Annotated in this window: 51 protein-coding genes and 1 riboswitch (1 of these 52 cut by a window edge); of the genes, 22 read left to right on the forward strand and 29 right to left on the reverse strand. The window is 65.8% G+C overall.

From position 1 onward, the window contains the following. The first annotated feature begins 101 nt into the window (after window positions 1–101). Window positions 102–1,622: an APC family permease gene (locus tag KOE53_RS09800; protein WP_188044509.1), complete on the forward strand. Its 1,521-nt coding sequence runs from the start codon at window positions 102–104 to the stop codon at window positions 1,620–1,622. A 125-nt stretch (window positions 1,623–1,747) separates the two neighbouring features. Here KOE53_RS09800 and KOE53_RS09805 read toward each other — a convergent pair whose 3' ends face one another. The 9 genes from KOE53_RS09805 to KOE53_RS09845 form a co-directional block, all read right to left on the reverse strand. Next, a complete protein-coding gene (locus KOE53_RS09805; protein ID WP_188058334.1) occupies window positions 1,748–3,010 on the reverse strand; it encodes an alpha-hydroxy acid oxidase in 1,263 nt (420 codons plus the stop codon). A 9-nt stretch (window positions 3,011–3,019) separates the two neighbouring features. Next, window positions 3,020–4,456 carry a rhamnulokinase gene (locus KOE53_RS09810; protein ID WP_188058335.1) on the reverse strand — a complete coding sequence of 479 codons (1,437 nt, stop codon included), beginning with the start codon at window positions 4,454–4,456 and terminating at the stop codon, window positions 3,020–3,022. Then, window positions 4,453–6,489, reverse strand: coding sequence for a bifunctional aldolase/short-chain dehydrogenase (locus KOE53_RS09815; RefSeq protein WP_188058336.1), 2,037 nt, complete (start codon window positions 6,487–6,489; stop codon window positions 4,453–4,455). The genes KOE53_RS09810 and KOE53_RS09815 overlap by 4 nt, the downstream gene beginning before the upstream one ends. A 52-nt stretch (window positions 6,490–6,541) precedes the next feature. Next, entirely contained in the window at window positions 6,542–7,714 is a 1,173-nt protein-coding gene (gene rhaI / locus KOE53_RS09820; protein ID WP_188044513.1) for an L-rhamnose isomerase, read from the reverse strand. After that, window positions 7,711–8,097 carry an L-rhamnose mutarotase gene (locus tag KOE53_RS09825; protein ID WP_188044514.1) on the reverse strand — a complete coding sequence of 129 codons (387 nt, stop codon included), beginning with the start codon at window positions 8,095–8,097 and terminating at the stop codon, window positions 7,711–7,713. The genes rhaI and KOE53_RS09825 overlap by 4 nt, the downstream gene beginning before the upstream one ends. A gap of 114 nt (window positions 8,098–8,211) precedes the next feature. Then, window positions 8,212–9,249, reverse strand: a complete 1,038-nt coding sequence (rhaS, locus tag KOE53_RS09830) for a rhamnose ABC transporter substrate-binding protein (protein ID WP_188044515.1) — start codon at window positions 9,247–9,249, stop codon at window positions 8,212–8,214. Window positions 9,250–9,327: 78 nt separating this feature from the next. Next, window positions 9,328–10,386, reverse strand: coding sequence for an ABC transporter permease (locus tag KOE53_RS09835; protein ID WP_188058337.1), 1,059 nt, complete (start codon window positions 10,384–10,386; stop codon window positions 9,328–9,330). Continuing rightward, complete coding sequence (locus tag KOE53_RS09840; RefSeq protein ID WP_188044517.1) at window positions 10,383–11,429, reverse strand: ABC transporter permease; 1,047 nt, start codon at window positions 11,427–11,429, stop codon at window positions 10,383–10,385. The genes KOE53_RS09835 and KOE53_RS09840 overlap by 4 nt, the downstream gene beginning before the upstream one ends. Next, window positions 11,426–12,955, reverse strand: coding sequence for a sugar ABC transporter ATP-binding protein (locus tag KOE53_RS09845; protein ID WP_188058338.1), 1,530 nt, complete (start codon window positions 12,953–12,955; stop codon window positions 11,426–11,428). Before KOE53_RS09845 ends, KOE53_RS09840 begins: the two co-directional genes overlap by 4 nt. Window positions 12,956–13,212: 257 nt before the next feature. Between KOE53_RS09845 and KOE53_RS09850 the strand changes: the two genes are divergently transcribed. The 3 genes from KOE53_RS09850 to KOE53_RS09860 all read left to right on the forward strand — a co-directional run bounded on the left by KOE53_RS09850 (window position 13,213) and on the right by KOE53_RS09860 (window position 15,780). Then, on the forward strand, window positions 13,213–14,220 hold the full coding sequence (locus KOE53_RS09850) for a LacI family DNA-binding transcriptional regulator (RefSeq protein ID WP_188044519.1): 1,008 nt from the start codon (window positions 13,213–13,215) through the stop codon (window positions 14,218–14,220). A 203-nt stretch (window positions 14,221–14,423) separates the two neighbouring features. Then, the gene (locus tag KOE53_RS13865) at window positions 14,424–15,263 is read left to right on the forward strand and encodes an HNH endonuclease family protein (protein WP_188058339.1); all 840 of its coding nucleotides are present in this window, start codon (window positions 14,424–14,426) and stop codon (window positions 15,261–15,263) included. Window positions 15,264–15,324: 61 nt separating this feature from the next. Next, on the forward strand, window positions 15,325–15,780 hold the full coding sequence (locus KOE53_RS09860) for a VOC family protein (protein ID WP_188058340.1): 456 nt from the start codon (window positions 15,325–15,327) through the stop codon (window positions 15,778–15,780). Window positions 15,781–15,808: 28 nt separating this feature from the next. Here KOE53_RS09860 and KOE53_RS09865 read toward each other — a convergent pair whose 3' ends face one another. Next, window positions 15,809–16,867 carry a magnesium and cobalt transport protein CorA gene (locus tag KOE53_RS09865; RefSeq protein WP_188044521.1) on the reverse strand — a complete coding sequence of 353 codons (1,059 nt, stop codon included), beginning with the start codon at window positions 16,865–16,867 and terminating at the stop codon, window positions 15,809–15,811. 425 nt (window positions 16,868–17,292) lie between these two features. Then, on the reverse strand, window positions 17,293–17,940 hold the full coding sequence (locus tag KOE53_RS09870) for a TetR/AcrR family transcriptional regulator (protein WP_188058341.1): 648 nt from the start codon (window positions 17,938–17,940) through the stop codon (window positions 17,293–17,295). Window positions 17,941–18,036: 96 nt separating this feature from the next. Between KOE53_RS09870 and KOE53_RS09875 the strand changes: the two genes are divergently transcribed. From KOE53_RS09875 to KOE53_RS09885, 3 genes are read left to right on the forward strand one after another with little or no spacing between them, the layout of a single operon-like run. Continuing rightward, window positions 18,037–18,534, forward strand: a complete 498-nt coding sequence (locus tag KOE53_RS09875) for a MaoC/PaaZ C-terminal domain-containing protein (RefSeq protein ID WP_188044523.1) — start codon at window positions 18,037–18,039, stop codon at window positions 18,532–18,534. After that, window positions 18,534–20,090, forward strand: coding sequence for a class I adenylate-forming enzyme family protein (locus KOE53_RS09880; RefSeq protein WP_188058342.1), 1,557 nt, complete (start codon window positions 18,534–18,536; stop codon window positions 20,088–20,090). The genes KOE53_RS09875 and KOE53_RS09880 overlap by 1 nt, the downstream gene beginning before the upstream one ends. 27 nt (window positions 20,091–20,117) lie before the next feature. Beyond that, window positions 20,118–21,317 carry an MFS transporter gene (locus tag KOE53_RS09885; RefSeq protein WP_188058343.1) on the forward strand — a complete coding sequence of 400 codons (1,200 nt, stop codon included), beginning with the start codon at window positions 20,118–20,120 and terminating at the stop codon, window positions 21,315–21,317. 211 nt (window positions 21,318–21,528) lie between these two features. Here the strand turns inward: KOE53_RS09885 and KOE53_RS09890 are convergent, their stop codons facing one another. After that, complete coding sequence (locus KOE53_RS09890; protein ID WP_188044526.1) at window positions 21,529–22,245, reverse strand: GntR family transcriptional regulator; 717 nt, start codon at window positions 22,243–22,245, stop codon at window positions 21,529–21,531. 185 nt (window positions 22,246–22,430) lie between these two features. Here KOE53_RS09890 and mtnA point away from each other — a divergent pair, with 185 nt between their 5' ends. From mtnA to mtnK, 5 genes are read left to right on the forward strand one after another with little or no spacing between them, the layout of a single operon-like run. After that, window positions 22,431–23,471, forward strand: a complete 1,041-nt coding sequence (mtnA, locus tag KOE53_RS09895; RefSeq protein ID WP_188044527.1) for an S-methyl-5-thioribose-1-phosphate isomerase — start codon at window positions 22,431–22,433, stop codon at window positions 23,469–23,471. A 47-nt stretch (window positions 23,472–23,518) separates the two neighbouring features. Then, window positions 23,519–24,619: a substrate-binding domain-containing protein gene (locus KOE53_RS09900; RefSeq protein ID WP_188044528.1), complete on the forward strand. Its 1,101-nt coding sequence runs from the start codon at window positions 23,519–23,521 to the stop codon at window positions 24,617–24,619. A 58-nt stretch (window positions 24,620–24,677) separates the two neighbouring features. After that, window positions 24,678–26,198, forward strand: a complete 1,521-nt coding sequence (locus tag KOE53_RS09905; RefSeq protein WP_188058344.1) for a sugar ABC transporter ATP-binding protein — start codon at window positions 24,678–24,680, stop codon at window positions 26,196–26,198. Between the two features lies 1 nt (window position 26,199). After that, a complete protein-coding gene (locus KOE53_RS09910; RefSeq protein WP_188044530.1) occupies window positions 26,200–27,243 on the forward strand; it encodes an ABC transporter permease in 1,044 nt (347 codons plus the stop codon). 37 nt (window positions 27,244–27,280) lie between these two features. Beyond that, on the forward strand, window positions 27,281–28,495 hold the full coding sequence (mtnK, locus tag KOE53_RS09915) for an S-methyl-5-thioribose kinase (RefSeq protein WP_188058345.1): 1,215 nt from the start codon (window positions 27,281–27,283) through the stop codon (window positions 28,493–28,495). Between the two features lie 135 nt (window positions 28,496–28,630). On the opposite strand, the gene KOE53_RS09920 is transcribed toward mtnK, so the two are convergent. The 6 genes from KOE53_RS09920 to KOE53_RS13870 all read right to left on the reverse strand — a co-directional run bounded on the left by KOE53_RS09920 (window position 28,631) and on the right by KOE53_RS13870 (window position 35,609). Further along, complete coding sequence (locus KOE53_RS09920) at window positions 28,631–30,685, reverse strand: FAD/NAD(P)-binding protein (RefSeq protein ID WP_188058346.1); 2,055 nt, start codon at window positions 30,683–30,685, stop codon at window positions 28,631–28,633. Then, a complete protein-coding gene (locus KOE53_RS09925; protein ID WP_188058347.1) occupies window positions 30,685–31,467 on the reverse strand; it encodes an ABC transporter ATP-binding protein in 783 nt (260 codons plus the stop codon). Before KOE53_RS09925 ends, KOE53_RS09920 begins: the two co-directional genes overlap by 1 nt. Next, a complete protein-coding gene (locus KOE53_RS09930; RefSeq protein ID WP_353055631.1) occupies window positions 31,464–32,639 on the reverse strand; it encodes a FecCD family ABC transporter permease in 1,176 nt (391 codons plus the stop codon). The genes KOE53_RS09925 and KOE53_RS09930 overlap by 4 nt, the downstream gene beginning before the upstream one ends. Beyond that, window positions 32,636–33,730, reverse strand: coding sequence for an ABC transporter substrate-binding protein (locus KOE53_RS09935; protein WP_223160193.1), 1,095 nt, complete (start codon window positions 33,728–33,730; stop codon window positions 32,636–32,638). The genes KOE53_RS09930 and KOE53_RS09935 overlap by 4 nt, the downstream gene beginning before the upstream one ends. 87 nt (window positions 33,731–33,817) lie before the next feature. After that, window positions 33,818–34,984, reverse strand: coding sequence for a peroxidase-related enzyme (locus tag KOE53_RS09940; protein WP_188058348.1), 1,167 nt, complete (start codon window positions 34,982–34,984; stop codon window positions 33,818–33,820). 130 nt (window positions 34,985–35,114) lie between these two features. Next, entirely contained in the window at window positions 35,115–35,609 is a 495-nt protein-coding gene (locus KOE53_RS13870; protein ID WP_188058349.1) for an HNH endonuclease, read from the reverse strand. 167 nt (window positions 35,610–35,776) lie between these two features. On the opposite strand from KOE53_RS13870, the gene KOE53_RS09950 reads away from it, so the two are divergent. Then, window positions 35,777–36,136, forward strand: coding sequence for a type II toxin-antitoxin system RelE/ParE family toxin (locus KOE53_RS09950; RefSeq protein WP_188058350.1), 360 nt, complete (start codon window positions 35,777–35,779; stop codon window positions 36,134–36,136). Next, complete coding sequence (locus tag KOE53_RS09955; RefSeq protein ID WP_188058351.1) at window positions 36,133–36,432, forward strand: helix-turn-helix domain-containing protein; 300 nt, start codon at window positions 36,133–36,135, stop codon at window positions 36,430–36,432. Before KOE53_RS09950 ends, KOE53_RS09955 begins: the two co-directional genes overlap by 4 nt. Before the next feature lie 24 nt (window positions 36,433–36,456). On the opposite strand, the gene KOE53_RS09960 is transcribed toward KOE53_RS09955, so the two are convergent. From KOE53_RS09960 to KOE53_RS09995, 8 genes are all read right to left on the reverse strand, one after another. Next, window positions 36,457–36,627 carry a hypothetical protein gene (locus tag KOE53_RS09960; protein ID WP_188058352.1) on the reverse strand — a complete coding sequence of 57 codons (171 nt, stop codon included), beginning with the start codon at window positions 36,625–36,627 and terminating at the stop codon, window positions 36,457–36,459. Window positions 36,628–36,655: 28 nt separating this feature from the next. After that, on the reverse strand, window positions 36,656–37,099 hold the full coding sequence (locus KOE53_RS09965) for a hypothetical protein (protein WP_188058353.1): 444 nt from the start codon (window positions 37,097–37,099) through the stop codon (window positions 36,656–36,658). Between the two features lie 245 nt (window positions 37,100–37,344). Next, window positions 37,345–38,382 carry a P1 family peptidase gene (locus KOE53_RS09970; RefSeq protein WP_188058354.1) on the reverse strand — a complete coding sequence of 346 codons (1,038 nt, stop codon included), beginning with the start codon at window positions 38,380–38,382 and terminating at the stop codon, window positions 37,345–37,347. Then, window positions 38,379–39,197, reverse strand: a complete 819-nt coding sequence (cuyB, locus tag KOE53_RS09975) for a cysteate racemase (protein WP_188058355.1) — start codon at window positions 39,195–39,197, stop codon at window positions 38,379–38,381. Before cuyB ends, KOE53_RS09970 begins: the two co-directional genes overlap by 4 nt. Then, entirely contained in the window at window positions 39,194–39,958 is a 765-nt protein-coding gene (locus KOE53_RS09980; protein ID WP_188058356.1) for an amino acid ABC transporter ATP-binding protein, read from the reverse strand. Before KOE53_RS09980 ends, cuyB begins: the two co-directional genes overlap by 4 nt. Continuing rightward, window positions 39,955–40,965 (reverse strand): amino acid ABC transporter permease, encoded by a 1,011-nt coding sequence (locus tag KOE53_RS09985; RefSeq protein WP_188044543.1) that lies wholly within the window; start codon window positions 40,963–40,965, stop codon window positions 39,955–39,957. The genes KOE53_RS09980 and KOE53_RS09985 overlap by 4 nt, the downstream gene beginning before the upstream one ends. 44 nt (window positions 40,966–41,009) lie before the next feature. After that, complete coding sequence (locus KOE53_RS09990) at window positions 41,010–41,975, reverse strand: ABC transporter substrate-binding protein (protein WP_188058357.1); 966 nt, start codon at window positions 41,973–41,975, stop codon at window positions 41,010–41,012. 61 nt (window positions 41,976–42,036) lie between these two features. Then, window positions 42,037–43,623, reverse strand: a complete 1,587-nt coding sequence (locus tag KOE53_RS09995) for an amidohydrolase (RefSeq protein WP_188058358.1) — start codon at window positions 43,621–43,623, stop codon at window positions 42,037–42,039. Window positions 43,624–43,844: 221 nt separating this feature from the next. Between KOE53_RS09995 and KOE53_RS10000 the strand changes: the two genes are divergently transcribed. After that, complete coding sequence (locus tag KOE53_RS10000; RefSeq protein WP_188058359.1) at window positions 43,845–44,801, forward strand: LysR family transcriptional regulator; 957 nt, start codon at window positions 43,845–43,847, stop codon at window positions 44,799–44,801. Next, entirely contained in the window at window positions 44,798–45,667 is an 870-nt protein-coding gene (locus KOE53_RS10005) for a serine hydrolase (protein ID WP_188058360.1), read from the forward strand. The genes KOE53_RS10000 and KOE53_RS10005 overlap by 4 nt, the downstream gene beginning before the upstream one ends. Window positions 45,668–45,806: 139 nt before the next feature. Here KOE53_RS10005 and KOE53_RS10010 read toward each other — a convergent pair whose 3' ends face one another. Then, window positions 45,807–46,241, reverse strand: coding sequence for a hypothetical protein (locus KOE53_RS10010; RefSeq protein ID WP_188058361.1), 435 nt, complete (start codon window positions 46,239–46,241; stop codon window positions 45,807–45,809). A 207-nt stretch (window positions 46,242–46,448) separates the two neighbouring features. Further along, a riboswitch (SAM riboswitch) is annotated at window positions 46,449–46,565 on the reverse strand. 89 nt (window positions 46,566–46,654) lie between these two features. On the opposite strand from KOE53_RS10010, the gene KOE53_RS10015 reads away from it, so the two are divergent. From KOE53_RS10015 to KOE53_RS10040, 6 genes are all read left to right on the forward strand, one after another. After that, window positions 46,655–47,383 carry a hypothetical protein gene (locus KOE53_RS10015; protein ID WP_188058362.1) on the forward strand — a complete coding sequence of 243 codons (729 nt, stop codon included), beginning with the start codon at window positions 46,655–46,657 and terminating at the stop codon, window positions 47,381–47,383. A 286-nt stretch (window positions 47,384–47,669) separates the two neighbouring features. Next, window positions 47,670–48,218: a serine hydrolase gene (locus tag KOE53_RS10020; protein ID WP_353055632.1), complete on the forward strand. Its 549-nt coding sequence runs from the start codon at window positions 47,670–47,672 to the stop codon at window positions 48,216–48,218. 230 nt (window positions 48,219–48,448) lie between these two features. Then, a complete protein-coding gene (locus tag KOE53_RS10025; protein WP_188058363.1) occupies window positions 48,449–48,766 on the forward strand; it encodes a nucleotide pyrophosphohydrolase in 318 nt (105 codons plus the stop codon). Further along, window positions 48,744–50,474, forward strand: a complete 1,731-nt coding sequence (locus KOE53_RS10030; protein ID WP_188058364.1) for a DNA/RNA helicase domain-containing protein — start codon at window positions 48,744–48,746, stop codon at window positions 50,472–50,474. Before KOE53_RS10025 ends, KOE53_RS10030 begins: the two co-directional genes overlap by 23 nt. A 1,539-nt stretch (window positions 50,475–52,013) precedes the next feature. Continuing rightward, window positions 52,014–53,459: an ATP-binding protein gene (locus KOE53_RS10035; RefSeq protein WP_188058365.1), complete on the forward strand. Its 1,446-nt coding sequence runs from the start codon at window positions 52,014–52,016 to the stop codon at window positions 53,457–53,459. After that, window positions 53,456–55,438, forward strand: coding sequence for a Druantia anti-phage system protein DruA (locus KOE53_RS10040; protein WP_188058366.1), 1,983 nt, complete (start codon window positions 53,456–53,458; stop codon window positions 55,436–55,438). Before KOE53_RS10035 ends, KOE53_RS10040 begins: the two co-directional genes overlap by 4 nt. Here the strand turns inward: KOE53_RS10040 and KOE53_RS13875 are convergent. Further along, a complete protein-coding gene (locus KOE53_RS13875) occupies window positions 55,425–56,657 on the reverse strand; it encodes a PD-(D/E)XK nuclease family protein (protein ID WP_188058367.1) in 1,233 nt (410 codons plus the stop codon). The two genes, KOE53_RS10040 and KOE53_RS13875, sit on opposite strands and share 14 nt — an antisense overlap. Further along, window positions 56,654–56,857, reverse strand: partial view of a DEAD/DEAH box helicase family protein gene (locus KOE53_RS10050; RefSeq protein ID WP_188058368.1) — the 3' portion only. Its footprint extends 5,346 nt past the window's final position; the window shows 204 of its 5,550 coding nt (coding positions 5,347–5,550); its start codon lies off the right edge, out of view; it ends in the stop codon at window positions 56,654–56,656. Before KOE53_RS10050 ends, KOE53_RS13875 begins: the two co-directional genes overlap by 4 nt.

Genomic DNA, 56,857 nt, shown 5'->3' on the forward strand with positions numbered 1-56,857 from the left:
AGCGCACGATCGCGATCGTTGCGTCATGTCAACGACCCTGACAATTGCGGCTAGGCTCGTGGAGTCCTCTCTTCAACGAAGAACTGTGATGGAGCAGCCGCATGACGAAACACACCCTCAGCAACGCCACCGAAACTGGCCACATTAAGGTCGGCAAGGGCCTGAACCAGGGCACGCTCGGCGTGGTCGGGTCGACCGTCATCGGCCTTGCGTCCACCGCACCGCTCTACTCGCTGGCGGCAACGCTCGGCTACGTGATTCTCGCCGTCGGAGCGCAAGCGCCCCTCGTGTTCATCATCGCGTGCATTCCGATGGTGTTCGCGGCCTTCGCCTATCAGGAGCTCAATCGCGAAATGCCCGACTGCGGCACCACGTTTGTCTGGAGCACCAAGGCCTTCGGCCCGATCACCGGGTGGATCGGCGGCTGGGCCGTCGCGGTCGCCTCAATCATGGTGCTCGCCAACGTTGGCGAAATCTCAGGACAGTACTTCTGGCTGCTGCTCGGCAATCAGGAGTTCGCGGACAACCGTGCCATCGTGATCGCCACCTCGGTCGTCTTCATGGCCATCATGACGTTTGTCAGCACCATCGGCGTACAGATCGGCGAGCGGCTCCAAATGGTGCTCGTCAGCGTGCAGATCGTTGCCATGGTGCTGTTCGCCGTGCTCGCCCTCGTCAATGCCAGCAACGGCAGCTACGAGGGTTCGGTGGCGTTCGATTGGAGCTGGTTCAACCCGGCGGAGCTCACCTCGTGGTCCGGCTTCATGGAAGCCGTGCTGCTCGCCCTCTTTATCTACTGGGGCTGGGACACCTGCCTCGCGCTGAACGAAGAGACGAAGAACCCCCGCAAGACTCCCGGCCGTGCCGCGCTGTCGAGCATCGCCGTCCTCATCATTCTGTACGTCGGCGTTTCGGTAGCCGTCATGATGTTCGCCGGCTTCGGCGATTCCGGCTTCGGTCTCACCAACGAGACGAACCTCGACGACGTCTTCAGCGTCCTCGGCGGCACCCTCTTCGGCCCGTGGGGCTGGTTCTTGCTGCTCGGTGTGCTGCTCTCGGCAGCGTCCTCGACGCAGACCACCATCCTGCCGACCGCCCGCGGCACCCTCTCGATGGCGGTGTACCGCGCGCTTCCGGCGAAGTTCGCCGACCTGCACCCCCAGTTCAAGACGCCGTGGTTCTCCACCACCATCATGGGCGTCGCCGCGATCGTGTACTACGTGGGCATGTCGATCCTGTCGGAAGACATGCTTGCCGACTCGCTCACCTCGATGGGGCTCGCCGTCGCGCTGTACTACGCCATCACTAGCTTCGCCTGCGTCTGGTACTTCCGCAGCACGCTGCGCGACAGCGCACGCAACCTCTGGATGCGCGGCATCCTGCCCGCACTCGGCGGCCTGATGCTCAGCTACGCCTTCGTGCAGTCCGCAATCGACATGATCAGCGTCGACTACAGCTACACGGTGCTGTTCGGCGTGGGTGGCGCGTTCGTGATCGGCATCGGCGCGATCTTGATTGGCTTCGTCTTCATGGGGCTGTGGGCGCTGCGTCCCGGCTCGCGCGCGTTCTTCCGCGGCGAGTCACTGAACCGCGACACCCCGGTGCTGGTGCCGGACGAGTAGGCCGGGGGGGGTCGCGGATCACACCCGTAGCCGCAGACCGCTTCCGCACACGCAGAACCGGCCGGCGATCCAGAGGGGATCAGCCGGCCGGTTCTGCGCACTTGCCGTTGGTGGTGGGGCGCCGGCTACTCGCCGACCGGCAACCCCGACGCGACCCTCGTCCGTGGCGCCAGGCGCTGCAACTGCGTGACGTGCGCCGGGGTGAGTTCCTCGAGCGACGACACCTCGAGCAGCTTCATGGTGCGCACGACCTGATCCGACAGGATCTCGATCGTCTTGTCGACCCCCTCCCGTCCGCCCGCCATGAGTCCATAGAGGTAGGCGCGGCCGATCATCGTGAACTTTGCTCCGAGCGCGATCGACGCGACGATGTCGGCGCCGTTCATGATTCCGGTGTCGACCACGATGTCGGTATCGCGGCCGACCTCACGTACCACCTCGGGCAGCAGGTGGAACGGGATCGGAGCGCGGTCGAGCTGACGCCCGCCGTGGTTGGAGAGAATGATCCCGTCGACGCCAAGATCGACGAGCTTCTTCGCATCCGCGACGTTCTGCACGCCCTTCACGACCAGCTTGCCGGGCCACATGCCCCGGATGATCTCGAGGTCAGCGAACGAGATGGACGGGTCCATGGCCGAGTCGAGCAGTTCGCCGACGGTGCCACCGGTTGTTGCAAGAGAGGCGAACTCCAGCTTCGGGGTCGTCAGGAAGTCCCACCACCACCACGGGCGCGGCAGCGCGTCGAGAATGGTCTTCGCGGTGAGCTGCGGCGGGATCGAGAAGCCGTTGCGCTTGTCGCGCAGCCGCGCCCCGGCCACCGGAGTGTCGACCGTGAACATGAGGGTGTCAAAACCGGCAGCGGCCGCGCGCTCGACGAGCCCGTAGCTGATCTCACGCTGGCGCATGACGTACAGCTGGAACCAGTTGCGACCGTTCGGGTTGGCCGCTTTCACGTCTTCGATCGAGCTGGTGCCGAGCGTCGAGAGGGTGAACGGGATGCCTGCGGCCGCGGCCGCCCCGGCCCCGGCAATCTCACCCTCGGTCTGCATGAGGCGAGTGAAGCCGGTGGGCGCGATACCAAACGGCATCGCCGACGGGCCGCCGAAGATGGTCGTGCTGGTGTCGACCCTCGACACGTCGCGCAGGATCGAGGGGTGGAACTCAATGTCTTCGAAGGCCTGGCGTGCACGGCTGAGCGACAACTCTCCCTCGGCCGAACCGTCGGTGTAGTCAAAGGCTGCCGTGGGGGTGCGGCGCTTCGCAATCGTGCGCAGATCGTAGATCGTGAGCGCGCGGTCGAGCCTGCGCTTTCGCCCATTCATCTCGGGCTTCTTGAACTTCATCAGGTCGAGAAGCTCACTGGGGTTGGGTACTTGACGTTTCACCATGGGTGACCCCTATTCAGGCAGATATTCAGAGACGTGTGTGGAACGGCGGACGACCTCGCGGATGGCCTCGAGGCCGGATCCCACCTGCCCGATGGCACGGGCCTGGACGAGCAGGTTACCCATCGCGGTGGCCTCGATCGGGCCCGCGACGACGCGCTTGCCCGATCGATTGGCGGTCGCCTGGCAGAGCAGAGCGTTCTGCGAACCCCCGCCCACCAGGTGGATCACGCTGACGTCGTGATCAGCGAGTTCCCCGGCCGTGACGACCGCCTCGGCGAACGCCTGGGCGAGGCTCTCGATGATGCAGCGCACGATCTCGCCCCGAGTCTCGGGAACGCGCTCGCCGTGCGCCCGATACCAGCCGCGAATGCGCTCGGGGATGTCCCCCGTGGGCATGAAGGCCGGGTCGTTGACGTCGAACACCGGCACCTCGGGTGACACGCGCGCCGCCTCGGCGAGCAGCTCACCGAGCAGGCTCGCGCGCTGGGCATCGGTCGCCGTCGGCTCCCAGTGGCGCAGCGACTCGGACACGAGCCACAGGCCCATGACGTTGTGCAGGAAGCGGGTGCGACCGTCGACGCCGCCCTCGTTCGTGAAGTTGGCGGCGCGCGCCGCCTCGGTGAGCACGGGGGCCTCAAGCTCGAGGCCGACGAGGCCCCAGGTACCGCACGAGATGTAGGCGAAATCGGTCCCCGTGTTCGGGATGGCGACGACCGCTGAGGCGGTGTCGTGCGAGCCCACGGCGACGACCTCGAGCGTGCGCCCGACCTCTCGCGCGACCTCTGGGATGAGCCTGCCGACCGGCGCCCCGGCATCGATGAGCCGCGGCAGCAGGCGCTCGGGAATGTCCAGTCGGCATGCGAGCTCTAGGTCCCACTCGCCCGTGCGCGCGTCGAGCAGGCCCGTTGTAGACGCGTTTGTGCGCTCGGCCGCCACCTGGCCAGTGAGCCAGAAGTTGAGCAGGTCAGGCACGAGCAGCATCTGGTCGGCAAAGCCCAGCAGTTCACCCTCAGTGGCGAGCTGGAACACCGTGTTGAAGGGCAGGTGCTGGAGGCCGTTGCGCGCGTAGAGCTCGGGGGCGCCGATGCGCGAGTGAACGGAGGCAACCCCCGTGTCGTTGCGCTCGTCCCGGTAGTGGAACGGCATGCCGAGCAGCCGTCCGCCACGCATGAGCCCGTAGTCGACCGCCCACGAGTCGATGCCCACGCTCGCGATCTCGCCGGGCTCTTCGCGCTCGGCGGCCGAAAGCCCGAGGACGACCTGCCGGTAGAGCTCGAGCAGGTTCCAGTGCAGCCCGTCGCGCGTGCGCACGGGGTCGTTTGCGAACCGCGAGACGTGCCGCATGTCAAGCGTGCCGTCCAAGACCCGCCCGACAATGACCCGGCCGCTCGTCGCTCCCAGGTCTACCGCTGCGACCGCCCCAGCGGTCTTCGCCCGCTTCGTCATCGCAGGAATGCCGCCGCAACGCCGGAGTCGACGGGGATGTGCAGCCCGGTCGTACGCGAGAGCTCCGACCCGGTGAGCACGTACACCGCGTCGGCGACGTTCTCGGGGACAACCTCGCGCTTGAGGATGGTGCGGTTCGCGTAGAACTGGCCGAGATCCTGCTCGTCGACGCCGTAGGTCGCGGCGCGGTTCGCGCCCCAGCCCGAGGCGAAGATGCCGGAGCCACGCACGACGCCGTCGGGGTTAATGCCGTTGACGCGCACCCCGTGCTCGCCGAGCTCTACCGCGAGCAGGCGCACCTGGTGTGCCTGGTCAGCCTTCGTCGCCGAGTAGGCGATGTTGTTCGGGCCGGCGAACACACTGTTCTTGGACGAGATGTAGACGATGTCACCGCCCATCTCCTGCGCGATCAGCGCACGGGCAGCGGCCTGCGAGACCAGGAACGAGCCCTTCGCCATCACGTCGTGCTGCAGGTCCCAATCCTTCTCGGTGGTCTCGAGCAGGGGCTTGGAGAGCGACAGGCCGGCGTTGTTCACGACGAGGTCGATGCCGCCGAAGGCGAGCACCGCCGCGTCAACTGCTGCCTGCACCGCGGCCCCATCGGCCACGTTTGCGGCGACGCCGATCGCCACGTCCGTACCTCCGAGCTCAGCCGCGGCAGCCTGTGCTTTTTCGAGGTCGAGGTCGGCGACGACGACGCACGCGCCCTCGGCCGCAAGGCGCGTGGCGATGGCCTTGCCGATGCCCGAGGCCGCGCCCGTGACGAACGCGATGCGTCCCTGGTGCGACTTCGGCTTCGGCAGCCGCTGCAGCTTCGCCTCTTCGAGCGCCCAGTACTCGATGCTGAACTTGTCGGCGTCGCTAATCGGGGCGTACGTCGAGAGCGACTCGGCGCCGCGCATCACGTTGATCGCGTTGACGTAGAACTCGCCGGCGACGCGGGCGGTCTGCTTATTGACGCCGTAGCTGAACATGCCGACGCCGGGGACGAGCACGATCAGCGGGTCTGCGCCGCGCATCGTGGGGCTCGCGTCGTCGGCGTGCGCCTCATAGTAGGCGCGGTAGTCGGCACGGTAGGCCTCGTGCACCTCGCGCAGGCGGGCGAGCTGCTCGTCGAGCGTCGCGGTCGTCGGCAGGTCGAGCACCATGGGGCGCACCTTGGTGCGCAGGAAGTGGTCGGGGCAGCTCGTGCCGAGGGCCGCGAGCGGCAGCAGCTTCTCGCTGGCGAGGAAGTCGAGGACGGCGTCGCTGTCGGTGAAGTGGCCGACCATGGGCTTGTCGCGCGAGGCGAGGCCGCGGATGGCGGGCGCGAGGGCCGCGGCACGCGCGCGGCGCTCGGCCTCGGGCAGCGCCTCGAAGCCGGCCACCGTGCCCCCGAAGGGCGCTTTCGAGCCGTGCTCAGCGATGTACGCCGCTGCGGTGTCGATGATCCAGCGAGAGTTGCGCTCGCACTCCTCGCTCGTCTCGCCCCAGGCGGTGATGCCGTGGCCGCCCAGGATGCAACCGATCGCGTCGGGGTTCGCCTCCTGGATCGCGCGCATGTCGAGGCCCAGCTGGAAGCCGGGGCGGCGCCACGGGACCCAGGCGACCTTGCCGCCGAAGATCTTCGCGGTGAGCGCCTCGCCGTCAGCCGCAGTCGCGATCGCGATGCCCGAGTCGGGGTGCAGATGATCAACGTGCGCCACGTTCACGAGCCCGTGCATCGCGGTATCGATCGAGGGGGTCGCACCGCCCTTGCCGTGCAGGCAGTAATCGAACGCCGCGACCATCTCGTCCTCGCGGGCGAGCCCAGGGTAGACATTCACGAGCGCACGCATGCGGTCGAGGCGGAGCACCGACAGTCCGCTCTCCGTGAGCGTGCCGAGGTCTCCGCCAGAGCCCTTCACCCACATGAGCTCGACCTCGTCGCCGGTGACCGGGTCGCGGTCAACGCCCTTTGCCGAAGTGTTCCCGCCAGCGAAGTTCGTGTTCTTCTTATCGGCGCCGAGGCTGTTCGAACGAGCGATGAGTGCAGCTGCTGTGTTGTTCGTCATGAGTCGCGTTCCTTCTGCGTGATGCGTTGAATCAAATTTGGTGGGCAGCGCCCTATGCGCCCCAGCTCGCCTGGGTGCCGCCCACGCGCTCGGCAGAGATCTTCTCGAAGTAGCCCGAGGCCGCGTACGCCGCCATCGGGTCGCCGGCCATGCCGCGCGACTCACGCCACTGGGCAAGCGCCGGGCGAACGTCGGTCTGGAACGCGTCCATGAACAGCGCGTGAGCGCCGAGCACGTCGCCCGCGCGCTGCGCGACGGAGAGCGCCTCGCGGTCCACGAGCAGCGCGCGAGCCGTCATCTCCTGCACGTTGAGCACCGAGCGGATCTGGCCCGGGATCTTGTCCTCGACGTTGTGGCACTGGTCGAGCATGAACGCGACCGGCGTGTCGACGTCGAGCCCGCCGCCGCGCAGCACCTCGAAGAGGATGCGGAACAGCTGGAACGGATCGGCAGCACCGACAATCAGGTCGTCGTCGGCGTAGAAGCGGGAGTTGAAGTCGAACGAGCCGAGCTTGCCGAGGCGCAACAGCTGCATCACGATGAACTCGATGTTGGTGCCGGGCGCGTGGTGGCCCGTGTCGAGGCAGACCATTGCGCGGTCCCCCAGCGCCGCCACCTGGGCGTACGAGGTACCCCAGTCGGGTACGTCGGTGTGGTAAAAAGCCGGCTCGAAGAACTTGTACTCAAGCACCATGCGCTGCTCGCCCGAGAGCCGGGCGTAGATTTCCTGCAGCGACTCGTGGAGGCGATCCTGTCGGCCGCGCAGGTCCGCCTGGCCGGGGTAATTCGAGCCATCGGCGAGCCAGATCTTGAGATCGCGCGAGCCCGTCTGGTGCATGATGTCAATGCACTCGAGGTGGTGATCGATGGCCTGCCGGCGCACCGCCGCGTCCTCGTGCGTGAGCGATCCAAACTTATAGGCGTCGTCCTGGAACGTGTTCGAGTTCACGGTGCCGATCTCGACGCCCTGCGCCTCGGCAAATTCACCGAGCACCCCGTAGTCGGGGGTGCGGTCCCAGGGGATATGAATCGCGACGGCCGGCGCGAGCGCCGTGTAGCGGTGGACCTGCGCCGCGTCAGCGATCTTCTCGAACGGGTCGCGCGGGGTGCCCGGTGTGCCGAACACCTTGAAGCGGGTTCCCGAATTTCCGTAGGCCCAGGAGGGGACTTCGATGGCCTGGCGTTCGAGAACGGCCAGCATGTCAGGAGTCAGCATGGAGCTCATGGTGTGTGCTTTCTGTCTGGTGACGCGCCCGCGGCGCGATCTGTGGCCGAGCGATGCCCGGAGAGTTGGTCTTCGAGATGGAACACCTCGGTGAGTCTGGGGGCCTCTTGGTCGGGGCGGCCCGATGAGGCGACGAAGAGTTCGGCCATCTGGGTTTCCCATTCGGCCGTTCGCGGATCCTGTTCGAGGGCCCGCTGCGCAGCCTGGTCGTCCTCGACCTCGTAGTAGCCGATGAGCAGCCCGTCGTCGCGGAGAAAGAGCGAATAGTTGTGCCGGCCCGAGTCTTCGATGGCCTGCAGCATGTCTGGCCAGACGGCCGCGTGCCGCTCTGCATACTCCGCCAGGCGGTCAGGCTTGACCTGCATTTGGAAGCAGACGCGCATCGGTTCTCCGGTTCAGGCGGTGGTGCGGTGGGGGCGCACTGTGGTGCAGCTGGCTGGGTGCTGGCGCAGGATCCCGGGCCCTGCCCGGCCGGGATCCTGCGCCAGCGTGGCGACTTAGAAGTCGAAGTCGCCGATGTTCTCGGTGTTGAAGCGGTAGGGCTCGCCCAGCAGGACGACGCCGTCGGCGCCAACCGTGAACTCGCCGAGCTTGCCCGCCTCGAAGGTGTCACCCTCTGCACCGGTGATGTCGCCGGCAACCAGAGCGTTCGCCGCGAACGCGGTCAGGTAGCCGAGGTCTTCCGGGTTCCAGAGTGCGAACTCGGTGACGGTGCCGTCCTCAACGAACTCACGCATCTGGTTCGGGGTGCCGAGACCGGTCAGCGCGACCGTGCCCTTCGCGTCCGAGGTCGAGAGGTATCGAGCCGCTGCCGCGATGCCGACGGTGGTCGGCGAAACGATGCCCTTGAGCTCCGGGTAGGTCTGCAGCAGCGCCGCAGTCTTGTCGAACGAGGTCTGGTCGTCGTCGTCGCCGTAGACAACCTCGACGAGTTCGACGTCCGGGTGGTTCGCCGCGAGCTCTTCCTTCATCATGTCGATCCAGGCGTTCTGGTTCGTCGCGTTGGCCGAGGCGGACAGCACGGCGATCTGGCCGGCGTCACCGATCTGCTCGGTAATCATGTCGACCTGCACCTTGGCGATGCCTTCGGCATCCGCCTGGTTGACGAACAGGTCGCGGCACTCGACGTTGGTATCCGAGTCGAACGTGACGACCTTAACGTCGTTGTCGCGAGCCTCGTTCAGGGCATCGCAGATGGCCTTCGGGTCGTTCGCCGAGACGGCGAGCGCGCCCACGCCCTGCTGCATCGCGGTGTTGATGAAGCTCACCTGTGCGTCAGGGGTTGCTTCAGCGGGACCGACCTCGTTGAAGGTGCCGCCGAACTCTTCGACAGCCGCCTTGCCACCCTTGCTCGACGTGTCGAAGTAGGGGTTGCCGAGGTTCTTCGGCAGGAAGGTCACGCTTGCGCCAGCACCGTCGCCCGAGCCGGCGTCGCTGCCTGAGTCCGAGCTCGCACCACAACCGGAGAGGAGGAGGGCGGTCGTTGCAGCCAGCGCGAGCACTGCCCCGGCCTTCTTATGCGTGTTGAACCACATTGTTCGGGTTTCCTTTCGTTGTCTCGCCCTCGGGCGAGGCTGTTGGGGGTACATCATTCGGATTGGTGTGAGGGCGCCCTAGGGCGTGGTGGAGCCCGCGAGCTTCAGCGGGCGACCGGATCGTCGCCGGTTGCGGAACGCCGCAAAGACGCTCGACGACACCACCGCGGCGATCAGCAGCACGCCGGTGATGATGTTGATGACGTCGGAGGTCACGTTCGCGAGGCGCAGCGCACTGCCGAGCACGCCGATCAGCAGCACGCCGGCGATGACGCCGTGCATTGCGCCGCGCCCGCCGAAGATCGAGACGCCGCCGAGCAGCACTGCCGCGATGACCTGCATCTCCATGCCGGTGGCGTTGTCGCCGCGGGCGCTGCCGTAGCGCAGCGTGTAGTACACCCCGGCGAGGGCTGATACCCCGCCGCAGAACACGAACAGCAGGAACTTCGTGCGCTCGACGTTCACTCCCGAGAAGCGCGCGGCGTCGGGCGACAGCCCGAGCGCGAACACCCCGCGGCCGAACCGCGTCAGGTGGAGCATGACCGCGAACGCGATCGCGAGCACCACGAACAGGATCACCACGACCGGAACCCCGGTATCGCCGATCTTGGCCTTCGCGAGGGAGGTCCAGAACTCCGGGAAGTCCGTGACCGCGGTCGTGCCGAGCAGGCCGACCGCGAGCCCGCGATACAGCGCGAGCGTGCCAATCGTCACGGCGAGCGACGGCAAGCCGACGACGGTGACGAGGAACCCGTTCAAGGCCCCTGCGAGCACACCGGCGACGACGGCCAGCACAATGGTGAGCCCGAAGGGAACCCCCGCCTGTGTGAGCACGCCGGTCAGCACGCTCGAGAGCCCGACGACGCTCGCGACCGATAGATCGATCTCGCCCGTGACGATGATCGCCGTCATCGGCAGCGCGATGATCAGGATCGGGAACATATCGAGCAGCAAGTACGTCATGGTCAACTTGCTGTCGAAGTTGGGCACGATGAGTGCCGCGACGACGACGACCACGAGGAAGAGGGCGATGATGGCCATCTCTCGGGTCATGAAGATGCGCTGCCAGAGCGGTCGATCGTAATTGGCGATCGGCTTGAAGCTGGTCGTCACAGGACCGGTGGTGAGGGTGGTCATCGCTGAATCTCCCGCTCTTCGATGAGCTTTCGGTGTTGCCGGAGCGAAAGCAACCGGTCGAGCACGATGGCGCCAATGATGAGGACGCCGACGACCGCGCGCTGCCAGAAGTCGGGGACCCCCAGCACCGGGAGCGCACGGTTAATAGTGAGGAGCAGGATCGCTCCAATCGCCGCGCCCCAGACGCTGCCGACGCCGCCAAAGATCGCGACGCCGCCAATCACTGCGGCGCCGACCGCCTCCAGCTCCCAGCCGGATCCTGCCTGGGAACTGATCGTGCCGTAGCGTGCCGCGTAGAGCACGCCGGCGAACCCGGCAAGCGCGCCCGAGAGGACGAACGCGGTGAGGATGCGCCGCGTCACCGGCAAGCCGTAGAGCTCGGCCGCGCCGGGGTCAGATCCGATTGCGTAGCTCTCGCGCCCGCCGCGGGTGTTCTTCATCCACCAGGCGACGGCGATCAGCACGACGAGCGCGATAATCGTCAGCACCGGGATCGTCAGGAACTGTGCGGTGCCGAGGGCCAGGAAGGACTTCGGCATGTCCGAGGCGTTAATGCGGTCGGAGCCCGTCCACCAGACATTGATGCCGCGATAGACATACATCGTGCCGAGGGTGATGACGAGTGCCGGCACTCGCGCGAAGGCGACCAGCGCGCCGTTGATGAGGCCCAGCACACCGCCGAAGATCACAGCGATCGCGATCACGACGATGACCGGCAGACCCGGGAGGTCGATGAAGAGCCGACCGGTCAGGTACGCGCTGAGGCCCAGCACCGAACCGACCGACAGGTCAACGTTGCGAGTGATGAGCACTACGGCCTGGCCTACGGCGACAAGCGCGAGCAGCGAGGGCGTCAGCCACAGGTCGCGGTAGCCGTCAGCAGAGAAGAGGAAGTTCGGATTCTTGAGCGTCGCCGCGAACACGACGACGAGTACGGCCAAAACAATGCTCGCCTCGCGGGCGCGCGTCAGCTTGCCGAGCGCAGTCACCAAGCCGCTCTGCTTCGGGCCCGTCTGCACGGGGGTGGCGGTCACGAGGCTCATGCGGAAGGCTCCATCTCGTCGTTCGCGCCCTGAGTTGCCGCGCGCATGACGTTCTCTTGAGTGGCGTTCGAACGGTCGATCGTCGCGGTGATGTGCCCCTCGCGCATGACCACGACGCGGTCGGCCATGCCGAGCACCTCGGGAAGCTCGCTCGAGATCATCAGGATCGCCAAGCCCTGCCCGGCGAGCGCCGAGAGCAGCCGGTGCACCTCTGACTTCGTACCCACGTCGATGCCGCGAGTGGGCTCGTCGATGATGAGCACGCGCGGGTCAGTGGCGAGCCACTTGCCCAGCACGACCTTCTGCTGGTTGCCACCCGACAGCGTGCCAGTGAGGGTGGTCATCGCGTTCGCCTTGACCTCGAGCTTCTCGGACCAGGGGCGCGCGGCCCGCATCTCGGCGCCGTTCGTCACCAAGCCGAGCTTCGAAATCGAGCCCAGAACGGCAGAGGCCGTGTTGCGCGCCACGCTCTCGTCAAGCACGAGACCCTGCTTGCGGCGATCCTCGGGGACGAGCGCGAGGCCCGCGCGCATTGCCGCGGTCGGCTGCTTCTTGGGCACCACCTCACCCGCGACGCGGACGCTGCCGCTGCGGTAGCCGTCGACGCCAAAGATCGCACGGGCGACTTCGCTGCGGCCTGCGCCGACGAGGCCGGCCAGGCCGACAATCTCGCCCGCGTGCACCGTGAAGCTGATGTCGGTGAAGACGCCGGGGCTCGTGAGCCCACTCACCTCAAGCACCGGGGCGCCGATCTCGGCGACCGTCTTGGGGAAGAGCTCGGTGATTTCGCGGCCGACCATCTCGGCGACGACCGTGTCGGGGTCGGTGTCGGCGATGGCCGTGGTTGAGACATAGCTGCCGTCGCGCATGACGGTGATGGTGTCGCAGAGCGCGAAGACTTCATCAAAGCGGTGCGAGATGAACACCAGCGCGCGGCCCTCGTCGCGCAGCGCCCGTGCCACTTGGAAGAGCCGTTCCACCTCGATGCCCGAGAGGGCGGCGGTGGGTTCGTCCATGATGAGCACGCGTGCGTCGAGCGAGATGGCCTTTGCGATCTCGATCATCTGCTGGTCGGCGATGGAGAGCCCGTCCGCCGTGCGCTCGGGGTCCATCGAGACGCCGAGGCGGGCGAAGAGCTGTTCGACCTCGGTGCGCATGCGCCCGCGGTCGATGCGGCGAAAGCGGCCAAGCGGCTGGCGCCCCATGAAGATGTTCTCGGTGACCGAGAGGTCGGGGAACAGCGTCGGCTCTTGGTAGATGACCGCGATACCCGCGTCCTTTGCTTCGGCGGTGGTCGCGAAATCGACGACCTCGCCTGCGAGCCGGATCTCCCCTCCGTCGCGGCGATACAGCCCGGCGATGATCTTGACGACGGTGGATTTACCCGCACCGTTCTCGCCGACGAGGGCGTGGATCGAGCCGGGGTGCAACGTGAGGCTGCCATCGCGCAGCGCAATCACCTGCCCGAACGCCTTGGCGACGCCGCGCAATTCGAGCATGGGCTCGTGAGCGTGTTGTGTCTTCATTGATCACAGACTTCCTGCCGCGTGGGCTGCGAAACTGACGTACCCTGCACGATTTCCAACGCGTTTCCGAGTGATTTCTGAAACGTTTCAACGAGCAGGTCACGCCGAGTGTATGCACGCTGCCGCAGTCACGTCAAGTCGAGATCAAGAAACACCCTCATCGTTATTGAAGCGATTCAATGATCCAGGGATAGACTCGGAGTCGCGACGCCGCACATCGGCATTCATCTGTCGCGAGTGCAGGAGGGGTTGAAAGTATGAGCATGAACGTGCGCGATGTCGCCCGCGAGGCCGGGGTCTCCGTGGGCACCGTGTCGAACGTGCTCAATCGCCCCGAGATCGTCTCGCCCGCCACCGTCGAACGCGTGCTCGCGGTCATCGAGCGCCTGGGGTTTGTGCGCAATGACGCCGCCAGGCAACTCCGAGCCGGCCGCAGCCACACCGTCGGGCTGATCGTGCTCGATACCCGCAACCCGTTCTTCACCGATCTCGCGCACGGCGCCCAGAACCAGGCGCTGGGCGAGGGATACACCGTGCTGCTCGGCGGCAGCGACGAATCGACCGAACGCGAATCCGCGCTGCTCGATCTGTTCGAAGAGCAGCGGGTCGCGGGGGTGCTCATCTCCCCCGTCCGCACGGACCTCAGCAGGCTCTGGCGCCTGCGCGAGTCCGGCACGCCCGTCGTACTCGTTGACCGCGGGAGCTCTGACCGCTCGTTCTCGTCGGTCTCGGTCGACGACGTCGAGGGCGGCCGGGTCGCCACCCAGCACCTCGTCGACATCGGGCGGCGCAGGATCGCGTTCATCGGCGGCCCCCTCGACATCGAACAGGTGGCACATCGTCTCGAGGGGGCGCAGGCCGTCGTCGCGCAGTGCGCGGACACGGTACTCACCGTGCACCCGACCGAGGCGCTCACCGTGCTCGAAGGGCGACGCGTGGCCGAGCAGCTCGCGGCACTCCCCGAGGGGCAGCGGCCCGACGCGATCTTCGCCGCCAACGACCTCCTTGCCATGGGGGTGATCCAGGCCCTCGTGATGACGAGCTCGCTGCGGGTCCCCGAAGATGTGGCACTCGTCGGGTACGACGACATCGACTTCGCGAGTGCGGCGGTCGTGCCCATCACCTCGGTGCGCCAGCCGTCCGTCGAGATCGGAAAGACGGCGCTTCACCTGCTGCTGCGCGAGGCAGCCGGCGCCGAACAGCGCGAGCAGATCGTCTTCCAGCCCGAGCTGATCGCGCGCGACTCGACGCTGGGGCGGCGGTAGGGCGGCCAGGCCGTTGTCTGCCGCCGACCGCCGCGTGCCGCCAACCCCGCCCGGTTCCGCGGTCAGTAACGCGCGTTCTCAACGGTAAAAACGCGCGGAACTGAACGGGGAAACTGCGAACGGTCGGCATACCGCCCGGCGACCGGCGTCGGAGGCTCCGGCTAGGCTTGACTGATGCGCACATTTGACCCGCTCGGCCCAGCATGACCGCGAGCCAGGCCGTCCAGCGCACCCTCCGCCAGCGCAGAAAGCGCCAGGCCCAGCGCCGGCTCCGCGCCCTCGTCACCGTCGCGATCACCCTCGGCGTCGTGTACGTCGGCACGCTCATCGTCGACGACCCGCTGGGCAAGCTCACCTCGATTCTCGCGCCCGCAGACGCCTCCGGCGACGCCTGGCAGGATCTGCCTCCCTCGACCGAGGTTCCGGCTCCGGAAGCTCCTGTTCCCGACGGAGTAACGCAGGATCCTACCCGCCCACCCGTCGATGCCGCCGCCGCGAGCGCGCAGCTTGCCACACTCCCGGTCAAGGGCCGGGCACCCAAGACCGGGTACGGCCGCGAGTCCCAATTCGGCCAGCCTTGGTACGACCTCGACCGCAACGGCTGTAACACCCGCAACGACGTGCTCGCCCGCGACCTGACGGTGACACAGCTCGCGAGTAACGGCTGCGTCGTGCTGGCCGGCTCGTTTATCGACCCCTACACGGGTGTGGCGATGCAGTTCCAGCACGGCGAGGCGACCTCGCCCCTCGTCCAGATCGACCACGTTGTCGCTCTCTCGGATGCCTGGCAGAAGGGCGCCCAGCAGATCAGTGCCGAACAGCGACTCGCGCTCGCGAACGACCCGCTGAACCTCCTCGCCGTCGACGGCCCGACCAACTCGTCCAAGGGCGACTCGGACGCGGCGAGCTGGCTGCCGCCGAATCACACATTCCGCTGCGAGTATGTTTCCCGCCAGATCGCGGTGAAGGCGAGGTACGGGCTCTGGGTGACCGACGCTGAACGAAACACCATGGCCGAGGTCCTCACGGGGTGCGGCGCCTAGGGTCTGCTCGATCGGGGCCAGGGCACTTCACACGGACGCTCCCCCGACCTACGATGGCCGCATGGCCCTGCACTGGAAGCTCGTTGTTGACTGCGCCGGCCCCAATCGGCTTGCGGACTTTTGGGCGGCCGCGCTCGGCTACGAGGTCGAGGACCCGAGCGTGCTGATCGCGCAGCTGCTCGCCGCCGGCCAGCTGCCCCCGGCCGCCGTGGTCGACTACGCGGGAGGCCAGCGCTTCGCCGGGCTCGCCGCGGTGCGACACCCCGACGAGCCCTACGACGGCCTGAGCGGCGTCGGACAGGGCCGTCGCATCTTGTTCCAGGCCGTCCCCGAAGCCAAGGTCGTCAAGAACCGACTGCACCTCGATCTGCACGACGACTCGGGCGATCTCGAAGGCCTCGTCGTGCGCCTCGAGCAGCTCGGCGCCAGCCGGGTGAAGCACGTCGATCAGGGGCCGGCGGGCCGCTGGTGGGTCATGCGCGACCCCGAGGGCAACGAATTCTGCGCAGCGGGGTAGGCCCACATGACCCGGCAGGATCCTGCCGTTACAGCCAGCGCCGCCGCTTGAAGACCTTGTAGAGCACGAAGCCACACACGCCCATCGCCGCGACCGCCATGGGGTACCCGAATGACCAGTGCAGCTCGGGCATGTGGTCGAAGTTCATGCCGTAGATGGTGCCCACGAGCGTCGGGGCGAACAGGATCGCGGCCCAGGCCGAGATCTTCTTCACCTCTTCGTTCTGCGCGAGACCGACCTCCGAGAGCCGCCGGGTCTCCTCGTTCTGCGCCAGCCCCGCCTCGGACAGCCGCCGCATCTCGTCGTTCTGCTGCTGGGTCACGAGCGTCGCGTGCACGGTCAGCGCGTTTTCGAGCAGTACGCGGAACGAGTCGGCGCGCTCGGTGACGCGCAGGACGTGGTCGAGCACGTCGCGAAACGAGCGCTGCAGCTCGACCTCGACCTGATACTTCTCGGACCCGCGCAGCAGCGAGTCGAGCATGCCGCGCAGCGGCACCGTCGCCCGCTGGAACTCGATCACCTCGCCGAGCAGTTCGTAGATGCGCCGCGACACCGAGGGGTCGCCCCCGAAGAGCTGGTCCTCGATCTCGTCGATGTCGTTCTCGAGTCCCGCAATCACCGGCGCGTAGGCGTCAACCACCTCGTCGAGTACGGCGTACAGCACTGCTTCGGGCCCCAGCGCGAGCAGCTCGGGGTTCGCCTCCATCCGGAGGCGCACGTTGGCGAGATCCGGCTTCTCGGCGTGACGGACCGTCACGGCGAAGCCCGGCCCGAGGAAGAGGCTCACCTCGCCGAACTCCACCTGTTCCTCGGCGTCGAGGTACCGAGCCGGGCGCAGCACCACGAAGAGCGTCTCGCCGAAACGTTCGAGTTTGGACCGCTGATGCCCCTTGAGCGCATCTTCTACGGCGAGCGGGTGCAGTGCGAACTCCTGCGCGACGCTGAGGATCTCGGCGTCATCGGGGCGGTACAGTCCAATCCAGGCCATGCCGCCGCTTTGGTGGAGCTGTTCGTATGTCTCGTCGAGGTTCTTCGGGCTCGAGACGCGCGCTCCTGCGACGTAGATTGCGTTGTCAATGAGGGCCATGGGCTTGCTCCGTTGTTCAGGTGACGAGAGCGTGGGGACAGCAGCGAGGGGCACAGTGCCCGTCAGAATCCGACGGTACACCGGTTGCCACCTCGCATGGGAGGTTCGAGAGCGCGCCACCCCGGCGCGAGGCCCGGCCTAGTGGCTCTGGGCAGGCACGACGACCGCGAACGGGGCAGAGCGCGTTCTATCACCAGCCATAGCTGCCCACCACCGTTCGTCCATCGTGTTGCGACCCGCGTTGGGCCTCGGCTAACGTATCATCGCTGCAGGCCGGGTGCGAAGCCCGGGCGCGTCGGCCTTCGCGGTCCGCGCCGCGACGAGCAACACCAGCACTGCGGTGAATCCCCCACCCAAGACTCGCCGAACCGACATCGGTCTCCTGCTCTCGCGGGATGCACTCTACATTCAGCGTGGCCACTCCGTCACCCCTCCAGCCGCCTCGCCAGGTACGCCTCGACCATCGCGATGAGCTCGGCCTGCACCGAGGCCTCCTGCTCGGCGTCGTCGATCGTCAGATCGAGCAGGCTCGCGACCGTCGTGACCACGGTGAGCGCGATGTTTCGCGCCTCGACCTCGTCGAGCGTCGGCTGCACCGCCCGCAGGAAGCGCGAGATCGCCTGCGCGGTCCGGGCGTTCACCTCGTGGTCGAGGTCCCAAAGTTCCGCAGACGACTGGAGGGCCCGGCGGATCGCACGCGCGCCCGGCCGGCTCGTGCGCAGCTCGGCCATCGCCGAGATCGCGTGGCGCACGGGCTCGCGCCAGTTCGCGCCGTCCTCGAGCACCCGCAGGGCCGAGACTGCGGCGATCGACCGCTCCTCCTCGAGCTCGACCGCAAGCTCGCGCACGATCGTGAACTTGTTCGGGTAGTACCGATACACGGTCGCGATGTTGACGCCGGCGCGTTCCGCGATGAGCGCGGTGGTCAACCCGTCAAACCCCGACTCCTCGAGCAGCTCGCTCGTCGCGGCGAGCACCGATTCCACGGCACGCCGTCCGCGTTCCTGCCGCGGCACACGGCGCGGCGCGGTGACACTGGCACGCGCCGTCGCGTCAGGTGAATCTTCCTGCATGAGTTCACCATAGTGCCCAGTTTTCCGGCAGCTCTTGACGCGCCCCGGCACCACCCACACAATAAGGTAACTAATTACTTATCTTTTGGAGATCTGATGCCGCAGCGCCGCGCCATTGCCCTGACCGACCTGAGCGAGCACGTAGGCGAGGAGTTCTTCACCTCCGACTGGCTCGAGATCGACGCCGACCACCTCAGCCAATTCGCGTACGCGACCTACCTCGACCCGAGCGTCACCGACCTCACGGCGAGCCGCAATAACCCGCTCGGCTCCTCCCTCGTTGACGGCTTCCTGCTCACGAGCCTGCTCACGGCGTTCCACTTCAACCACAGCCCCGTCGCGGGCGAGGGCATCTACGGCTTCAACTACGGCATGGACCGCGTGCGCTACACCTCCCCCGTCTTTCTCGGCCAGCGCATCCGCTGCGTCGCGACGCTCGCAGAGGTCGAGCCGCGCCCCGACGGCACCGTGCTCGTGAAGACCGACAACGTCATCGAGATCGAGGGCGCCGAGAAGCCCGCGATGGTCGCCCGCTGGCTCTCGCTGTTCGCCACCCGGGAAGACGGCGCGAACGTCGCGGGCCCGGCCAGCTGATGACGCTCACGCTTCCCGAGCACCGTACCTTCGCCGACTACCTCGGCCACTACGCGCGAACGACCCCCGACGCCGACGCCGTCTGGCACGACGGCCGCGTGCGCTCGTACCGCGAACTCGATGCGGACGTGAACGCGATGGCCGCGTCGCTGACCGCCGCGGGCGTTCGCCCTGGAGATCGCGTCGCACAGCTCTCGGCTCCGCGCCCGGAGTTTCTCGTCGCGCTGCTCGCCGCGAATCGCATCGGCGCGGTCTGGGTGGGGCTGAACCCGCGCTATACGAGCCGCGAGCTCGCCCACGTGATCGGCAACGCGCGGCCCCGCGTCATCCTGTCGCCCGCCGCGATCGACGACCGCGATCTGGCGGCCGAGGTCGCGGCGCTCGCCGACGAGTTCGACGTGCCCGGGCGCTTCCTGGTGGGGCCTGGCTCCCCTTCGGCGAAGCTTCCCGCCCTGCCGGATCCGGTGCCGTTCACCCCGGCCGTAGTCGATCCCGACTCCCCCGCGACGATCGTCTATACGTCGGGCTCGAGCGGGGCACCGAAGGGCGCGGTGCTCACCCATCGCGGCCTCGTCTACGCCTCCCGCGTCGAGGCGAACATGCTCGGCATCGTCGCGCCTCGGGTGCCGTGCAACCTGCCCGTCAACCACGTCGCCTGCCTCGCCGACCTCACCGGGACCACGCTCATCGCGGGCGGCATGCTCGCCCTCTTCGAGACGTTCGACCCCGGCGAGATGCTGCAGCGCATCGAGGAGCTGCGCCTCACCAACCTCATGAACGTGCCGACGGTGCTGCAGTACATCACGCTGCACCCCGACTTCGCGACGCGCGACCTCTCGAGCCTCCAGTTCGTCGTCTGGGGCGGCGCGCCGCTGCCCGTCGACGTGATCCGGCTATTCCGCGCCCGCGGCGTCGGGCTCATGGCCGTGTACGGCATGACCGAGACCATTGCGTCAATCACGTTCACCGGGCACGGCGCGGGCGACGAGGTGCTCGCCGAGACCGTCGGGCACCCGGATCCTGCCATTCGCGTGCGCCTCGCAAACGCGCATGACGCGCCGGTTGAGCCGGGCGAACAGGGCGAGATTCAGCTGCAGCACGCGGGGCTCTTCACCGAGTACTTCGGCGACCCCGGGGCGACCGCGCGCGCCTTCACCGCCGACGGCTGGTTCAAGTCGGGCGACATCGGGGTGTTCCGCCCAGACGGCAACCTGCGCCTCGTCGGCCGGCTCTCGGACATGATCAAGTCGGGCGGGTACAACGTGTATCCGCGCGAGATTGAACTGTGCCTCGAGCGCCACCCCGCGATCGCGCTGTCGGCCGTGATCGGGCGGCCCGACGACACCTTCGGCGAGGTCGGCACGGCGTATGTCGTGGCCCACCCGGGGGCGCACGTCGACGGCGAGACGCTGCGGGCGTTCTGCCGCAAACACCTCGCCAACTATAAGGTTCCCAAGGAGTTTGTCATCGTCGACGAACTCCCCCTTCTTCCCGTCGGAAAGGTCGACAAACCCGCTCTTCGGCGCCGCGCTCGCGACGCCGCCCACGCCAGCTAGTCCGGCATCTCGGTTCAAAGGAGAACCATGACCACCGCACCATCGATTGATCTGAGTCACGTCACGGACGGCATGCGGCGCGCCCGCACCGCCCTGTTCGTCGTCTTCTTCGCGCAAGGGCTCGGCTTCGGCGCGCTCTTCGCCCGCCTTCCCACCATCAAGGATCGCTTCGACTTCAGCGACTCGACCCTCGCGCTGCTCACTCTCGCGTTGCCGCTGCTCGCCGGCGCCGCGACACTCATCACCGGCAGTGTGGTGCAGCGCGTGCACAGCGACATTGTGCTGCGCTGGGCGCTCATCGCCGAGCTCGTTGCGCTCGTCGCGATCGGCTTCGCCGACTCGCTCGTCGTCCTCATCCCCGCCTGGCTCGTGATGGGCATCGCGTTCGGCACCGTCGACGCGACCATGAACATGAAGGCGGTCGCGCTGCAAGAGCGATACCGCAAGAGCATCGTCGTCGGCTTCTACGCGATCTACAGCACCGCGGGCATCGTCGCGTCGCTCGCCGCCGCCGGCACCGCCGCCGCGGGCTGGCCACTCTGGGTGTTCTTCGCGCTCATCTTCCTGCTCGTCATGCCGTTCGTGCTGCGCTACGGCCCGGCGCTCGTGCACGCCCGGATCGGCGCGGCTCTCACCGACCAGGTCGAGCGCGGCGCCCTCAAGGTCCGCGTGCCGTGGCTGCCGGTCGTCGGCATCGGCATCGTGCTGACGTCCGCGTACTTCATCGAGTCGTCCGCGTCGAGTTGGGGCTCGGTCTACCTTCACGACACCCTGCTCGCGCCCGAGAGCATCGCCGCGCTCGCCTACGGCGGCTACAGCGCCGCGATGCTGATCGGCCGGCTCAGCGCCGACCGCCTGATCCGGAAGTTCGGCCCGACCCGCGTCATCCAGGTCTGCTCGATGATCGCGCTCGTCGGAATGGTGGCCGTGGTGTTCGCCCCGGTGCCCGCGGTGGCGCTCATCGGCTTCGCGCTCGCCGGCGGCGGCCTCTGCGTGATCGCGCCGCTCGCCTTCGCCGCGGCTGGCACGCTCGACACGAGCGGCGTCGCCGTCGCCCGCGCGAACACGTTCACCTACGTGGGGTTCCTCCTCGGCGCGGCTCTCATCGGCCCGATCGCCGACCTGAGCTCGATGCGGATCGCGTATGTGATCTCGGTCGTGCTCGCCGTCGTGATCCTGCTGTTCGCAAAGAACCTGGGGCGCCGACTGGAGGCGACGGTGGCGTAGCGCCGCCATTCTCACTCGTGAGTAGATCTGCAGCAGATATGACCGAAAAGCCCCTTTTCGTTCGATCTGCTGCAGATCTACTCTTTTGTGCGTGTGCTCTCGCAGGATCCGGGCCGGGGCGAGGCCCGGTCCGCCTCGGATCATCACCCTGCGGCAGGGCCACAGTTGTCATACATCTGAGGCGCCGTTGTCAGCTTCTTACGCCGAGCAGCTACGTCGTCCGCTGGATCGAGAAGACATAACGCCCCTCGAGGAAGTACGTGCGCGAGTACAGGAGCGCCCGGTCCGCGTGATCGAAGTGCACCTGATCGAGCAGGACGTACAGGGCGGACTGGCCGGGCGGGGTCTCCCACGCGATGTGGTCCGACTGCACGGCATGGATCTCGGCGACGGCATGGTGCGGGTGCATGCCACGGTCGACCCGGAGGTACTCGAACAGCGAGCCCCGCACCGATTCCGGGTCGCCGCCCTCAGGGAACACGCCGACCGGCATGAGGTCGTACGAAAAGGCGACCACCACGTTGTCGGCCAGGATCGTTCGGCGCAGCTCGAGCGCCAGCGTGTCCCCGGGAACCCCGAGTTTCTCGGCCTCGTCGGGCAGCAGCGGCCGAAGGTTCCTGGCCTTGAACACCATCCCCGGCTCTTTGCCGGTCGCGCGAATCGACTCGGAAATGGAGTCGAGGCGTTCGAGCCCCACGTGCACCGCAGGGCGTTCAACAACGAACGACCCCACTCCGTGCCGGGTGTTTACGAGACCGCCGACCTCAAGTTCGCGCAGCGCTGCCCGCACCGTCGGGCGAGAGACGCCGTAGAGCTCGGCGAGCGTCGCTTCGGTCGGGAGGCGATCGCCCGCACCGTACTCCCCCGAACGGATCGATGCCCGCACTCCGTCGCCCACCAGCGCTACCCGGGATCCTGGCTTTGCCACGTCTGATTCCTTCCGCAAGATTGCGCAACATTGCGCCCCATTTTCGTGGATTCCTTGACCCGCCCTAATGTACAGAGAACCCTACAACGTTTGACAAGGTTGTAAGACAACCAATAGCTTTTCCTCAACAGATCTTCTCGCGCTTCGCTGCGGGACGACAGCGACGTCGAAAGGATTCACCACGCATGGTGCGCGCAATTGAATGGGTCAACGCGGGAACCGAGTCTCACATCCGGTTGCTCGATCAGACGCTCCTCCCGAGCGAAGAGACCTACCTCGAGGTCGACTCAAGCGATGTGCTCATCGACGCGATCAACCGCCTCGCCGTGCGCGGTGCCCCGGCACTCGGCGCCGCGGGCGGGTACGGCGTGGCACTCGCGCTGCTCGAGGGATCACGCAAGGGCTGGAGCGCGGCCGAGACGACCGCGGCGATCGACGCGATCGCCCTCGCCCGTCCGACCGCGGTCAATCTCGCCTGGGGTGCGCGCCGAGTCGAGTCGGTCGCCGGCGGGGATTTCGACCGCGCCCTCGCCGAGGCGCACGCGATTGCCGTTGAGGACGAGGCGGCAAACCGCAAGCTCTCGTCGCTCGGCGCCGACTGGCTGCTCGCCCGCGTCGGGGACCGCCCCCTGCGCGCAGTGACCCACTGCAACACCGGCGCGCTCGCCACCACTGCGTGGGGCACGGCATACGGGATCCTGCATGAACTGCACAACCGAGGCAAGCTCGAGCTCGTCTATGTCGATGAGACGCGCCCCCTCCTGCAGGGCACGCGCCTGACCAGCTGGGAATTGAAGAACGACGGCATCAACCACGTCGTCGAGGTGGACGGCGCTGCGGCCTCGACCATCCTCCGCGGACTCGTCGACTTCGCCGTCATCGGCGCCGACCGCATTACCGCCAACGGTGACACAGCGAACAAGGTCGGCAGCGTCGCGCTCGCCCTCGCCTGCGCGCGCGCCGGAATCCCCTTCGTCGTCGCCGCGCCCTACTCAACCGTCGACGAGTCGACGCTCACGGGCGACGCCATCGAGATCGAAGAGCGCTCGGACGACGAGGTGCTCTCGTTCGCTGGCGTCCGCGCCGCCGCCGAGGGCGTTCGGGCGTTCAACCCCGCCTTCGACGTCACCCCCCATGATCTGATCTCTGCCATCGTGACCGAGCACGGAGTAGTCGAGGCCGATCGCGCGCCTCAGCCGCTCTACCCCGCCACGAGCAACGGCTAGATCACCGCAGGACCGAACACACCATGAAGATTGAAAGGAACGCAACGATGCGAATGATGAAAACAGCTGGTGCGCTCAGCGCCGCAGCCGTCCTGGCGCTCACCCTCGCGGGCTGCACGCAGGGCGACACCGCCGCCCCGAAGGCCGCGGGCGAGGGCGCGAGCGTCGCGGCAGCGACCGCCGACGCCCCCGCTCCGTTCGACACCGAGGGCACCAAGATTGCCATCGTGCAGCAGTCGGGCCAGGGCGACTACTTCCAGCAGTACCTGAACGGCACGCGCCAGCAGGCCGAGGCCATCGGCATCGACCTGCAGGTGTTCGACGCGCAGGGCGACAACGCCAAGCAGGCGTCGCAGCTTGACCAGGCGATCTCGTCCGGCGCCGAGGGCATCATTGTGCGCCACGGCCTCCCCGACACGCTCTGCGAGGGCGTCAACAAGGCCATCGACAAGGGCATCTTCGTCATCATCTACGACGTCGAGATCCAGGCCTGCGCGCCCGACGCCATCCAGACGCAGCAGTCCGATGCGCTCATGGCCTCGCTCGTGCTCGACCAGATGAAGGCCGACATCGGCGAGGGCGTCGACGTCGGCTACGTCAACTACGACGGCATCGCCCCGCTCGACCGCCGCGACGTCGTGTGGCAGGAAGCCCTCACCGCGAACGGCTGGAAGCAGCTGTTCAAGACGGGCAACTTCACCAACTCCTCCGCGACCGACACGGCCCCCATGGTGACCGCGTCGGTGCAGGCGAACCCGGGCGTCAAGGCGATCTACGCGCCGTACGACGAGTTCACCAAGGGCACGCTCACCGGCCTCGACCAGGTTCCCGGCACCGAGGACATCCTCGTCTACGGCGCCGACATCTCCAACGCCGACATCGAGCTCATGACCGCCGAGGGCAGCCGCTGGGTCGCCACCGGCGCGACCGACCCGAACGCCATCGGCGCAGCCGTCATGCGCACGCTCGCGCTGCACATGGCCGGCGAGCTCGACGTTGACACGGTCGACTTCCCGCCGATCCTGGTCACCCAGGACATGCTGCTCGAGAAGAAGATCAAGAACATGGATGACCTCCGCGCGGCCGAGCCGTCGCTGAACATCTCGGAAGTTTCGGCCGCGGACTGGATCCCGGTCGTCTCCTTCTAAACCGAACGGGGTGCCCGCGAGTGCGGGCACCCCGTCAAACCCCTCGAGGACTCAGCACATGGACCCCACAGGAACCACCCCGGCGCTCGCGCTCGTCGACCTCATGAAGAACTTCGGCCCCAACCGAGTACTGAAAGGGGTGGACCTGCAGCTCTTTCCGGGCAAGGTGACGGCGCTGCTCGGCGCGAATGGCGCCGGCAAGTCGACGCTCATCAAGGTGCTCGCGGGCGTGCACGACCAGACCGCTGGTCAGGTGCAGGTGGGCGGCAAGACAGTCGAGTACGACACCCCCATGGGGGCCGTTCGCCTCGGCATTCGCACCGTGCACCAGCGCATCGACGACGCGATCGTGCCCGGCCTCAGCGTCGCCGAGAACCTCCTGTTCGAAGAGATCGCGCTCGGCGAGACCGCCCGCATCGCCTCGCTGCGGAGCCTGCTGCCGCGGGCGCGGGAAATCGCCGCGACTCTCGACCTCGACTGGGACGACGCATTTCTGCGCCAGGACGTCTACGAGCTCGGCATCGCCGACTGCCAGATGCTCCTGCTGGCGCGCGCCCTGTCCACCACCCCCGAGGTGCTCATCTTGGACGAGCCCACCTCGACCCTCTCGCAGAGCGAGTCGGAGCGACTCTTCGCGATCGTGCGGAAGCTCCGCGATCGCGGCGTCGCGATCCTGTATGTCTCGCACCGGCTCAGCGAGATCAACTCGCTCGCAGATGAGCTCGCGGTGCTGCGCGACGGACGCATCGTCGACACGCAGACCCTCCCCTTCAACCTGGGCGCCGCAGTCACCGCGATGCTCGGCGAGGGCGTCTTGAGCGACGCCGCCCAGCTCGACGAGCTGCGCGGCACCGAGGCCGTGCTGCGCATCGAGGGCCACCAGATCTTCGAGTCCAGTCGCCCGATCGACCTCGAGATCCGCGGCGGTGAGGTCACCGGCGTGATCGGCCTCATCGGCGCAGGCAAGACCGAGCTCGCCGAGCGCATCTTTGGCGCCGGCAAAAACACGAGCGGCACCATGACGCTGCAGGGCGCCCCCTACGCGCCCACCTCCCCGAAAGCGGCGATCGCGCAGGGCGTGTACCTCGTTCCCGAGGACCGCGCCGCGCAAGGCATGCTGCCGGGCTGGTCGGTGGCACGCACGCTCTCGCTCCCCTTCCTCAGCGACGTTCTCAAGGGCCTGACCCTCAGCACCGCGAAGGAGAGCTCGCGCGCGCAGCACGCGATCGACCAGTTTGCGGTCGTCACGACCGGCCCCGAGCAGGCGGTCGACGCCCTCTCGGGCGGCAACCAGCAGAAGGTCATGGTCGCGCGCTGGATGCAGCGTTCCCCCAAGGTCCTCGTGCTCGACGAGCCGTTCCGCGGCGTCGACATCGGCGCGCGTCGCGTGATCTCCACGCGCGCCCGCGAGCAGGCGGCGAACGGCAGCGCGGTCGTCATGATTTGCAGCGACGTGGAAGAGATCCGCGAGATGGCGGACCGCATCATCGTCATGGTCGAGGGCACCATCACCCTCGACGCGCGCGCCCAAGAAATTACAAACGAACAGATCGTTCAGAGCATGACGGAGGTGGCCTAAAGTGGCCGATACATCAGCAATTCCCGCCCAGGTGCGGCTGAACACGCTGGATCGCGTACGAGACATTGTGGTCAAGTACGGGTTCCTCGCGGTCACCGTGGTCGCGTTCGCGTTCTTCGCGTTCACCGAGCCGGCCTTCGCCACGTCCAACTCGCTGTTCTCGATGCTGAAGTTCGCCTCGGTCACCGCGATTCTCGGCCTCGGCGTCATGTTCAGCATGATCGTGGGCGGCCTCGATCTCTCGATCGGCTCGATCGCGGGGCTGAGCGTGCAGCTCGCCGCCATGTCGATGGTGTTCTACAACCTGACCGCCGGCATGGCGATCACGTTCGTCCTCGTCGCGGGCCTCGCGGTCGGCCTCATCAACGCGTTCCTCATCGTCGTCTGCAAGATCCCCGATCTGCTCGCGACGCTGGGCATGATGTTCGTCATCCAGGGCGCGAAGATGATCCCCGTCTCGGGCCAGTCGGTGTCCTCCGGCATGACGATGCCCGACGGCACGGTCGCCCCCGGCAAGTTCGATCCTGCCTTCCTGCTGATTGACCGCGGGACCGTCGGCCCCGTGCCGATCCCGGTCATCATCATGCTCGTGCTCGTCACCGCGTGCTGGTTCATCCTCACCAAGACCTCGTGGGGCCGCATCCTCTACGCAATCGGCGCGAACCCCGAGGCCGCGCGCCTGTCGGGCATCCGCGTCGGCTTCCACCGCGGCGCCGCCTACGTCATGTCCTCGCTGTTCGCTTCGATCGCCGGCATCATTCTGGTGGCCCGGATCGGCCAGGGCGACGTCAACGCGGGCGCCTCGAGCCTGCTCGAGGCCGTCGCCGTCGCGCTCGTGGGCACCTCGGTGCTCGGGCTGAACAAGCCGAACGCGTGGGGCACGCTGCTCGGCGCGGTGCTCGTCGTTATCGTGCTCACCGGCATGACCATGATGGGCTTCGAGTACTTCTATCAGGACACCGCCAAGGGCCTCGTCGTGATCCTCGCCCTGCTGTTCTCGTTCACCCTGTCGCGCAAAAAGGTGAGATACACCCCCGCCACTTAAGCCCGCGCCCTCGGTCACTGTCCCTGAAAGGACGAGCATGTCTTACGATTACGAATTCCTCGACGCGAACAACATCGGCGATTACCTCCGCTCGCGCGACGAGACCCACTCGATCATTGACGCCGGCAGGATCACCGCGATCCGCGAAATCGGCGACGGCAACCTCAACCTCGTCTTCCATGTCGCGGACAGCGAGGGCGGCAGCATCATTTTGAAGCAATCGCTGCCGTACGTGCGGATGACAGGCGAGGGCTGGCCGATGACGCCCGAGCGCGCGACGCGCGAGGCCGTGTCAATGCAGACCCACCACGCGCTCGTGCCCGAGCTCGTCGCTGAGGTCATCTCGTACGACCCCGAGCGCTTCATCATCGTGATCGAGGACCTCTCGGACCACTCGGTGTGGCGCGACGCGCTGAACCGCGGCGAGCGGCACGACGGGGTGGCCGCCGAGCTCGGCCGCTATGTCGCGGCGGTCGCCGTCGGCACCTCGATGCTCGGGCTCGATCGCACCGAGGTCTCGCAGCGCATCGCCTCGACCCAGAACCCGGATCTCTGCGTCATCACCGAGGACCTCGTGTTCACGGAGCCCGTGTTCGACATTGGGCGCAACGAGGTGCTGCCCGAGAACGCCGACGACGCGCACGCGCTCGCGGCCGACCCGGTGTTCGCGCTGGCCATGGGCGAGGCGAAGTGGCGCTTCATGACCCAGGCCGAGGCGCTCATTCACGGCGATCTGCACACCGGTTCGGTCATGGTGCGCGGCGCCGACGGCGAGGCGGCCGACTCGGTCAAGGCGTTCGACTCGGAGTTCGCGTTCTACGGCCCGATCGCGTTCGACCTCGGCGCGCTGTTCGCGAACTACAGCTTCGCGGCCGCCCGCGCCAACGCGCTGGGCGATGCCGAGCGTGCCGCCTGGGCGCTCTCGCTCGTCTCCGAGACGTGGGTCGCGTTCGAGGCCGAGTTCCTGCGCCTCGCCGCCGGCTGGCACGAGACTCGCCTGTTCGGCGAGGCGTTCGCCCGCCGCCGCCTCGACCGCATCCGCCAGGAGGCGCTGCTGTTCGCGTCCGCCAAGATGGCCCGCCGCATCGTCGGCGCCGCGAAGGTGCGCGACATCGAGACGCTCGAGCCCGCGCTTCGCGCCCCGGCCGCGCGTGCGGTGCTGCTCGCCGCGCGCGACCTCGCAGGGGTGTGGGAGACGAACACCGACATCAACGAGTTCGTGGAGATCGTGGGGACGCGCGTCCTCGCGTAGGGCGCCTGCCAGCGCAGCCCCCGGGGTGCCGCCGATCGGATCGAACTCAAGAGCTCGCGTTCGATCGGCGGCACCTTTCGTTGAGCGGCGGATAACCGGGCAGGATCCGGACCGCCCGCTGGAAACAGGTGCCCCTCACCGACGGGACGACTCCAGCCGCGCGCTCACGCTGCCCGCCCACGAACGCAGCTGAAGCACCACCTCGGCCGCGCGGTCCGCGCCCGCGAGCAGCGGGGACGGAATGCCGGGCGCCGCGCCGATCGCGCTGCCCGGCTGTGTGCTGCCCGCCGGGATGCCGAGCACCAGCACGCGCGGGTCTGCTTCCCCCGCAGCGTCGACGAGCGAGAGCGGGTGCGCGGGCGCGTCGCGCGGCACCGCGTCGATGCTCTCGGTCTCGACAAATCGGTCGGCCCCGCGCAGCGCGTGGATGCGCGCATCGCCCCGGCCGATCAGCTCTCGCAGCAGCGGGTCGCTCGTCGAGGGGACCTTGCCCTTCGACATCCGCGTCTCAATGAGCGCCCGCGCCGTCACCTCGATGCCCGAGATGCTCGACGCCGCGCGAAACACTCCCCCGGCCTCGTCGACGCTGACGCGGGTGTCGGGGCCGACGAGCTGCACGACCCCGGCATCGATCAGCGCCAGCACCTCCCGAACGCGCGACGCCGGGGCCCCGCTCGCCAGGAACAGGCTGTCCGCGTTGAACCACCCATGCACGTCACGCACCTCGGACTCGGGGGTGAGCACGCCGCGCACCGCGAGCTGCGAGACGCGTCCGCGCAGCGCGGCCATGGCGCGGCTGACCGCCTGGTGCGGGCTGGTGCGGGGGCTCGCGAGCGATTCGAGCTCGTCGTCGACCAGCCGCTGCACTCGCGCTGCCCACTCCTCCGCGGTGAGCACCGCGCCAAGGGTGGGCCTCCGTAGCTCGTCGAGGCGGAAGCGCTGGCGCTCGTCGGGCACGAGCGCGGTAAGCGCCGCGTCGAGGTGCGCCACCTCCCCCGGCCACGAACGCGACCCCGCCGACACGACGTCCTGCGCGGCGGCGGCCCGCAGCGCGCGCTGCGCCTCGCCCAGGCCGACGGCGACGGTGCCCGGCGTGCGCGCCTCTGCCGCCGTGAGCCAGGCCAGGCCGAACTCGGCGGCGATGAACGGCCACACGTCCGCGCCGAAATCAAGCGACTGCGGCGCCGATGCGAGCAGCTCGTCAAACCACTCGGCCCGCGCGATCTGCGCGGTGAAGCGGGGCGCTCCCGCCTCGCCGTAGTCGCCCTTCGAGCGGTACGGCACGCCGCGCCGCGAGGCGGCGAAGATGATCGGCTCGGCACCGCTGGGCACGTATCGGAGTCGGCCGTGTGCGGCTCCCGCGATCGGTTCGAACGTGCCGCCGCGGCCGGCGGTGAGCTCGGCCACCACGTCGTAGAAGTTCGCGCCGAGGCCCTGCGCGATGACAGGCTGGCCCGCCGGAACGCGGTGCCACGGCTGTTCGGCGGGCATGCCGGGCGCAATATAGAAGAGACCGATGCGGCCCGCCGCGTCGGCGAAGTGCTCAACGGACTGCGTCGGCAGCGCCTGCACCATTCCCTGCGCGAGCACCACGGCGCGGCCCCGGAAGGTGCGGCCGTCGGCGAGCGTGACGGTGCGTGCTTCGTCGCTGCCCTGTTCGGCCCCGGATCCTGCCCGCGCACCGTCTGCCGCCCCCGCGCGCGCGACGTCCACGACCGTGCCGAGGGCGCGGGCGAGCGTGACGCCGCCTAGGCGCGAGACCCGCGCGAGCTGGTCGTTGTAGTAGACGCCCTGCAGCCGGCGCGTGGGGAACGAGCCGGGAGTCACCCCGCGGGCCTCTTCCACGGCCCAGGGCACCTCGTGGCTGCCGCGCTCGGCGACCGCCCGCGCCCACTCGAGGAAGGTGGGGCCGTCGCCCGCGGGCCCGTCGATCGGGGTCGACTCGTCGGGGTACACCGTGGTCGAGGCCGAGGTCGTGTTGTTCAGGAAGCACGGCGTCTGGTCGGTGCGCCAGGTCGCCCCGGCCCCGACCTCGACCGCGTCGATGACGAGGGCGGACGCCGCGGGCTCTCCCGCGGCGCGCACCCGCGCATCGATCCGCTCGATCGTCGCCACCGCGCGCGGGCCGCCGCCCACGATGATGACGTCGAACACCGCGGCGGCCGCGTCGTTTTCGCGAAACTCAGCCATCAGATCTGGTACTCAATCTCTTGCACGACCGGGCGCACTTCCGCGTAGCCGTCTCGCTTCTCGACCGTCACGCGCAGGCCGTAGACCTCGCTCAGCGTCTCCTCGTCGAACGCGTCGACCGGGCTGCCCGAGGCGACGATCTTGCCGCCGTTGAGCAGCACCGTCTGGTCGCAGAACCGGCCAGCGTGGTTCAGGTCGTGAATCGCGATGAGCGCGGTGATGCCGCGCCGACGCGTGATCCAGCGGACGAGCTGCAGCGTCTCGACCTGATAGCGCAGGTCGAGCGCCGAGGTGGGCTCGTCGAGCAGCAGCAGCTTCGTGTCCTGCGCGATGGCCCGCGCGACAAGTGCGCGTTGCGCTTGCCCGCCCGAGAGCTCGGACAGCCGGCGATGCTCGAGCTCGCCGAGGCCGAGCAGGTCGATCGCGTCCTCGACCTTGTTCCAATCTTTCCGGCTGGGGCGCAGCCCGAAGTGCGGGGTGCGGCCGAGCAGCACCGCCTCGCGCACGGTCATGTCGAAGGGCGCCTCGCCCGACTGCGGAACATAACCGACCGTGCGGGCGTGGTCTCGGCGGCGAAGACCGAGCAGGTCGACCCCGTCGAAGCTGACTCGCCCCTCGCTCGGCTTCTGAATGCCCGCCAGGATCTTGGTGAGCGTCGACTTTCCCGAGCCGTTCGGCCCGAGCAGCGCGCAAAAGCTCCCCTCGGCCACCTCGAGCGAGACGCCCTTGAGCACCTTGTGCTTGGGGTACGAGAACTCGACATCGGATATCTGGAGACTCATTTCAGGCTGCTCTTCCGCGTCAGAATCAGGTTGATGAAGATCGGGGCGCCGATGAACGCGACGACGATGCCGACCGGGATCACCGCGGGCGCGAGGATCGTGCGGCCCACCGTGTCGGCGACGAGCAGCAGCAGGCCGCCCGACAGCACCGAGAACGGCAGCAGGAAGCGGTGGTCGGAGCCGATGATCAGGCGGGCGATGTGCGGCCCGACGAGCCCGACGAAGCCGATCACGCCACAGAAGCTCACCACGACCGAGGCGAGCAGCACCGAGAGCCCGATGAGCCCGACGCGCAGCACCGTGACGTTGACGCCGAGGCTCTTCGCGGCGTCGTCGCCGGCGAACGCGATCGCGTTGAGGTCCTTCGCAAACCAGAGCGCGATCGGAAGGCCGACGAGCACGATCGCCCCGACCACCCACACGTCGTTCCAGGTCGCGTCGTTCACCGAGCCGAAGGTCCAGCGCACGATCGCCTGTAGCGTGTTCTCGCTCGCGATGTACTGCAGGGCCGCGGTCATCGCCTCGAACAGCTGGGTGATGGCGATGCCGAGCAGCAGCAGGGTGGCGACGGCCATGCGCTTGGCCGAGGCCAGCGCGAGCACCAGGGCCGAGACCGCGAGCGCGACGCCGAGGGCGCTGAGAATGATCGCCCACGACGGCAGCGAGCTCGAGCCCGCGATCGTGATCGCCATGGCGGCCCCGAACGCGGCCGCGGGCGAGACGCCGAGCGTGAAGGGGCTCACGAGCGGGTTGCGCAGGAGCCCCTGCATGAGCGCCCCGGCGAGCGAGAGCCCGGCGCCCGCGACGAAGGCGAGCAGGGCACGCGGGAAGCGCAGCTCGGTGATGATCGAGAAGGTCCGCACGAAGTCAGCCTCGAGCGTGCCGCCAAAGAGCGACAGCTGGACGGCCTTCCACACGTCGAGCAGGGTGATGCCGGCGGTGCCGATGACGATCGACCCGCCGATTGCGAGCAGCGAGAGCAGCACCGAGACGAGCAGGATCACGCCGCGGGCGCCGGAGAACCGCTCAGCGAGGGTGCGGTGACGCGCGGTGCGCGCGCCCCCGCCCCGGCGGTCGCCCGGTTCGGGCACGACCGCCGGGGCGGGGGCTGGGGCTGTTGCGTCGGCCGGATCCGGCCCGGTGCTCACGACCTGTTCCAATCGCTGCGTCACTGTGCGGCACCCGCCGGGAGGCTGACGTAGGCGTCGGCACCGGCGAAGTCGGTGTCGAGGAACTCGGTGACCCAGCGCTCGAGGTACTCGTCGGCGTTCACGTCCGCGAACGCCTCCGGGTGCAGCCAGGTCGCCAGGTACAGCGCGCCGATGGACTTCGAGAGCGCGCTCGTCGCGAAGCCGCTCGTCACGTACACCTGGTTGTTCGCGACCGCGTCGATGCCGCTCCAGCCCGGGCGAGCGCTGATCTCCTGGCGGGTGGCTTCGAAGCGCGCCGCGTCTACGGGGACCGCGCTGGGGTCGTACTCGTGCAGGATCAGGGCGGGGTTGCGCAGCACCACCTCGGCGGGCTCGACGGTCAGCTCCTCCTGCACGTCGCCTCCCCCGGCATCCGCGAAGACGTTCTCGCCGCCGGCGCCCTCGATCAGAGCGTGGAAGCCCGAGCCCGGAAGCACAGTGAGGTACGGGTCGACGGTCTCAAGGTAGACGGGCTTTGCCTCGGTGCCGTCGATGCCCTCAGCAATAACGCCCGAGATCTCCTCGTGGAAGTCCTTGACCTTCTGGGCGCCCGCTTCCTCGCCGAACACCTCGCCCAGCAACGAGATGGTGTCGTCGAAGACCGAGTTGTCCCAGGCGGTCGCGACGACCACCGGGATCCCGAAGGGTTCGAGCTGGGTGGCCGCCTCTTCCCAGACGGCGTTGCGCGGCACGATGACGACGTCGGGGTCGAGCTCGGCGATCGCCTCGTAGTTGAGCTCATTGAGACCCTGCGACACAACGTCCTGCTCGCTGAGGCCCAGGTAGGGCAGGCGCTCGAGGGAGGTACTGTCGACGCCGACGACACGGTCGCCCGCCCCGATGGCACGCACGAACTCGTTGCCGTAGCTGTTGAGCACAACGGCCGTCTGCGCCGGCCCGTCGAGCGTGATCTCGCGACCCTGGTCGTCGGTGACGGTGATTTCTTCGTTCCCACTGGCAGCCGCGGTCTCGGGTGTGACGGTGCCGCAGCCGGCGAGCATCATTGCTGCAGCTCCCGCGAGAGCGGTAAACCCGAGCGTTCGAGCACGGCGTGCAGAGGTGATGGTCGACATGACAGTTCCTTTGTTTGGGGTGGGTGGAGACAGCGTCGGGATCCGGTGGCGGAGCCAGACGAGAATGAGGGGGCTGAGGCGGGCGGGCTAGGCGCGCGCGCCGGGTTCGGTGCCCGGGATCGCGGGCTCGCCGAGGCTCAGCATCAGGCGGTTTGCCCAGGCAAAGAAAGCCGTGGCGAAGACCGCGTCAGCGATCTCGTCGGCGCCCAGCCCGACATCGCGCAGCGCCTCGATGTCCGCTGTGGTAGCCGAGGGGCGCAGCTCCGACAGGCGGGCCGCGAAGCGCACGATCGCCTCCCAGCGCTCGTCCTGGCCGTCGGCCAGCGCGTCGGTGTCGGCCGCGACCCAGTCGGCGTCGCGTTCGAGCTCGATCGCGAGTAGCCGGTCGATGTCGTCGGCCCGCTTGGTCTGGAACTCGGCCTTCCGAGCGTGCACCGAGGCACAGTAGATGCAGTCGTTCACCTTGCTGGTGACGGCCGCCGCGAGCTCGCGCTCCCCGCGAGGCAGCCCGTCGCGGCCTAGGAAGACGGCGTTGTCGAGGGCGCTGCGGGCGCGCAGCACCGCGGGCGTGCGCGCGAGCAGCCGGAAGTACTCGGAGTTGGTGGTGGCCTTCGCCGCGAATGACTCGACCTGTTCGGCGGTGAGCTCCGCCTCGGGCACCGCTGGCACCCAGGGCTCCCACGCCAGCACGTCGCGGGTGAAGTGCGCAGGGATCTCGCTCCCGCGGGCGGTGTGCAACTGCACAGCCGGGGTGCGCCCGTGGGCGACCGTCAGGCGGTTCGATCCTTCGTACCGCGCAGGATCCTGCTCGGTGAGCAACTCAAGGCCGTGCGCGGCACGTAGCAGGTAGCTCTCGTAGGCGACGACCTGGCTGATCAGCACGATCTCGTCGGCGGTGACGCCGGCGAGTTGCAGGGTGAGCTGGTCTTCGCGCTCGACGAGGGCCGGCGAGACCGTGATCAGCTCGACATGCTCGACGATGGTGCGGAGCTTCGAATCGGCGGGCAGCTCGTCCGCGAGCAGGGCCGGGTCGGCGAGCCGCGCGTGGTGCTCGGCGAGCGCCTCGCTCCCCTGCTGGCGGGCGACGAGCGTCGCGAGCCCGTGGAGGACGCTCGCGGGCAGCGCCTGCGGGGTCTCATAGAGTGCGGCATATGTCTCGCGAGTGTGAGCCAAAACCTCGCTGCGGACGGGCAGGCTGGCGTCGTCCGGCGTCTCGTGAAGTAGCGAGAACAGACTGTCAACGGCGGTAGTCACCTGCGGGCTCCTTGGGTTCGTGAGTGGGAATGGCCCAACCCTACGAAGCACTCGGACGCGAAGCAAACATCACGCCCGATTATGTTTCACATTACGTAACGTAATGGGAATGGCGACGGCCACTCGCCTTTCAGGATCGCCGCGAGCCCCGCTTCGGTTGCCGGCGGGAAAGCCGCTCCTCGTCGCTCATCTGCGCGATCACCCGCACATCCGCGCCTCCCGGGAAGTACTGCGCCCGGCGCCGCTCGAGCCCGCGGAGATACCACCAGGCCGGAGTCATCGAGCTCTTCGACGTGTTGTGTGCGCGGCAGAGCGCCTGGCCGTTGGACAGCACGGTCGGACCGCCCATTGACCACGGGTACACGTGGTCGGCGTCGGTCGCGGGACTCGAACACCGGCCCCAGGCGACAAACTCGGCCGCCTCGCAACGATCCCCCGCCCGCGCCATGAGCTCACGCCGCACACCGAACTTGAAGCTGCGCCACGGGTCACGCCTGCGGCTTGCTGGCCCGCGGCCCGGGAGTGGGGCCGTGAGGAGAATGAAAAGCACCAGCACAGGGATCATCCAGAACAGGTTGGGGAGAAAAACAGTGCGCCAAATGATCTGAAAAATCTCTATAGTCACGAGATGAGCCCCTCCTTGCGCTTGCCTATGTTCTGGCTATCCTGGCAGAACACCCGAAGCCAGCCAGGACTGGCCGCTCAGAGTTGACCCCGAGGAGCGGAACTGACGTTCACTTTTCTTCAATACCACCCCTGTGTTATATAACCCAAGTATTGTATTATTGACGCATGTGGGACGTGGATGTCGAACTTGTCGAGGGCTGGCTTGCCTCGCTTGATGACACGTCCTATGAACAAGTTGTCGCCGCTTTGGAATTACTTACCGCGCGGGGTCCACACTTGGGCCGTCCGCTGGTAGACACGGTGACCAGTTCGCGTCATCGGAACATGAAAGAGCTTCGGCCAGGGTCGAGCGGTCGGTCAGAGCTGCGCATCTTATTTGCGTTTGACCCCGGGCGGCAAGCGATCATGCTGGTCGCCGGTGATAAATCTGGCAACTGGAACAAGTGGTACCAAAAGAACATTCCCATCGCGGACGACCGTTTTGACGAACATCTTGAGAGGCGAAAGAAGAGGAAAATACCATGACTCTCGAAGAACAGTTGGCGAAGCGTCCCGTCGATCGTGCGCGCGTGGACGCTCACAAGAAGCGGATGCTTGAAGAGATTCGCGCCTATCGACTTCGTGAGCTTCGCGAGGCCTCCGACCTGACGCAGGTCGAACTCGCAGGTCGACTTCACGTGAGCCAGAACCGCGTTTCCAGCATTGAGCATGGCGATATTGAGCGAGCTCAAGTTGATACGCTTCGTCGTTACGTCGAGGCCGTTGGCGGGCGACTTCGGATTGAAGTCGAGCTCGGTGACGAACGGATTCAGATCGCCTAGGGCTTCTTAGAGGTTTCGAATAACTCAAAGCGCGGCGGCGAGCGCCGACAAAGCAGGGCGCATGTAGCCCTGCGAAATTTCCCGACGCTCAAGCTTCGCGGAATCTAGCGTCGAACGAATCACTGACTGCTTGAGCGCGTCGCGGCTCACGAATCGACCGCTCGTCGCTGAACGCACGACACTTCGTTCATTCATGTGGGCCAGCTCCAGGTGAACTGAATTGCTACCTGATGTAGACGTCGAGGTGATTGCCGACGGTGCCGCGATCGTAGATCTTTCCGGGGTACCCGAACGGGGTCTCGAAGACCGTACCCTTGGGTGCTGAACCCGCGAGAACAATGAACCCGTCGCCGTCACTCACGTAGCCGCCCGCGTTCACGTGTCGACCGGAGATCGCAAGTCCACCACCGGGAAGCACCTGCTGACTGTAATACGTGAAGCGATAGCCGCCCCAGTTCACCGACCCGGTGAACATGAACTGCTCGAGTGTGTATTCCGCAGCGGGCGCGACCGGTACCTTCGGCGCCTCCTCAACGTCAAGGGAGAGGTCGAGATCGGTCACGGAGTTCTCGGCGTCGGCCGCCGCAAGCATCTGAAGATCATTCGCCGCAAAGACGCTCGGACCTTCGGCGTAGGCGGCTTGAGGGAGGGAGAACGGAGCAAGCACCGCGCTTCCTAGCAGCAGAAGCGCAGCGGACAAGGGCCTGGCCACGCCCAGGCGCAGCCGCGCTGGGGAGATCGTCGACGAGTGAGACACAGTTCCGCCAGCATACCCTCGCACCCTGAGCGCGGAAGGGTGGCGATGCACGGCGTAAGAGCCTGCGGCAGCGCCCGGTAGATCACCGTGCCCGAAGAGCTGACCCGCACATACGTGGCCGAGTTCCGCGACCCTATCGACCACAGGTCAGCTCATCACTCCAGCCCCGTCGCCCCCGCCCGCTCCAACCGCTCCCGCACCGCATCCACCGGGATCCCATGCGCCACGCGCCCCTCGGGCCCGGTCCGTGTCTCGGCCCGCAGGATCGAGTTGATCAGCGCCTCCTCGACCGCGAGCATCGTCGCGTGGAAGAGCCCCGAGCAGTCGTCGTCGGCGAGGGACTCCCCCGCGCCCGTCGTGAACGCGATCGCGTAGTCGCCGCTGCCGTTCGAGAAGTCCGCGCCGACCCCGCGCATGCCGATGACCGCGCGGCGCGCGATGCGCGAAAGCTGCCGCCCGTCGAACGGGGCGTCGAGCGCGACGACGATCATGCAGGAGTTGCCGATGGTCTCGGCCGTCGGCCCGGGCACGAGCTCAGCGGACGGCATGGGCACGCCCGCGATGCGCAGCAGGCCCGTGAAGTTGCTCTGCACGAGCACGCCGACGGTGACCGAGCGTGACCCGACGGCGACGACGCGCGACGCCGTGCCGATGCCGCCCTTGAACCCGAGCGCGGTCGTGCCGGCTCCGGCGCCCACGGCACCCTCGGCCACCGGCCCACTCGTGGCTGCGGCGAGCGCGGCCCGCACGTGCTCCCCTGTCACCGGGCGATCGCGGATGTGCGACAAGAAGCCGTCATTCGTCTCGCCGACGACCGGGTTCAATGTGGTCGTCGATACGTGCCACGGCTGCGCGAGCACCTCGGTCACGAGGGCGTCGGCGGCGCGGAAGGCGGACAGCGTGCTGGTGAGCAGGATCGGGGTCTCGATCGACCCCAGCTCCTGAATCTGCGTCGCCCCGATCAGCTTGCCGTAGCCGTTGCCGACCGCGAGCCCGGCGGGCAGCGTGCGCCGCTCGGCCGAGAGCTGGCGCGGCACGATCGCCGTCACGCCGCTGTTGATCTCGTGGCCAGCGATCGTCGCGTGCCCGATCTCGACCCCGGCGACGTCGGTGATTGCGTTGAGCTCGCCACGCGGAAACGGGCCCGGCCCGATGCCGAGATCGGCCAAGCGTGGCCTGGAGTTCGCGGTCATGCGGTCACCCCTTCCCGGGTGTTCGTCTCTGCAACGCTCGAACCAGCAGCATTCGAGTCGGCGGCGGCCGCGCTGGCAGCCAGAGAACCGCCCGCCTCAGCAAACGCCTCCCGCACCACCGCCTCCGCCAGCACCTGCGTCGGGTCGACGACCCGCAGCGGCAGCGCCGACACCTGGGCGAGCGCGATCGGCAGCTCGGTGCACCCGGCGATGACGGCATCGATCCCGTCAGCGGCAAACGCCGCCACGACCGACGCGAGCAGCTCGCCCGCACGGGCGTCGCCCGCATCGCTCTTCACGCACGCGATCGCCTCGGCGACCCGCTCCTGCAACGAGGCATCGGGCACTACGACCTCGACCCCGCTGCGCGCAAACGCGTGCTGGTAGAGTCGCGCCCGCACCGTGCCGAGGGTGGCGAGCAGCGCGATCTTCCGGGCGGGCACGAGCCCGTCCTCGATCACGCGGTCCCGCGTCTCCTCGATCATGTTCAGCACCGGAATATCGACCGCGGCCTGAATCTCGGCGAGGAACGCGTGGGCCGTGTTGCAGGGGACGGCAATGAGCCCCGCTCCCCCGCGCTCGAGCCGCCGCGCCCCGTCTGCGAGCTGGGGCCCTGGGTGCGGTCCGGAGCCCGCGAGCGCCGACGTGCGGTCGGGAATGCTCGGGTCGGACCAGATCAGCGCCTGCGGGTGGTCCTGATCACGCAGCGCGGGCGTCGCGCGCACGATCTTTGCGTAAAAGTCAGCGGTGGCCGCGGGGCCCATCCCGCCCAAGATGCCGATGACGGGATGCACCACCGCCAGCCCCGCGCTCATCGCACCCGGTCCAGGAAGCCCCGCGTGCGCACCGAGCTCGCGTCGTCGAGGATCGCGCTCGGCGCCCCCGACTCAATGACGCGCCCCTCGTCGAAGAAGCTCAGCGTGTCGGCCGCCTCCTTCGCGAAGGCGATCTCGTGCGTGACGACAATCATCGTCATGCCGTCGCGGGCGAGGCCGCGCATGGTCTCGAGCACCTCGTCGACCAGCTCGGGGTCGAGCGCGCTCGTCGGCTCGTCGAACAAGATGAGCTCGGGGTCCATCGCGAGCGCCCGGGCGATCGCGACCCGCTGCTGCTGCCCGCCCGAGAGCTGGTGCGGCAACTTCTGCGCGTGGTCCGCGAGGCCCACCCGGTCGAGCTGCTCGAGCGCCCGGGCGTTGGCGACCGACTGCGGCAGCTTCTTCACGTGGATCAGGCTCGCCGCCACGTTCTCCTGCGCGCTCAGGTGCCCATAGAGGTTGAAGCGCTGGAACACCATACCGATGTGCGAGCGGAAGCGCGCCATCTCCTTGTCGTTCCACGGGTGGTACTTGCCGCCGCGCAGGCTGTATCCGACCTGCTCGCCGCGCACGATCAGGCTGCCCGCGTCAATCGACTCGAGCGCGTTGATGGTGCGGAGGAAGGTCGACTTGCCGGATCCTGAGGGGCCAATAATGCAGCTCACCTCGCCCCGGCGCACCTGGAAGTCCACGCCCTTGAGCACCTGCGCGGCGCCGAACGACTTCCGCACCCCGGCGGCGTCCACCAATAGTTCGCTCATCGCACGACCTCCTTTTCTTCCTTCGCCGCGGCGCCTGCGCCGGGAGGCGGCCCCGACCGGCCCTTCGGCCCCCGCGGCAGGGTGATCGCCCCGGTGGCGACGCGAATGACCCGCTGACTGAATCCCTCGCCGCGGATGAGGCGGACGCGATCCTGCCCGTACCGCTTCTCGAGCAGCGACTGCAGGTAGGTCGCGATCGCGGTGAGGAACATGTACCAAATGCTCGCGACGATCAGCAGCTCGATGATGAGGTTGTTCTGCTTGTAGATGCGGCTCGCGTTGGTCATCAGGTCGTTGCCCGCGACGACCACGATCAGCGAGGTCGTCTTGAGCATCGAGATGAACTCGTTGCCGGTGGGCGGGATGATGATGCGCATCGCCTGCGGCAGCACGATGAGGCGCATGGTCTGCCCGCTCGTCATGCCGCTCGCGAGCGACGCCTCGCGCTGCCCTTGGTCGACGGCCTGAATGCCGGCGCGCACCGTCTCCGCGAAGTACGCGGCGAGGTTGAGCCCGAGGCCGAGCAGGGCCGCGACCGAGCCCGAGATGAGCGAGTTCGTGTCCCAGCGCACGCCGATCTGAGTGAACGGGATCTGCAGCGTGATGTACGGCAAGAGGAACGCGAGGTTGAACCAGAAGATCAGCTGCACGAGCACCGGGGTGCCGCGGAAGAACCAGATGTAGCCCTCCGCGGTCACCCGCAGTACGGGGTTCTTCGAGATCTTCATGATGGCGAGCACAACGCCGAGCACGAGGCCCAGGATCGTCGCCGCGATGCTCACCCAGATGGTGACCATCACGCCCTCGAGGATGCGCGGGGAGAACAGGTACTCCCCCACCCGGTTCCACCGAATGTTCGGGTTGAACACCAGGATCGAGATCGCCCAGAGCACCAGGGCGAGCACGACGGCTCCGGTCAGCCACCGCTTCCAGTGGAGGGCGGGGGCGATGTCGATGCGTTCACCCGTGGGGGTCTCGAACGGCACCGTGCGTGATCGGCTGCTCATGGTGCGCCTTTCATTCGGTGGACGGGTGGGGTGACAGGGGGCGGTTACGCGCCGCCGTTGATGGTGGCCTCGTCGATGGCCATGCCCTCGACGTTCCACGCCTTCAGCAGCTCGAGGTAGGTGCCGTCGTCCATGAGCTCCTGGAGTGCTGCCTGCACGGCCTCCGCGAGCTCCGGGTTCGCGTTGTCGATGCCGAGACCCCAGAGGCTCTCACCGCCCTCGATGCCGACGAAGTCCATCTCGTTCACCGGGTCGGCCGCGCGAGCCGCCGCCACCGGGTAGTCGGTGATGGTCGCGACGGCGCGGCCGCTCTGCACCGCGAGGTTCGCGGCCGAGTCGCCGTCGAAGCGCAGGATGTCGTAGGCCGCGGCCCCGGCATCGGTGCAACCCTTCGAGTACTCGTCGGCGAGCAGCGCCGACGAACCCGAGTCAACGACCGCGACCGTCTTGCCGCACAGGTCGTCGGGCGCCTCGATGCCCTCGGGGTTGCCCTTGCCGACCAGGAACGCGTTGCCCGCGCTCACGTAGTTGACGAACGTCGTCGTCTCGCGGCGCTCAGCGTTGTCGGTCATCGAGCTCGCGAGCACGTCGTAGCGCTTCGAGATGAGGCCCGGGATCATCGAGTTGAACTCCTGGTCGACGAGGGTCGCGTTCACGCCCAGCTTGCGCGAGATGGCGTGCGCCATTGCCGGGTCAACGCCGATGATGTCGGTGCCGTTCGTGCCCCACTCCTCCATGGGCGGGTACCCGACCGACGTGACCCAGTTCAAACCGTCGGACTTGAAGTTGTCGGGCAGCAGGGCCGCGGCAGTCTCGGAGGGCTCGATCCCCTCGATGACGCTCTTCGCCTTCTCCTCCTCGGGCACCACCATGAACTCGACCTTCGTGTCGGCCGCGGCCGAGTCACCCGTGTCTGAGAGCGACTGCCCGCCGCAGGCGGTGAGGCCCGCGACGGCGAACCCGAGGCTCAAGATGCCGGCGAGTGCGCGGACCTTCGTGTGCTTTTCCATAGTGTGTCTCCTTTGACTGCGTTGGTGTGGAATGACTGCGTGTGAAAACGACTGGGGTGCTTCAGGCGGTGTGGACGACGTCGCCGGCGACCGCCGTCAGGGCGACCGACAGCCCCGCGATTTCGCTGGGGTCGACGGCGTAGGGATCCTGCGAGAGCGCGACGAAGTCGGCGTGCGCACCGACCGCGAGCCGCCCGAATTCGGGGCCGAGGCCCGCCGCCCGCGCGGGCGCCGAGGTGAAGCCCCGCAGGGCCTCGGTCAGGCTGACGCGCTGCTCGGGCTCGCGCCCGCCGGGCGGCACGCCATCCCGCCGCATGCGGGTGACCGCGGCGTGCACGCCGAACAGCGGGTTCTCGGGTTCAACGGGGGCGTCCGAGCCGAACGCGACGAGCGCGCCCGCGTCGATGAGCGACCGCCACGGGTAGTGCGCGATGTCGCGGTCGCCGAGCAACTCGACGCTCAGCGGGAAGTCACTCGTGCAGTGAATGGGCTGCATCGAGGCGACGACGCCGAGTTCGGTAAAGCGCGGCACATCCGCCCAGTGCAGGTGCTGCGCGTGCTCGATGCGGTTCGTGAGGCCCGCGGCCCGGGTCTGCGCGTGCGCCCGCTCGTAGGCGTCGAGCACGAGGGTGTTCGCGCGGTCGCCGATGGCGTGGGTCGCGACCGCGATGCCGTGCGTTACGGCCCGGTCGACGAGCTCGCAGAGCTGGGCAAACGGGATCACCTCGATGCCCTGATTGCCCGGGTCACCCTCGAACGCGTGATGCAGGTGCGCGGTGTGCGAGCCGAGGGCGCCGTCCGAGAACAGCTTGACGGGGCCGGTCGTGATCCACTCGTCGCCGTCGCCCGTCCGGCGCCCCTCGCCGATAGCGAGGTCGAGCGCGTCCATCGAGAGGCCGAGGTGGGCGCGCAGGCCGAGCTCGCCGTCCTGCCGGAGGCGGGTGTACGCGGCGCGCACGTCCTCCCCCTCGAAGTTCGTGACGTGGGTGATGCCGGTGGCGAGCAGGCGCCGGTGCGCCTCGCGCAGGTACAGGTGCAGGTCCGCCGCGATCGCGGCCTCGGACAGCTCGCGAATCTCGTCCATCGCGCTCTCGAAAAGCAGGCCCGAGGGCTCGGTACCGCCGGCCTCGCGGGCAATGCGACCGCCGACAGGATCCCCGCTGCCCGCGGTGATGCCCGCGGCGCGCAGGCCGGCCGTGTTCGCCCACACCGAGTGGCCGTCGACGCTCGGCAGCGCCACGGGGCGGGCGCCGAAGATCTGGTCGAGGTGGTGGCGGGTCGGCTCGGGGCGACCCTGCCAGGCGTTTCGGTCCCAGCGCCCGCCGAGCACCCAGGTATCGCCGGGGTTCGCGGTCGCGTAGTCGCGCAGCACCCCGAGGGCGTCATCGAGGCTCGCGAGGCCGCGGAGGTCGGGCGCCCCAATCTCGCGGGCGAGATTGCCGGTGTGGATGTGGGCGTCGTGGAAGCCGGGCAGCACGACCTCGCCCGGCAGCTCGATCGTCTCGGTGCCGGGGGTGGCCCGGGCGGCGAGATCTACGGGGGTACCGAGGGCCGCGATGCGGCCGTCCGTGACGAGCATGGCGCCGTGCACCGACTCGCTCGCGTCGAGCGAGCGAATGTTCGGGTGGACGTACAGCACGCTTCGCATTAGCTTCCCTTACCGGTAGATGGCGGTGGCCGTCGCTTGCGAGCGGACCACTGTGTCGCCTTCAGGGTATGGCGGCGGCCGCGCGAAACGCTAGCGCCGGGGCACCGAGTGTGGCACCATCAGCGTAAGCAACGCTGTTGCTCGGTGCTTTCGCCCTACGGTGGGTGATGCTCGCCTATCTTGCCCACCCCATTCGCCCGCCCCAGAGACGTGGAGGCCGCATGCTCAACCCCTCGCACCTGCGCACGCTCGTCGTCGTGATCGAGCAGGGCTCGTTCGTCGCGGCCGCGAACCGCCTGGGGTACACGCCGTCGGCGGTGTCGCAGCAGATGGCGGCGCTCGAGGCGAGCGCCGGTGTCGCCCTCTTCGAGCGCACGGCCAGAAGCGTGCGGCCGACGGTCGCGGCGCAGCTCATGGCGCAGCGCTCGACCACGGTGCTCGCCGAGCTCGAGGCGATCCAGGAGGCGGTGAACGCGGCAAAGAGCGCGTCGGGCGAGAGCGTCGAGGAGCTGCGGCTGAGCGTCTATCCCAGCCTCGTGCACGCGCTCAGCCCATTCCTGGCCCAGCTCACGGGGGCCGACGGGCACAGCTCGCGGCTGCGGCTCAGCGTGCGCGACCCGTCGCTCAGTGTGAAGGCGCTCGTCGACGGGGAGGACATCGACGTGTCGGTCGTCTACCGCGTCGAAAACACGGGGCTCAGCTGGCCCAAGACGCTGCAGAGCGTGGCGGTCGGCGAGGATCCCTATCTCTTCGTCGTGCCGCGCTCGTGGGGGCTGCACCACTCGCCGCAGGTCCCGGTCGAGGCGCTCGCCGGCCGGCCGTGGGTGCTGCACCACACCGGGTCTAGCGACAGCGTGATCATCGAGAGCCTGTTCGCCGCACACGGGCTGCGCCCGCAGATCGTGGCGCGGGCCGACGACTTCGCGGTGTCGCTGCGGCTCGCGGGCTCGGGCATCGCGGGGGCGTACGTGCCGCGGGCGGCGCTGAACGCTGTGCCGGCCGATGCCGTGGTGCTGAACGTGCCCGACGTACATCTGTCGCGCAGCGTCTGGGCGCTCGTCGCCCCTACCGCGCCCCACCTGCTGACACAATCGCTGCTGCAAGTGCTGCGCGAGATCCATCGGGCGGACGCGCCGCCGGCGCCCACCCCACCCACCGAGAGCAAGGGAGCTCCATGACCATCGCATTCACCGAGGAAAACGGCACTCAGTGGTCGGTGCTCGTCACCGACATCGACACGGGCGAGGTACTGCTCTCGCAGACCCCCGACCGGGTACTCGACACAGCGAGCGTCGGCAAGATCTTCCTGCTGCACAAGCTGCTCACCGAGGTCGACGCGGGCACCCGGTCACTCGAAGAGATGGTGACGCGGCGCCCGGTCGAGCACATGGACGAGTCGGGCATCTGGCACCTGCTGCAGACGAGCACGCTGCCGCTGCACGACATCGCGGCGTTCATCGGGGCGTTCAGCGACAACGCCGCGACGAACACGCTCTGCCGCGTGCTGGGCCTGCCCGCCGTGCAGCAACATACGCGAGATCTCGGCTACACCGAGTCGGCGCTCGACGACGTGGTGCGCTGGCCTATCCCGCCGGGCAAGCCGTCAACGCTGTCGCACGCGAACGCGACAGAGCTGGTGCGCTTCGTCTCGCGGCTGGCGCTTGAGCAGGATCTCTCCCCTGCGTCGTCCGACCTGATGCAACGCTGGCTCGGCGCCGGCATGGACCTCTCGATGGTGGCCTCGGCGTTCAACCTCGACCCGCTCGCCCACTACACGTTCGACCGCGACATCTGGCTCTGGAACAAGACGGGCACGATCTCGAATGTGCGTGCCGATATTGGCCTGGTGATGGGGCGCAAGCGGCGGATCGCCTACGCCGTGCTCGCGAACTGGGATTCGGGGGCCGACGGGCGGGACGCGGTGTTGGCGGGGATGCGAGAGGTTGGGGAAACCCTTCGGCATTCTTTTCGGCTCTCTCCAAGCACAAGTGACACGACGTTGCCCACAGCACTCAGCAGTAGCGTCCCTCACCTACGCTCTTGACGATGATCACCACGGGCTGGCGCCCTGGGAGTGAAGCATTGGAGGTGAGCTCGAATTTCGGCGCGGGTCGGACGGCTGACTGCGACCGATCCGCTTCCGTCGATGGAAGGGTCGGCCGCCGCCATGAACGAGTCGTCAGTTACTTGTGCATCACATCTGCGTCGCTAAAGGTCGGCGCACACAGTGCTTCTTTGTGCTGGCGATATGCCCTGGGAGTGAGCCCAAGTTCTTCAAGAGCACGCGCCCGTTCTGGGTATCCAAAGACTTCCGGCAGACCGCCTGCTTCGAGCTGCATCATCGACCGAATCCGCAGTTCAGACCCCGGATGGACGAAGCCACGCGGCTCGCACTGAAAGAAATTCCAGCACCACGCGGTCGCGTCCGATTGGGTGAAACCTGCCCACCGCCCTTCAGTAATAGCCTTGCCTGCATCCATTGACATGTACGCTGCTTCGATCTTCTCCCGGCCGAGGCTACGCCGCTGCTCAGCAGCGAGCGCCCTAGCTTGCTTGGCTTCATATTCATACTGTCGCTCAGCTTCAGCAATCCGAGCGCGGAGCTGTTCAACCGTCAACTGCTCAGCGTCACCCGTTCGAGAGACGAAGGACACCGGCTCATGCCGATGCAAGACATCGATGCCGCGATCGCCTCTACCGCGAGGGTTGGCTGTCATGCCGGGTGAGCTAGGTCGAAGCCCTAGGTGTTCCCACCAAAAAACTTCACTGTCACGCAAGGAACTTGAAATGGACATCTTCAGACGCCCCTCTCTGGGGCAGAGCCCCATCGAATCTTGCACCACGATATTTCGTGGGCCCGTTCTTCCCCTGGGACACCCGGGAATCGATGGATTCGGGTTGTCGCGTAACCGGCCAGGTACCTACGGCTACGACTCTTGAACGTGTAATCGAAACTATCACACCGTCTCGATAAATTTCCAAGGATAGGCTCACAAGCACTTATGACCGAAATTAGTCTGAAAGGTAATCCATGCCAGAGGAAGAGACAAATGCGCAGAGCTTCCTTAACGCCTTCGCCGACGTTGAAGAAGAGCTCGCCCGGCAGCAAAATAGACGACTGCCCAACAATAGGTGGGACAGATTTGTCGAACTTGTCGACGACTCTGATGCTCTAATCCCCCAGCAAAAAGATGCGCTGAAGGCTTTCGGCAAACTTCGGAACGCCATCGTGCATAGCCGCTATCGCCACAACCAGCCGATCGCGGACCCCAGGGATGACACGGTCGAGGCCATTGAGAAGCTTCGCCTCCTCGTGCTCCGCCCTCCACTCCTCGTCGACGCACTTGTCGACCGTGGCAAGCCGCGGGTTCTGTCATCAGAAGACGACATCAAGGAGTTCCTTGGTCTCGTGTCGGATAGCAACTTCTCCCAGACCCCAGTTAGCACCGACAGCGGCCACATGTTGATCACCACCAACGCTGTTGCGCGATGGTTCGCACATAGCCTGCTGCAATACGGCGGCATTGTTGAGACAGCAACAGTCGGTCATGTCCTTGGCTATGCGGAGCTAGGTGACAGACTTCAGAAGGTCAACCCCTTAACCACTACAGTGCAAGCAATCAATATATTCTCCGGCGGATCTTCCGAGAGAATTGAGCCCCCATCCGCACTACTCGTGATGGGTCTACCTGGTCAGCCGCCCCAGCGTCTCTGCTCCCGCACTGATCTAACCAGCCTCTACGCTCAACTTGGCAATTAGCCGCGCACCCTCGTTGTGACCCCTAGCGATTACCACAATTACTTAGCTTCGGAGAGGCGGTTTCGAAAATCGCGACCGAAGCGGATCTATTGCGCAGCGCTGGGGCCTATCCGCTTCGCTCCGCGCTCATGCGACAGCACACATATCTGGGGCGGCTGCGCGAGAATCATCGCGCAAACTCGCTTGAGGAGCAGACCAACACCAAAGGGACCTCCCGACCATCGCATTCACCGAAGCGCATGGAACCCATTGGTCGGCGCTCGTCACCGACATTGACACGGGCGAGGTGCTGCTGTCGCAGACCCCAGGCCGGGTGCTCGACACGGCGAGCGTCGGCAAAATCTTCCTGCTGCACAAGCTGCTCACCGAGGTCGACGCGGGCACGCGGTCGCTCGAAGAGATGGTGACGCGGCGCCCGGTCGAGCACATGGACGAGTCGGGTATCTGGCACCTGCTGCAGACGAACACGCTGCCGCTGTACGACATCGCGGCGTTCATCGGGGCGTTCAGCGACAACGCAGCGACGAACACGCTGTGCTGCGTGCTCGGCTTGCCCGCCGTGCAGCAGCACACACTCGACCCTGGCTACTCGTCATCTGCTTTGGAAGACGTCGTCCGCGGGCCGATACCCCCGGGCAAGTCGGCCACGCAGTCGCATACGAATGCGAATGCGAATGCGACCGAGCTGGTCTGGCTTCGTCTCGCGTCTGCCTCACGAGCAGGATCTCTCTCCCGCGTCGTCCGACTTGTTCCGGCGCTGGCTGGGTGCCGGCATGGACATGTCGATGGTCGCCTCGGCATTCAACCTCGACTCGCTCGCCCGCTAAGCCTTTGACCGCGACGTCTGGCCGTGGAACACAGACGGGCACGAACTCGAACGTCCGCGCCGATGTGGGCCTGGTGATGAGCCGCGACCGGAGAGTCGCCTACTCAGTAATCGCGAACCGGGAATCGGGGGCCGATAGGCGGGATGCGGTGTTTGCTGGGATGCGGGAGGTTGGGGAATTCATGCAAAGGAACTTTGCATAGTGGCAACACGCGCAATGCGCCTGATAGCTTGAAAGTATGCAGAGTACGCCAGTGAGAGAGACGCTCCGTCAGTTCGTTCAGGAACGCGAGTGGGAGCAATTTCACACTCCGGAGAATCTTGCCAAGAGCATCAGCATCGAATCAGCGGAACTCCTCGAGTGTTTCCAATGGAACGATGCGGATCTCGACGCGGCCAAGTACGAGCTCGCTGACGTGCTGACCTATTGTTTTCTCCTCGCAGATCGGCTTGGTCTCGACCCGGAATCCATAGTCCTGGAGAAACTCGCAATAACTCGAAAGAAGTACGCGGTAAATAAGGCTCGAGGTCGAAGTGTCAAGTACGACAAGCTTTAGGCTCGAAAGCCTTCGCTTCAAGCAAGACGACATACGGGTCTGGGGAGCTGCTGATCCCAGTCATCGAAACTGGCCTGTCGTTTATGTATTGAATAGCGGCAATGAGGTGTACGTCGGCGAGTCCCTCAATGCAGCCGGCAGAATTCGCCAGCATCTCGATTCTGAGGCCAAGCGCCAGTTAAAATGGGTTCGAGTCATTCTCGATCCGACTTTTAACAAATCTGTTTGTCTCGACCTGGAGTCGTACCTCATTCGCATGTTTTCCGGCGATGGAAAGCTTCGTGTACTCAATAACAACGCTGGTATCACCGATGCGAACTACTTCGACAAGAGTGGCTACCAGAGCGTCTTCGAGGAGGTCTTCGAGACGCTGCGGCTTAACGAGGGCCTCTTTCAGAGATCCGTTCCTGAAATCATCAACAGCGACCTCTTCAAGCTTTCTCCCTTCAAAGCACTGAATCACGATCAAGCGGTCGCCGTAGAAGACATTTTGGAGGGTCTGTTCGAAGACCTGGCGAACGACAAACCAAGCTTCTCAATCGTTCAGGGCGCACCGGGAACTGGCAAGACTGTCGTCGCGATCTACCTGCTCAAACTTCTCGAAGACATCCGGACTCACGATCCTATTGACCCGATCGATGACGATTCCCTCTTCAGCGACTTCTTTGCTGCAGGCCACCCGGAGCTACTCAAAACGCTTCGAATCGGAATAGTTGTTCCTCAGCAGTCGCTTCGCGAGTCAATTGCTCGCGTCTTCAAACTCACGCCTGGACTGCACCGAGAAATGGTCCTCACCCCGTTCCAAGTCGGCGAGAGTGACGAGCCGTTCGATCTCCTCCTCGTTGACGAAGCTCACCGTCTAAACCATCGAGCGAATCAGGCCTCAGGTCCTCAGAACAAGAAGTTCGGAGAAATCAACCAGCGGCTTTTCGGTGAAGACAATCTCGCACTGACTCAACTCGACTGGATTCGCAAGCAGAGCAAGCACGTCATCTTGATGCTTGACACCGGGCAAAGCGTTAGGCCCGCAGATCTTCCCGGACAGCTAACGGCCACGTTACTTCACGAGGCCACTGCCACTGGCAGAAAGTATCCGCTTGAGTCCCAAATGAGAGTCGCCGCGGGTCAGGACTACGTCGGATACATCCGATCAGTCTTGAGCGACAACCCTCCTGAAAAGCCCACGAAATTCGATGGTTACGATCTTCGTTTCTTTGACGATATCGGCGAGATGCGACAGGAGATTCTTCTACGGGACAAAGAGCATGGACTCTCGCGGCTCGTCGCGGGATACGCGTGGGAATGGCGAAGCCGGAACGACAAGAGCGAATTCGACATTGAAATCGATGGCGAAAGACTCCGCTGGAATTCCACGCAGAAGGATTGGATAAACTCTGCTGGGTCTGAAGATGAGGTTGGGTCCATCCACACTGTGCAGGGCTACGACCTGAACTACGCCGGAGTGATCATTGGGAATGATCTTCACTTCGACTCCACTCTCGGACAAACAGTATTCAATCGAGCCGAATATCATGACAAGAAGGGTCGCGAGAACAACAAGAAGCTCGAGATCACATATTCAGATCACGATTTGCGGCGCTTTGTGCAAAACATCTATTCGGTACTACTCACACGCGGAATACTTGGCACTTATGTCTACGTGTGCAATGACCAGCTTCGCAAGCACCTTCGCGTATATTTTAAATAGATGCTAAGTTAGCCCTCAGGCATCTCGTTCCTGACAGGTCTAGCATTCGTGGAGATCTCCAGAAATCCATCGATATTGCCGACCTAAGGAATGAGTTCGTATTTCCGCAATGGGCCCTTCTTGTTGAGGCATAAGCACGGACGGAGCCTCGTTTCATTGCTTTGACCGTCGCGAAAGGGCGCCTCACAAGTAAGAATTTTCACTTTGGCAAGAATAACGTCGGGAGTTTACTTCTTAGTGCCAGGACGAAGATGTGGAGCTAGTCACCACTACAGGCAGGGCAACTGCCACCGTCGTACAGGAACTCAGAATCAACGAGGTCTCGCTGGACCATTGAGTGCCGCCTTTCGAGACCGGCTACGAGATCGAACCAGTCGAGGGGCGGAGCCCGAGCGGCTCGAGTTGCTGCGACTTCGGAAAGAGGACGCTGAACTGAAGATGGACTGGGCATTCTTGAACGGAGCATCCGGCTTCTTCATGTAGGAAGCATTGGATACGAACTTCATGCATTCAAACCGAGGCTTGCCGAGAAGACCACCTTCACCATCAAGGTCTGACATCTCGCAGTCTCTAACTCGGGATACTGCGCCTGAAGTGACCGTGAAATGCCGTCGGTGGCGATCTAGCGGGTACGCATCGAGCAATAGATTCGCCTACATCCACAGCGATTCCGACAAGGCCTACTGGGTTCAACGGATCCGCTCCGATCTGCGCGTGTACGACGAGATCATCTCCAGCAAGACTGTTGCCACGAGCATGAAAGGCCAAGGATTGATGGGGGCTTGCCTGAAGAAGTGAAAGGCCATCATCACCAGCACCCACGCCGATGCTTACCTGGTGGCCGCAGTGAAACAGCAGTGCGAAACCAGGACGCTATACCAGGTCTGGGGTCGGAGACTTCACCTTTCTGCGGACATGGAAAGGCGGAGTTCATCTCGCCAGCGTCATCGACTCCCGCTGGCGCCGCGTCAGCGAATAGGCCACTGTCGAGCGCATGCGTACTGCCCAATCCAGTCCGCCTTGACGACGACGATCGCGCTAGTCGGGTACCGCCCGGCGACGTTATGTTCTACGGCAGCCGCGGCAGGCGAAAGCCTTCCGCGTAGATCGCCGATTTTGCGGTAGAAAATGGCATCGCCGGGTCGATGGAACACTCCGGAACCGACTGGGAATTCAAAAAGACGGAGAGCTTCTTCGTGGCATTGAAAGAGGAATTTTACTACCGATACGACTGCCCCACCCGTACCCGTGCGATCTGTGACTGTCCCTCGTAGATCGAGGACCGCAGCAACCGCAGCCCACTGGACTCCTCGACCAGGGCTGTTACCTCCAGAATTCTGTAGATGCAGCACCCGTTACAGTCCGATGAGATCCAACTCGACCCAGGCCCGTATTCAATCAACTCGACCAAATCCAATAGGCCGCGCATCGACGCATTTCTCCAGGGAACCCACAGGACACACCGTTTCAAAGCAACCGCTGCGCCCACCTGAGCAGCTACTCTTGGGGAGTTAGCGAACCTAGCAGAACGGAGTCCGAATGGCGACGCGTCCACAACACGCGGGCGATCTCATTGTGTCGTCCAACTTCATTAGAGCGGCGCGCGAGGCCGGATACGTCAGCGTCTCTACTGCCCTTTCCGAATTGATCGACAACGCACTCGAGGCTCAAGCCAGCGACATCTCAGTGTCTATCAGCCGCTCAGCATCAAATGGCATGCCACAGATAGAGGTCGAAGACAACGGAATAGGGATGAACGCGACCGAGCTAAGCGATTGCCTGCGGTTTGGCGGGTCCTCTCGCTTCGGCGGCAAGGAGTCATTCGGACGGTTCGGAATGGGTCTCCCCTCAGCGTCGCTCAGCCAGACACGCAATATCCAAGTAACTGCCTGGATGCAGGACTCCGCCGCACTGACCGTATCTCTTGATGTCGATCAAATCGTCGCTGGGCAACCGGTGGATTTGACGCCTCGTCCGGGAGCAGGCGGTGTCACGGAATCAGGCTGTCGGATCGCCTGGCAGGACTGTGATCGAATCGAGTACCAACGTTTGGCGTGGCTCGAGCGAGCCCTCCACCGCGATCTCGGTCAGATCTATCGACGCTTTCTCAACACTCAGATTCGCCTCACCATCAACGGCACAGTCGTGGAACCAATCGATCCAACCCTTCTCACGACGGAGCTCAACGGTAGCAGTGCACTATTAGCATTTGAGCCGCTCAAATTCGAAGTCGCGGCAGGTCCCCTCAACACTGGGTTCGTCACGGTTCGCTTCTCGATTCTTCCGGTCAGCAGTTGGCATTCACTCGACAGCGTTACGAAGCGTCGAGTGGGCATTGTTGGCCATGGCGGAGTTTCGATTCTTCGTGCCGGGCGAGAAGTCGCCAGCGGCTGGCATTTCATGGGTGGCAAACGAAAGGAAAACTACGATGATTGGTGGCGGTGCGAGGTTGAGTTTGATCCCATTCTCGACGAGCAGTTCGGTATCACCATCAACAAGCAAGGCATTCGCCCGTCCCGCGCTTTGCGCGAGGCATTGGAACCAGACCTTGAGTCCATCGCGCGCATGCTAAATAGTCGCGTCCGGCAATCCTTCGAGGACGCAAAATTCAACTCCGCCGCGGCCAAATCATGTAGCATCGCCGAATCGGCCGATGCAGACCTGCCAATTCTGCAGGGAAATGGAAAGACCACCGGCCCTATACGATACGAAATCCGCTCGGCACCATTGCCGCTCGACTTAATGTTTGAGACAAGTCTCAGCTCTCAAACGCTGACGATCGTTCTGAACGTTGACCATCCAGGGTTCAGCGCTCTCTATAAGCCGCTACAAGAAATGCAGGAACAGCGATCGTCCGAACTGCGCACCGCAGTTGAACTCTTGATAATCTCTTATGCACGTGCCACTTTCCAGGTCGGCAACAGTGGCGACGATGTTCATCGAGCATGGAGCACAACATACGGACGGATGCTCCAGCGGTCATGACGAAAAGCCCCAAGTACATTCCGCTCGGCTTGCCGCCGGAGGCTAAGCGTTCTGAGCGGTTGGCCTTCGCGCGGTTATGTTCCTACCTCGCGAACCTCGATTCAGTTGAGCCCGGGTCCGCTCTCGACCACGACCAGTGCGCCGAAGGCGCAAAACTCGGCCAACTCTACGAGCGCCCAATTTTGGCTGCTGCCGCCCACACGCTAATCGATCTCGTGGATCAGGGCTGGATCATCACAGCCGAACGGCTAGGTCCAATGTTGAGCCCCCCTGTGGTGAGTGGCAACAAAGATGCGGAGAAGACTCGCGTCCGGCGCCAAGAGCATGTGCGGCGCGATGAACAGCTTCGAAAGCCGAGCGTTCGCCTCTTCATCGAAGGCATGGAACGAACACGCCAGCATGAAAGTGATTCGGTCTCGATCTTCAACCTGATGCGGGACGGCCGGGAACTCGCGGAATCACTGGCATCAACTGATGACCCATGTTCGGTCATCAAACCCTATGTTCAGATTGTCGACGGCTCGACCTGCGAGCTCACAGGTTTTCGACTGCATGACATCTGGCGATATTTTCGGCACACTTGGTCGAATTCTTATTCGACTGTGCCCGGCCGGTCGATGCCGATACTTGTTCGTGACGCCGCCACCAAGCACCATACGGTCATTGGGCTCGCCGCCATCTCTAGTCCGGTCGTACAGATCGCCGAGCGGGACTCTTGGATTGGTTGGGATACCGACACCTTCCTCGCAGACCTTGATGTGAACCCGACTGAGAAGGCCGGCCGGTGGCTCGCAGATCGCATCAAAACACAGATCAACGAGATCTACATTGACGATCTAGTACAAGCAGGGATAGTTGAGCCAGGTGGGAGAAGTAGCGATACTTCCGCAACCGTCGCTCGTCTCCGGGCCGATGCAGAGCGATACCGTCAGAAGCATCACCGCGGCAGCACTATTCGCGTAGCGCGCAATATTGATAAGGGCGCGTGGGTCGAGCGTGCTGAGTCCCACTTGTTCCGCAGCAAGCGCTCAGCAGTCCTTGCTGATCTGCTTGAGATAGTCGGCAGCGCAGGTAAGTACTTCACCGAGCAGCCAACAGCACTCGAGGGACTCAAACTCGCACTCAAAGATCCGAAAGCTAGATCGCAGATTCGGCGAGTGATTCGTCGAGCTCGCGGGGAACGAGTTGGAACGGTAGTCGCGGATTTGACGGTCTGCGGCGCCGTCGCTCCGTATAACGCTCTCGCCGCCGGCAAACTTGTCGGCGCTCTCGCCGTATCACCAAGGGTGCTATCCGCCTACCGCGCTAAGTACGCGCGTCCCAGCGAGATTGCCTCGGCCATGGCCGGCCGTGCGATCGAGCGTGAGTCTCGGCTTTCACTTATCAGCACAACCTCGCTATATGGGAGCGGGTCCAGCCAGTACAACCGTTTGTTCTGGCCAACCACGGTGATGGGCGGAGAGAACGAGAAAAAGATGGGCTTCCTAGAGTTGGGCCGTTCGCGATCATTCGGCACATCTCATTTTTCCAATGAGACCGTGAACGCTCTTGTGCGGGCCTCTCAAATCAGCGGCTCTTCCGTCCGTGTCAACGGCATCTTCGGTGAAGGCGTAAGCCCTCGACTACGCAAGGTTCGGCTGGGGCTAGCTGCACTGGGTTGGCCCGCAAATGACCTCCTTAAACACGGCCGCGAACGTATTCTCTACGGTGTACCACTCGTCGAGAATTTGCGGGACTACTCGATTGGGCTCGATACCGAGCCGGAGTACCTAATCGACTCCGATCTGAACGATGCCGACGAACGGGTCTCTGCGTGGTGGCTAGAGCGATGGGCGACGAAGCGAGCGGCACAACCTGCGGTGCAGGATTCGATGCGGGCGAATCATCTCGTACGACCGGTTCGTCACGGCGCGCGCGTCCAACTGCCGCTAGAAGAGGAATCAGATTGGATCAATCCGGTAAACGTCACGGGAGACTAGTCGCGCCCTCACCCCGCACTACGAATATCTCAGACGAGACCGTAAGGGTCGCAACAATCGTCTGAACCTCAGGATCATCGTCCCGGCGGATACTGAGAAGGCGAAGGCGCTGTCCTTCCGCGATCGTCGTTTGCATCGATGTAGTTCTGAGCAGCAAAGTTGGTTTTAATGTGGAAGGATTCAACATCCACCAACTTTTAACACCGTTCCGGGAGCCGACTATCCCCTCGAAATCGAACCACGAGCCAGGCGATATCCCTAGTGGATTTTCGGTCATCGTTGCCCAATAGGCTGCGCAGATGCTTCGCACTGGACAGCGCAGGCAGTGCGTTCCAGTAGTTGCAACCGGGATTCTCGCCTGCAATCGTTCATCTGCCTCGCGCACCCTTTCCTTGATCAACTCGCTCAGGGCGTCCAGATCAGGCTGATCGGGAGCCTCAATCGTGACATCTGCGTTTGGATAGGCAACGGTCAGTTTCCCAAGCGGTGTCTGACGGACGTTAGCGACTTTGTCTTGTCCCCACAGTGCACCGTAGAAACGCAGTTGATCAAGATGACTGGGATCTTCGGCCCCGGTCTTATAGTCAACGATCTCGACGCACTCGGGAGTGATGGTCAGGAGGTCCAGACGGCCTTTGATTCGAACGCCCTCCGCTTGGAGAGAAACCTCTGCGTAGCTTCCTGGCCCAAGCGCCCGGCGCTCCCTCCAACGAGTCGACGTAGCCGCTCGCGCGCGCCGCGGCACCAAGGTCATCCGGCTAAGGTGGCCTTGAACTTCGCTCCGCACCTCCGGGATACGGTCCACGAGCTGACGTTGGAGTTGCTCCCGGCGGGCTGCGCTCAGCCTTGGGTTTCCTTCCAAGCCCTGCAACCGTCGGTGCAGCACGTCCGTAACGACTGCTGAATAACCGCCAACCTGCCGAAGGGCCGACACTGCTTCAGGCGAGCTTGAGGAGGTACACCCTGCCGCCACAAGTATCCGAACGATCTGTTCAAGAGCATCATGGACGACGTCACCAAAGATCGCAGAGGCGCTGGGTCTCCGCGGGTACCCGTATCCGTTCCAAAGCCCTGGATAGTTCGCGGTGGCCAGCGAATACCGAAGCGTGCAGGTTTCGACTTCCTTCAATCCAGAGTAAGTCCAATGCGTGGGAGGGTCGGACAGCACAGCGACGGCGCTCTCCACGCTTGTGTCGAGAGTTCGCTGCCCAATGTTCATGACAGCATTCTGATGACGGAATTCGTGGCGAACGGCAGATTACGTGCGATCACCATGTCGTCAATGAGCGGCACTTGCAGTCCACCAAACTCTTTCGCATCGAACAGCTCCTGCGTCGGAGGTACATCCAAGGTCAGAGGCCCGTGCACGCCGATGATCCACTGCAGTCCAGCGCGAGTCGCCAGGATAGGAGCAACGAC

It is taken from the genome of Leucobacter sp. CX87 (assembly GCF_018682295.1).
Classification (GTDB): Bacteria; Actinomycetota; Actinomycetes; order Actinomycetales; family Microbacteriaceae; genus Cx-87.

What these genes read in the sequence shown, in the direction of transcription:
- KOE53_RS13875 (WP_188058367.1), bottom strand. Translation starts at nt 56,657, where the DNA reads ATGAACATTGGGCAGCGAACTCTCGACACAAGCGTGGAGAGCGCCGTC.
- KOE53_RS09985 (WP_188044543.1), bottom strand. Translation starts at nt 40,965, where the DNA reads ATGAGCAGCCGATCACGCACGGTGCCGTTCGAGACCCCCACGGGTGAA.
- KOE53_RS09925 (WP_188058347.1), bottom strand. Translation starts at nt 31,467, where the DNA reads ATGAGTCTCCAGATATCCGATGTCGAGTTCTCGTACCCCAAGCACAAG.
- KOE53_RS13865 (WP_188058339.1), top strand. Translation starts at nt 14,424, where the DNA reads ATGACCGCGAGCCAGGCCGTCCAGCGCACCCTCCGCCAGCGCAGAAAG.
- KOE53_RS09970 (WP_188058354.1), bottom strand. Translation starts at nt 38,382, where the DNA reads ATGACCGCGAACTCCAGGCCACGCTTGGCCGATCTCGGCATCGGGCCG.
- mtnA (WP_188044527.1), top strand. Translation starts at nt 22,431, where the DNA reads ATGGTGCGCGCAATTGAATGGGTCAACGCGGGAACCGAGTCTCACATC.
- KOE53_RS09840 (WP_188044517.1), bottom strand. Translation starts at nt 11,429, where the DNA reads ATGAGCCTCGTGACCGCCACCCCCGTGCAGACGGGCCCGAAGCAGAGC.
- KOE53_RS09955 (WP_188058351.1), top strand. Translation starts at nt 36,133, where the DNA reads ATGACTCTCGAAGAACAGTTGGCGAAGCGTCCCGTCGATCGTGCGCGC.
- KOE53_RS09825 (WP_188044514.1), bottom strand. Translation starts at nt 8,097, where the DNA reads ATGCGCGTCTGCTTCCAAATGCAGGTCAAGCCTGACCGCCTGGCGGAG.
- KOE53_RS09880 (WP_188058342.1), top strand. Translation starts at nt 18,534, where the DNA reads ATGACGCTCACGCTTCCCGAGCACCGTACCTTCGCCGACTACCTCGGC.
- KOE53_RS09870 (WP_188058341.1), bottom strand. Translation starts at nt 17,940, where the DNA reads ATGCAGGAAGATTCACCTGACGCGACGGCGCGTGCCAGTGTCACCGCG.
- KOE53_RS09815 (WP_188058336.1), bottom strand. Translation starts at nt 6,489, where the DNA reads ATGACGAACAACACAGCAGCTGCACTCATCGCTCGTTCGAACAGCCTC.
- KOE53_RS09990 (WP_188058357.1), bottom strand. Translation starts at nt 41,975, where the DNA reads ATGGAAAAGCACACGAAGGTCCGCGCACTCGCCGGCATCTTGAGCCTC.
- rhaI (WP_188044513.1), bottom strand. Translation starts at nt 7,714, where the DNA reads ATGAGCTCCATGCTGACTCCTGACATGCTGGCCGTTCTCGAACGCCAG.
- KOE53_RS09800 (WP_188044509.1), top strand. Translation starts at nt 102, where the DNA reads ATGACGAAACACACCCTCAGCAACGCCACCGAAACTGGCCACATTAAG.
- KOE53_RS09980 (WP_188058356.1), bottom strand. Translation starts at nt 39,958, where the DNA reads ATGAGCGAACTATTGGTGGACGCCGCCGGGGTGCGGAAGTCGTTCGGC.
- KOE53_RS09845 (WP_188058338.1), bottom strand. Translation starts at nt 12,955, where the DNA reads ATGAAGACACAACACGCTCACGAGCCCATGCTCGAATTGCGCGGCGTC.
- cuyB (WP_188058355.1), bottom strand. Translation starts at nt 39,197, where the DNA reads ATGAGCGCGGGGCTGGCGGTGGTGCATCCCGTCATCGGCATCTTGGGC.
- KOE53_RS10025 (WP_188058363.1), top strand. Translation starts at nt 48,449, where the DNA reads ATGCAGAGTACGCCAGTGAGAGAGACGCTCCGTCAGTTCGTTCAGGAA.
- KOE53_RS10040 (WP_188058366.1), top strand. Translation starts at nt 53,456, where the DNA reads ATGACGAAAAGCCCCAAGTACATTCCGCTCGGCTTGCCGCCGGAGGCT.
- KOE53_RS09860 (WP_188058340.1), top strand. Translation starts at nt 15,325, where the DNA reads ATGGCCCTGCACTGGAAGCTCGTTGTTGACTGCGCCGGCCCCAATCGG.
- KOE53_RS09900 (WP_188044528.1), top strand. Translation starts at nt 23,519, where the DNA reads ATGCGAATGATGAAAACAGCTGGTGCGCTCAGCGCCGCAGCCGTCCTG.
- rhaS (WP_188044515.1), bottom strand. Translation starts at nt 9,249, where the DNA reads ATGTGGTTCAACACGCATAAGAAGGCCGGGGCAGTGCTCGCGCTGGCT.
- mtnK (WP_188058345.1), top strand. Translation starts at nt 27,281, where the DNA reads ATGTCTTACGATTACGAATTCCTCGACGCGAACAACATCGGCGATTAC.
- KOE53_RS09920 (WP_188058346.1), bottom strand. Translation starts at nt 30,685, where the DNA reads ATGGCTGAGTTTCGCGAAAACGACGCGGCCGCCGCGGTGTTCGACGTC.
- KOE53_RS09885 (WP_188058343.1), top strand. Translation starts at nt 20,118, where the DNA reads ATGACCACCGCACCATCGATTGATCTGAGTCACGTCACGGACGGCATG.
- KOE53_RS09950 (WP_188058350.1), top strand. Translation starts at nt 35,777, where the DNA reads ATGTGGGACGTGGATGTCGAACTTGTCGAGGGCTGGCTTGCCTCGCTT.
- KOE53_RS10035 (WP_188058365.1), top strand. Translation starts at nt 52,014, where the DNA reads ATGGCGACGCGTCCACAACACGCGGGCGATCTCATTGTGTCGTCCAAC.
- KOE53_RS09850 (WP_188044519.1), top strand. Translation starts at nt 13,213, where the DNA reads ATGAGCATGAACGTGCGCGATGTCGCCCGCGAGGCCGGGGTCTCCGTG.
- KOE53_RS09875 (WP_188044523.1), top strand. Translation starts at nt 18,037, where the DNA reads ATGCCGCAGCGCCGCGCCATTGCCCTGACCGACCTGAGCGAGCACGTA.
- KOE53_RS10015 (WP_188058362.1), top strand. Translation starts at nt 46,655, where the DNA reads ATGCCAGAGGAAGAGACAAATGCGCAGAGCTTCCTTAACGCCTTCGCC.
- KOE53_RS09810 (WP_188058335.1), bottom strand. Translation starts at nt 4,456, where the DNA reads ATGACGAAGCGGGCGAAGACCGCTGGGGCGGTCGCAGCGGTAGACCTG.
- KOE53_RS09835 (WP_188058337.1), bottom strand. Translation starts at nt 10,386, where the DNA reads ATGACCACCCTCACCACCGGTCCTGTGACGACCAGCTTCAAGCCGATC.
- KOE53_RS09805 (WP_188058334.1), bottom strand. Translation starts at nt 3,010, where the DNA reads ATGGTGAAACGTCAAGTACCCAACCCCAGTGAGCTTCTCGACCTGATG.
- KOE53_RS09960 (WP_188058352.1), bottom strand. Translation starts at nt 36,627, where the DNA reads ATGAATGAACGAAGTGTCGTGCGTTCAGCGACGAGCGGTCGATTCGTG.
- KOE53_RS09995 (WP_188058358.1), bottom strand. Translation starts at nt 43,623, where the DNA reads ATGCGAAGCGTGCTGTACGTCCACCCGAACATTCGCTCGCTCGACGCG.
- KOE53_RS10000 (WP_188058359.1), top strand. Translation starts at nt 43,845, where the DNA reads ATGCTCAACCCCTCGCACCTGCGCACGCTCGTCGTCGTGATCGAGCAG.
- KOE53_RS10005 (WP_188058360.1), top strand. Translation starts at nt 44,798, where the DNA reads ATGACCATCGCATTCACCGAGGAAAACGGCACTCAGTGGTCGGTGCTC.
- KOE53_RS09865 (WP_188044521.1), bottom strand. Translation starts at nt 16,867, where the DNA reads ATGGCCCTCATTGACAACGCAATCTACGTCGCAGGAGCGCGCGTCTCG.
- KOE53_RS09905 (WP_188058344.1), top strand. Translation starts at nt 24,678, where the DNA reads ATGGACCCCACAGGAACCACCCCGGCGCTCGCGCTCGTCGACCTCATG.
- KOE53_RS09935 (WP_223160193.1), bottom strand. Translation starts at nt 33,730, where the DNA reads ATGTCGACCATCACCTCTGCACGCCGTGCTCGAACGCTCGGGTTTACC.